This is a genomic window from Prauserella alba (genome assembly GCF_024171735.1).
GTDB lineage: Bacteria > Actinomycetota > Actinomycetes > Mycobacteriales > Pseudonocardiaceae > Prauserella > Prauserella alba.
Genome location: NZ_JAMTCH010000003.1, coordinates 1323944 through 1381614, shown reverse-complemented (window position 1 = coordinate 1381614; position 57671 = coordinate 1323944). Strand labels below are relative to the sequence as shown.

The 57671-nt window shown below is 71.8% G+C and carries 55 protein-coding genes (2 of these 55 running past the window's edge); 30 read left to right on the top strand and 25 right to left on the bottom strand.

Annotated features, from left to right (window positions below):
- Window positions 1-648, bottom strand: partial view of a mandelate racemase/muconate lactonizing enzyme family protein gene (locus LY12_RS06285; protein ID WP_253853885.1) — the 5' portion only. The gene continues 489 nt to the left of window position 1, outside the view; the window shows 648 of its 1137 coding nt (coding positions 1-648); the start codon lies at window positions 646-648; its stop codon lies beyond the left edge, outside the window.
- Window positions 645-1313, bottom strand: coding sequence for a GntR family transcriptional regulator (locus LY12_RS06280; RefSeq protein WP_253853883.1), 669 nt, complete (start codon window positions 1311-1313; stop codon window positions 645-647). Before LY12_RS06280 ends, LY12_RS06285 begins: the two co-directional genes overlap by 4 nt.
- 122 nt (window positions 1314-1435) lie before the next feature.
- On the opposite strand from LY12_RS06280, the gene LY12_RS06275 reads away from it, so the two are divergent.
- Complete coding sequence (locus LY12_RS06275; protein WP_253853881.1) at window positions 1436-2035, top strand: phosphatase PAP2 family protein; 600 nt, start codon at window positions 1436-1438, stop codon at window positions 2033-2035.
- Here the strand turns inward: LY12_RS06275 and zapE are convergent.
- On the bottom strand, window positions 1964-3016 hold the full coding sequence (gene zapE, locus LY12_RS06270; RefSeq protein ID WP_253853879.1) for a cell division protein ZapE: 1053 nt from the start codon (window positions 3014-3016) through the stop codon (window positions 1964-1966). The two genes, LY12_RS06275 and zapE, sit on opposite strands and share 72 nt — an antisense overlap.
- 108 nt (window positions 3017-3124) lie before the next feature.
- Here zapE and LY12_RS06265 point away from each other — a divergent pair, with 108 nt between their 5' ends.
- The 7 genes from LY12_RS06265 to msrB all read left to right on the top strand — a co-directional run bounded on the left by LY12_RS06265 (window position 3125) and on the right by msrB (window position 10503).
- Window positions 3125-3934: a pyrimidine reductase family protein gene (locus LY12_RS06265; RefSeq protein WP_372493455.1), complete on the top strand. Its 810-nt coding sequence runs from the start codon at window positions 3125-3127 to the stop codon at window positions 3932-3934.
- 428 nt (window positions 3935-4362) lie between these two features.
- The gene (locus tag LY12_RS06260; protein ID WP_253853877.1) at window positions 4363-5919 is read left to right on the top strand and encodes an alpha/beta hydrolase; all 1557 of its coding nucleotides are present in this window, start codon (window positions 4363-4365) and stop codon (window positions 5917-5919) included.
- A gap of 111 nt (window positions 5920-6030) precedes the next feature.
- On the top strand, window positions 6031-7320 hold the full coding sequence (locus tag LY12_RS06255) for an AMP-binding protein (RefSeq protein ID WP_253853875.1): 1290 nt from the start codon (window positions 6031-6033) through the stop codon (window positions 7318-7320).
- 29 nt (window positions 7321-7349) lie between these two features.
- Window positions 7350-8093, top strand: coding sequence for a TVP38/TMEM64 family protein (locus tag LY12_RS06250; RefSeq protein ID WP_253853873.1), 744 nt, complete (start codon window positions 7350-7352; stop codon window positions 8091-8093).
- 159 nt (window positions 8094-8252) lie between these two features.
- Window positions 8253-9707, top strand: coding sequence for a serine/threonine-protein kinase (locus LY12_RS06245; RefSeq protein ID WP_253854953.1), 1455 nt, complete (start codon window positions 8253-8255; stop codon window positions 9705-9707).
- Between the two features lie 48 nt (window positions 9708-9755).
- The gene (locus tag LY12_RS06240; RefSeq protein WP_183786000.1) at window positions 9756-10055 is read left to right on the top strand and encodes a hypothetical protein; all 300 of its coding nucleotides are present in this window, start codon (window positions 9756-9758) and stop codon (window positions 10053-10055) included.
- Window positions 10056-10065: 10 nt separating this feature from the next.
- Complete coding sequence (gene msrB, locus LY12_RS06235; RefSeq protein ID WP_253853871.1) at window positions 10066-10503, top strand: peptide-methionine (R)-S-oxide reductase MsrB; 438 nt, start codon at window positions 10066-10068, stop codon at window positions 10501-10503.
- Between the two features lie 127 nt (window positions 10504-10630).
- Here msrB and LY12_RS06230 read toward each other — a convergent pair whose 3' ends face one another.
- The 5 genes from LY12_RS06230 to hemE are packed head-to-tail and all read right to left on the bottom strand — an operon-like array spanning window position 10631 to window position 14591.
- The gene (locus tag LY12_RS06230) at window positions 10631-11029 is read right to left on the bottom strand and encodes a type II toxin-antitoxin system VapC family toxin (protein WP_253853869.1); all 399 of its coding nucleotides are present in this window, start codon (window positions 11027-11029) and stop codon (window positions 10631-10633) included.
- 4 nt (window positions 11030-11033) lie between these two features.
- Complete coding sequence (locus tag LY12_RS06225; protein ID WP_253853867.1) at window positions 11034-11309, bottom strand: FitA-like ribbon-helix-helix domain-containing protein; 276 nt, start codon at window positions 11307-11309, stop codon at window positions 11034-11036.
- Between the two features lie 46 nt (window positions 11310-11355).
- Window positions 11356-12051, bottom strand: coding sequence for a hydrogen peroxide-dependent heme synthase (hemQ, locus tag LY12_RS06220; RefSeq protein ID WP_253853865.1), 696 nt, complete (start codon window positions 12049-12051; stop codon window positions 11356-11358).
- Between the two features lie 4 nt (window positions 12052-12055).
- Complete coding sequence (gene hemG / locus LY12_RS06215; RefSeq protein WP_253853863.1) at window positions 12056-13480, bottom strand: protoporphyrinogen oxidase; 1425 nt, start codon at window positions 13478-13480, stop codon at window positions 12056-12058.
- A gap of 10 nt (window positions 13481-13490) precedes the next feature.
- Window positions 13491-14591 (bottom strand): uroporphyrinogen decarboxylase, encoded by a 1101-nt coding sequence (gene hemE, locus LY12_RS06210; RefSeq protein WP_253853861.1) that lies wholly within the window; start codon window positions 14589-14591, stop codon window positions 13491-13493.
- 98 nt (window positions 14592-14689) lie between these two features.
- Here hemE and LY12_RS06205 point away from each other — a divergent pair, with 98 nt between their 5' ends.
- From LY12_RS06205 to LY12_RS06185, 5 genes are all read left to right on the top strand, one after another.
- Window positions 14690-15244 carry a DUF3000 domain-containing protein gene (locus LY12_RS06205; RefSeq protein ID WP_301302345.1) on the top strand — a complete coding sequence of 185 codons (555 nt, stop codon included), beginning with the start codon at window positions 14690-14692 and terminating at the stop codon, window positions 15242-15244.
- Between the two features lie 735 nt (window positions 15245-15979).
- Window positions 15980-16696 carry a LuxR C-terminal-related transcriptional regulator gene (locus LY12_RS06200; RefSeq protein WP_183786017.1) on the top strand — a complete coding sequence of 239 codons (717 nt, stop codon included), beginning with the start codon at window positions 15980-15982 and terminating at the stop codon, window positions 16694-16696.
- Window positions 16697-16790: 94 nt separating this feature from the next.
- Window positions 16791-18032: an HRDC domain-containing protein gene (locus LY12_RS06195; RefSeq protein ID WP_253854951.1), complete on the top strand. Its 1242-nt coding sequence runs from the start codon at window positions 16791-16793 to the stop codon at window positions 18030-18032.
- A 251-nt stretch (window positions 18033-18283) separates the two neighbouring features.
- Window positions 18284-19486, top strand: a complete 1203-nt coding sequence (locus tag LY12_RS06190) for a thiolase family protein (RefSeq protein ID WP_253853857.1) — start codon at window positions 18284-18286, stop codon at window positions 19484-19486.
- On the top strand, window positions 19483-21591 hold the full coding sequence (locus LY12_RS06185; RefSeq protein ID WP_253853855.1) for a 3-hydroxyacyl-CoA dehydrogenase NAD-binding domain-containing protein: 2109 nt from the start codon (window positions 19483-19485) through the stop codon (window positions 21589-21591). The genes LY12_RS06190 and LY12_RS06185 overlap by 4 nt, the downstream gene beginning before the upstream one ends.
- 167 nt (window positions 21592-21758) lie before the next feature.
- Here LY12_RS06185 and LY12_RS06180 read toward each other — a convergent pair whose 3' ends face one another.
- From LY12_RS06180 to LY12_RS06165, 4 genes are all read right to left on the bottom strand, one after another.
- Entirely contained in the window at window positions 21759-22877 is a 1119-nt protein-coding gene (locus LY12_RS06180) for a sensor histidine kinase (protein ID WP_253854949.1), read from the bottom strand.
- 18 nt (window positions 22878-22895) lie between these two features.
- Window positions 22896-23636: a response regulator transcription factor gene (locus LY12_RS06175; protein ID WP_253853853.1), complete on the bottom strand. Its 741-nt coding sequence runs from the start codon at window positions 23634-23636 to the stop codon at window positions 22896-22898.
- 143 nt (window positions 23637-23779) lie between these two features.
- Complete coding sequence (gene dxs, locus LY12_RS06170; protein ID WP_253853851.1) at window positions 23780-25696, bottom strand: 1-deoxy-D-xylulose-5-phosphate synthase; 1917 nt, start codon at window positions 25694-25696, stop codon at window positions 23780-23782.
- 40 nt (window positions 25697-25736) lie between these two features.
- Window positions 25737-26459 carry a FadR/GntR family transcriptional regulator gene (locus LY12_RS06165; protein WP_253853849.1) on the bottom strand — a complete coding sequence of 241 codons (723 nt, stop codon included), beginning with the start codon at window positions 26457-26459 and terminating at the stop codon, window positions 25737-25739.
- Window positions 26460-26656: 197 nt separating this feature from the next.
- On the opposite strand from LY12_RS06165, the gene LY12_RS06160 reads away from it, so the two are divergent.
- Window positions 26657-27208 (top strand): gluconokinase, encoded by a 552-nt coding sequence (locus LY12_RS06160; protein ID WP_253853847.1) that lies wholly within the window; start codon window positions 26657-26659, stop codon window positions 27206-27208.
- A 35-nt stretch (window positions 27209-27243) separates the two neighbouring features.
- On the top strand, window positions 27244-28632 hold the full coding sequence (locus tag LY12_RS06155) for a GntP family permease (RefSeq protein WP_253853845.1): 1389 nt from the start codon (window positions 27244-27246) through the stop codon (window positions 28630-28632).
- 70 nt (window positions 28633-28702) lie between these two features.
- Here LY12_RS06155 and LY12_RS06150 read toward each other — a convergent pair whose 3' ends face one another.
- The 3 genes from LY12_RS06150 to LY12_RS06140 all read right to left on the bottom strand — a co-directional run bounded on the left by LY12_RS06150 (window position 28703) and on the right by LY12_RS06140 (window position 33145).
- Complete coding sequence (locus LY12_RS06150; protein WP_253853844.1) at window positions 28703-29377, bottom strand: hypothetical protein; 675 nt, start codon at window positions 29375-29377, stop codon at window positions 28703-28705.
- 523 nt (window positions 29378-29900) lie between these two features.
- Window positions 29901-31088, bottom strand: coding sequence for a class I SAM-dependent RNA methyltransferase (locus tag LY12_RS06145; protein WP_253853842.1), 1188 nt, complete (start codon window positions 31086-31088; stop codon window positions 29901-29903).
- Window positions 31085-33145 carry an APC family permease gene (locus LY12_RS06140; RefSeq protein ID WP_253853840.1) on the bottom strand — a complete coding sequence of 687 codons (2061 nt, stop codon included), beginning with the start codon at window positions 33143-33145 and terminating at the stop codon, window positions 31085-31087. Before LY12_RS06140 ends, LY12_RS06145 begins: the two co-directional genes overlap by 4 nt.
- A gap of 254 nt (window positions 33146-33399) precedes the next feature.
- On the opposite strand from LY12_RS06140, the gene LY12_RS06135 reads away from it, so the two are divergent.
- Window positions 33400-34065: a potassium channel family protein gene (locus LY12_RS06135; protein ID WP_253853839.1), complete on the top strand. Its 666-nt coding sequence runs from the start codon at window positions 33400-33402 to the stop codon at window positions 34063-34065.
- 2 nt (window positions 34066-34067) lie between these two features.
- Window positions 34068-34724: a potassium channel family protein gene (locus LY12_RS06130; RefSeq protein WP_183786039.1), complete on the top strand. Its 657-nt coding sequence runs from the start codon at window positions 34068-34070 to the stop codon at window positions 34722-34724.
- 40 nt (window positions 34725-34764) lie between these two features.
- Here the strand turns inward: LY12_RS06130 and LY12_RS06125 are convergent, their stop codons facing one another.
- Window positions 34765-35679 carry a DUF3159 domain-containing protein gene (locus LY12_RS06125; protein WP_253853838.1) on the bottom strand — a complete coding sequence of 305 codons (915 nt, stop codon included), beginning with the start codon at window positions 35677-35679 and terminating at the stop codon, window positions 34765-34767.
- 41 nt (window positions 35680-35720) lie between these two features.
- The gene (locus LY12_RS06120; protein WP_253853837.1) at window positions 35721-36098 is read right to left on the bottom strand and encodes an OB-fold nucleic acid binding domain-containing protein; all 378 of its coding nucleotides are present in this window, start codon (window positions 36096-36098) and stop codon (window positions 35721-35723) included.
- A gap of 190 nt (window positions 36099-36288) precedes the next feature.
- Here LY12_RS06120 and LY12_RS06115 point away from each other — a divergent pair, with 190 nt between their 5' ends.
- Window positions 36289-37023 carry an alpha/beta fold hydrolase gene (locus LY12_RS06115; RefSeq protein ID WP_253853836.1) on the top strand — a complete coding sequence of 245 codons (735 nt, stop codon included), beginning with the start codon at window positions 36289-36291 and terminating at the stop codon, window positions 37021-37023.
- 72 nt (window positions 37024-37095) lie between these two features.
- On the opposite strand, the gene LY12_RS06110 is transcribed toward LY12_RS06115, so the two are convergent.
- Window positions 37096-37788 carry a DUF3710 domain-containing protein gene (locus LY12_RS06110; RefSeq protein ID WP_253853835.1) on the bottom strand — a complete coding sequence of 231 codons (693 nt, stop codon included), beginning with the start codon at window positions 37786-37788 and terminating at the stop codon, window positions 37096-37098.
- Window positions 37788-38252, bottom strand: coding sequence for a dUTP diphosphatase (gene dut / locus LY12_RS06105; protein ID WP_253853834.1), 465 nt, complete (start codon window positions 38250-38252; stop codon window positions 37788-37790). Before dut ends, LY12_RS06110 begins: the two co-directional genes overlap by 1 nt.
- A gap of 156 nt (window positions 38253-38408) precedes the next feature.
- Here dut and LY12_RS06100 point away from each other — a divergent pair, with 156 nt between their 5' ends.
- Window positions 38409-38879, top strand: a complete 471-nt coding sequence (locus LY12_RS06100) for a DUF3093 domain-containing protein (RefSeq protein WP_253854947.1) — start codon at window positions 38409-38411, stop codon at window positions 38877-38879.
- Between the two features lie 178 nt (window positions 38880-39057).
- Here the strand turns inward: LY12_RS06100 and LY12_RS06095 are convergent, their stop codons facing one another.
- The gene (locus tag LY12_RS06095; RefSeq protein ID WP_183786045.1) at window positions 39058-39366 is read right to left on the bottom strand and encodes a DUF4193 domain-containing protein; all 309 of its coding nucleotides are present in this window, start codon (window positions 39364-39366) and stop codon (window positions 39058-39060) included.
- A 486-nt stretch (window positions 39367-39852) separates the two neighbouring features.
- On the opposite strand from LY12_RS06095, the gene cei reads away from it, so the two are divergent.
- Window positions 39853-40542 (top strand): envelope integrity protein Cei, encoded by a 690-nt coding sequence (cei, locus tag LY12_RS06090; protein ID WP_253853833.1) that lies wholly within the window; start codon window positions 39853-39855, stop codon window positions 40540-40542.
- A 140-nt stretch (window positions 40543-40682) separates the two neighbouring features.
- Here the strand turns inward: cei and LY12_RS06085 are convergent, their stop codons facing one another.
- A complete protein-coding gene (locus tag LY12_RS06085; RefSeq protein WP_301302333.1) occupies window positions 40683-41474 on the bottom strand; it encodes an inositol monophosphatase family protein in 792 nt (263 codons plus the stop codon).
- A gap of 178 nt (window positions 41475-41652) precedes the next feature.
- Here LY12_RS06085 and ppgK point away from each other — a divergent pair, with 178 nt between their 5' ends.
- Window positions 41653-42414, top strand: a complete 762-nt coding sequence (gene ppgK / locus LY12_RS06080; protein ID WP_253853831.1) for a polyphosphate--glucose phosphotransferase — start codon at window positions 41653-41655, stop codon at window positions 42412-42414.
- A gap of 207 nt (window positions 42415-42621) precedes the next feature.
- Window positions 42622-44034: an RNA polymerase sigma factor gene (locus LY12_RS06075; protein WP_253854944.1), complete on the top strand. Its 1413-nt coding sequence runs from the start codon at window positions 42622-42624 to the stop codon at window positions 44032-44034.
- 246 nt (window positions 44035-44280) lie between these two features.
- On the opposite strand, the gene LY12_RS06070 is transcribed toward LY12_RS06075, so the two are convergent.
- The gene (locus LY12_RS06070; RefSeq protein WP_253853830.1) at window positions 44281-45153 is read right to left on the bottom strand and encodes an EamA family transporter; all 873 of its coding nucleotides are present in this window, start codon (window positions 45151-45153) and stop codon (window positions 44281-44283) included.
- Between the two features lie 264 nt (window positions 45154-45417).
- Between LY12_RS06070 and LY12_RS06065 the strand changes: the two genes are divergently transcribed.
- The gene (locus LY12_RS06065) at window positions 45418-45597 is read left to right on the top strand and encodes a DUF7455 domain-containing protein (protein WP_183652685.1); all 180 of its coding nucleotides are present in this window, start codon (window positions 45418-45420) and stop codon (window positions 45595-45597) included.
- A gap of 264 nt (window positions 45598-45861) precedes the next feature.
- On the opposite strand, the gene LY12_RS06060 is transcribed toward LY12_RS06065, so the two are convergent.
- A complete protein-coding gene (locus tag LY12_RS06060; RefSeq protein ID WP_253853828.1) occupies window positions 45862-47589 on the bottom strand; it encodes a DEAD/DEAH box helicase in 1728 nt (575 codons plus the stop codon).
- A gap of 346 nt (window positions 47590-47935) precedes the next feature.
- Between LY12_RS06060 and LY12_RS06055 the strand changes: the two genes are divergently transcribed.
- A complete protein-coding gene (locus LY12_RS06055) occupies window positions 47936-49345 on the top strand; it encodes a YihY/virulence factor BrkB family protein (protein WP_253853827.1) in 1410 nt (469 codons plus the stop codon).
- Between the two features lie 73 nt (window positions 49346-49418).
- Here LY12_RS06055 and LY12_RS06050 read toward each other — a convergent pair whose 3' ends face one another.
- A complete protein-coding gene (locus LY12_RS06050) occupies window positions 49419-49673 on the bottom strand; it encodes a DUF3039 domain-containing protein (RefSeq protein ID WP_253853826.1) in 255 nt (84 codons plus the stop codon).
- Between the two features lie 61 nt (window positions 49674-49734).
- Between LY12_RS06050 and LY12_RS06045 the strand changes: the two genes are divergently transcribed.
- Together LY12_RS06045 and LY12_RS06040 are read left to right on the top strand one after the other, a co-directional pair.
- Complete coding sequence (locus tag LY12_RS06045) at window positions 49735-50703, top strand: pseudouridine-5'-phosphate glycosidase (RefSeq protein WP_372493454.1); 969 nt, start codon at window positions 49735-49737, stop codon at window positions 50701-50703.
- The gene (locus LY12_RS06040) at window positions 50700-51596 is read left to right on the top strand and encodes a carbohydrate kinase family protein (RefSeq protein WP_253853825.1); all 897 of its coding nucleotides are present in this window, start codon (window positions 50700-50702) and stop codon (window positions 51594-51596) included. The genes LY12_RS06045 and LY12_RS06040 overlap by 4 nt, the downstream gene beginning before the upstream one ends.
- A 67-nt stretch (window positions 51597-51663) precedes the next feature.
- Here LY12_RS06040 and LY12_RS06035 read toward each other — a convergent pair whose 3' ends face one another.
- On the bottom strand, window positions 51664-52137 hold the full coding sequence (locus LY12_RS06035) for a DUF3099 domain-containing protein (RefSeq protein WP_372493453.1): 474 nt from the start codon (window positions 52135-52137) through the stop codon (window positions 51664-51666).
- Between the two features lie 154 nt (window positions 52138-52291).
- On the opposite strand from LY12_RS06035, the gene LY12_RS06030 reads away from it, so the two are divergent.
- The 4 genes from LY12_RS06030 to LY12_RS06015 form a co-directional block, all read left to right on the top strand.
- Window positions 52292-53845 carry a DUF7782 domain-containing protein gene (locus tag LY12_RS06030; RefSeq protein WP_253853824.1) on the top strand — a complete coding sequence of 518 codons (1554 nt, stop codon included), beginning with the start codon at window positions 52292-52294 and terminating at the stop codon, window positions 53843-53845.
- A complete protein-coding gene (gene dtd / locus LY12_RS06025; protein WP_253853823.1) occupies window positions 53842-54267 on the top strand; it encodes a D-aminoacyl-tRNA deacylase in 426 nt (141 codons plus the stop codon). Before LY12_RS06030 ends, dtd begins: the two co-directional genes overlap by 4 nt.
- A gap of 251 nt (window positions 54268-54518) precedes the next feature.
- Window positions 54519-55655, top strand: coding sequence for a sigma-70 family RNA polymerase sigma factor (locus LY12_RS06020; protein WP_253853822.1), 1137 nt, complete (start codon window positions 54519-54521; stop codon window positions 55653-55655).
- A gap of 519 nt (window positions 55656-56174) precedes the next feature.
- Window positions 56175-57671, top strand: the 5' portion of a protein-coding gene (locus tag LY12_RS06015; RefSeq protein WP_253853820.1) for a fumarate hydratase. It continues 183 nt past the right edge of the window; 1497 of the gene's 1680 nt are visible here — the first part of the coding sequence; the start codon lies at window positions 56175-56177; its stop codon lies beyond the right edge, outside the window.

Below are 57671 nucleotides of genomic sequence, written 5' to 3'. Positions count from 1 at the left end.
CCGGAGCAACGGCGCCATCGCGACCGCCTCGGCCACATCCCATGCCTGGTTCGCGTCGGCGTACAGGGCCACGTCCGGGCCCACCGCGTCGCGCGCGGCCGCGAGGTTGCGCGCGTCGGTCGCGCGGCCGAAGCCGAGTTTGATCTTCACCGAGGTGTGCCCGGCGGCCACGCACGACCGCGCCGTGGCCCCGACCTCCTCGGGACCGAGACTGCTCGCGTACACGGGAGTCCGGTCCCGGACCCGACCCGCCCCCAGCGCCGCGACCGCACATCCCGCGCGCTGCCCGGCGAGATCCCAGAGCGCGAGGTCGGCGCCGCTGACGGCCTGCCGGATCGGACCCGGTGCGCCCCACTGCCTGCCCAGCGGGTCCAGCTGCGTGCACAGCAGCCGGTGCAGCGCCGCGATCCGTGTCGCGTCCTCACCCCGCAGCAGCGGGAACACGCCCTCCCGCAGGGTCGCGACCCGTTCCCGCACGGCCCACGGCGGATAGTTGGTCCAGCTCTCGCCCCTGCCGGTGAGCCCGTCGTCGGTGGTCAGCTCCACCAGCACCGCGGAACGGTGACGTAACGGGGAGAACGACATCGCGATACCGTCGCCGACCGGAGCGCGCAGCACCCGTAGCCGCGCGTCGACGATGCGGCTCATACGCCCACCTCGGCCTGCTGTTGCAGCAGGGCGCGCAACCGGAAGATGTGGGCGCGCGCCGCCTGCTCGGCGGCCGTGGCGTCGCCTGCGTCGATCGCGGTGAGGATCGCGCGGTGGTCGTCGAGCGCCTGCCGGGGCCCCGACGTCACCGTCGTCGTGCGCATGGCGAGCCGGACCTGCGTCTGCACGTCGTCCAGGAGCCGGACCACCTCGGCGTTGCCGCAGGCCTCCCGGATGAGCCGGTGGAAGCGCAGGTCCGCCTCGGTGCTCGCCGCGAGATCCGCCGTGCGCGTCGCGGCCTCGTGATCGTCGAGCGCCTCCTGAAGGGCCCGCACCAGCCTGCGACCGGCGTTCTCCACCGCCAGCCGGGCCGCCAGCCCTTCGAGCACCTCCCGGACCTCGTAGATCGCGACCAGCTCGGCCGCTCCGACGTGCGCCACGACCGCACCCCTGCGCGGTTCCTCACTGGCGAGCCGCTCCTGCACCAGCCGCAACACCGCGTCCCGCACCGGACTGCGGCTGACCTCCAGCCGCTCGGCGAGTGCGGGCACGCTCAACCGCGCACCGGCGGGAAGCTCGCCCGTGAAGATCATCTCGCGCAGTCGCTCGCACACCGCGTCGGCAACCCTCGTTCCTGCCGCGGTCGTCTCGTTCACTCCGGCCATGCCCGGGATTTTACATGCAATTATGCAGCACTACATTCCCTGAGTGGATCATGTGCCGACCCGCGAGAACGCCCTCCGCGCCGCGCCCGCGGGTCCCCACCGGCCGCGCCTACGATGCCGCCATGCCGCTCGCGTTCGTCTGCGCCCTCATCCTGCTCGGTACGGGCGCCGTCGTGGCGGGCCGGCACGCCCCGGCCGCCGTCGACACTCCGGTGGCCGCGTTCGCCGAACGGTTCGGCGAGGGCGTGCTCACCGGTTTCGTGCTGCCGACCGAACCGCCGGTGTGGCTGGCGATGCTCGCACTGCTCACCGCAGGTGCGCTGTGGCGGCGCCGGTGGGGCCTCGCGGCGACGGCCGTCGCAGGCCCGGCCGTGGCCCTCGCGCTGACCACCTGGGTGTGCAAACCGTTGTTCGGCCGCTGGCACGGCGAGCACCTCGCCTACCCCAGCGGGCACACCGTCGCCCTCGTCTCGACACTCGCCGTGGCGGTGCTGTTCGCCCCGCCCGCATGGCGCCGCGGCCTCGTGGCCGCCTCGGCCGTGCTGACGGGGCTCGCCGGGCTCGGCCTGGTCGGCCTCGGCTACCACTATGCGACCGACGTCGTGGGAGGCGCCGCGCTGGCCGTGGCGGTGACGCCGGTCGTGGCGCGACTAGCGGTGCGTGACCGTCGCGGACGCCTCGGCGTCCCGCGCGAGCGCCGTGAGCCTGCTGACGGCGCGTAGGTACTTCTTGCGGTAGCCGCCCGCCAGCATCTCCGGCGTGAACAGTGCATCGAGCGAGCCGCCGGACACCAGCACCGGGATCGCCCTGTCGTAGAGCCGGTCGGCCAGCGCCACCAGCCGTAGCGCGATGGCCTGGTCGTCCGCCGCCCGGACACCGCTGATGTGCACCGCTTGCACCCCGTCGACCAGCCGGCCGTACGCGGACGGATGCAGGCTCGCCAGGTGATCGCACAGCGCATCGAACTCGTCGAGCGTGGCGCCGGGGCGCTGTTCGGCGGAGGCGACCAGCGCGTCCTCGGACAGCGCGGCGGGCGGTTCGGGCAGGCCGCGGTGCCGGTAATCGGGCCCGTCGACACGCACGACCCCGAACTTCGACGACAACGCCTGGATCTCCCGCAGGAAGTCCTCGGCCGCGAACCGGCCCTCCCCCAGCTTGTCCGGCAACGTGTTCGACGTGGCGGCGACGAACACACCCGCCGCCGTCAGCTCCTTGAGCAGCCGGCTGACCAGCATGGTGTCGCCCGGATCGTCGAGTTCGAACTCGTCGATCGCCAGCAGCCGGTGCTCGGACAGCCGCCGGACGGCTTCCCCGAACCCGAGTGCGCCGACGACGTGGGTGAGTTCGACGAACGTGCCGTACGACTTCGGCCACGGCACCTCGTGCCAGATCGACGCCAGCAGGTGGGTCTTGCCGACCCCGAATCCGCCGTCCAGATACAGCCCGAGCTTGCCGTCGCCCGCCCGGTCGGCCCCGCGGCGGCCGAACAGCCCCCGCAGCCCCGACCGTTTGGCACCGGCCGCGCCGACACGCTCGGCGAACGCACCGCAGTCGTCGACCGCCGCGGGCTGGCTCGGCTCGTCGGGATTGGGAATGTAGGTCGAGAGCCGCACGTCGTCGAACCGCGGCGGCGGCACGAGCGTGGTGATCAGCTCGTCCGCGCCGATCTCGGGACGACGCTCGGTCAGCTTCTCGACAGACATGCTCCCCAGGTTAGTCCGCGGCCCCGCCCGTCCCGTCCCCGATGTGACCTGGGCCGCCACGCCCGCAGCGGTGCTGCGTGCCGCAGCGGCACATGCTGGGATGTCGGAGTGCATCAGCTGTGGCCCCTGCCGACCGCATCACGTCCCGACACCGCGTCCGATCCCGGCGCCGCATCCGGTCCGGACACCGGTCCCGCGGCCGCCCCGGAACTGTCCGACGAGGACCTCGAAGCGCTCTACGGCTACCCCGCCGACCTCGACCGCCCCTGGGTCCAGGCCAACTTCGTCACCTCGGCCGACGGCGCCGTCAGCGTCGACGAGCGGTCGGAAGGACTCTCCAGCCCGGCCGACAAACGCGTGTTCCTGCTGGGCCGCGACCTCGCCGACGTCGTGCTCGTGGGTGCGGGCACCGCTCTGGCCGAGAACTACCGCGGCGCCCGCACCAACGAGACCCGCCGGGCACGCAGACGTCGCCACGGCCTGTCGGACGTTCCGCCGATCGCCGTGGTCACCCGCCGTTGTTCGATCCCGCCGGACTCCCCCGTCATCACCGACACCGCGGTGCCGACGATCGTGATCACCGCGGCCGACGCACCCGCCGACCGCAGGGAAGCACTCACCGACGCGGGGGCCGAGGTGCTGCTCGCCGGCGAGGACACCGTGGACCCGGCCGCGGCGATCCGCCTGCTCGGCGACCGCGGCCTCCGCCGCATCGACTGTGAAGGCGGACCGCACCTGCTGGCCTCCCTCGTGGCCGCCGACCTGGTCGACCAGCTGTGCCTGACCTACGCGCCGCTGCTGGCCGGTCCCGGGCCGGGCCGCATCGTCGCCGGGCTGCCGGCGACACCACGGGACATGGCGCTGCAGTCGCTGCTCCACGACGACGGGTTCCTGCTGGCCCGCTACCGGCGCGCCTGAGACGACGGCCGCGGCAGTCACCCAGCTCCGCGCGTGCGAGATCGCGCCCCGAACTGCGCTGACGCGGAACCTGGTCTCGAGCGGAACGTGGTGTTGCCTCCGGCACGTGGCACTGTCCCCGGCACGCACCGGCCTGGCAAGTGCTGTCCTGCAGGTGCTGTCCCGGCAAGCGCAGTTCCGGCGACGTGTTTCCGGGACGCTCCCCGGGGACGCTGTTCCTCGGCGGGACCGGCCGGGCGGCCCTCACGGCATGCTCACCGCGGCCGTGCGACAGTAGCGCCGCGCGCACCGCCGAGGTGCGCCGCAGCCGCCACGAACCCGACCGGTGCGAAGACACCTCCGACCGAGGACACCACCGAGTACATCACCGACCGAGCACACCGCCGACCGACCGCACCGCCGAACCAGCACATCACCGAACGAGCCGAGTGAGGACCCGACCGTTGCCGCGCCGCCATCCGCCACGTCGCCGTGCCCGACGGGCCGTGCTGGCCGCACTGCTGCCCGTCCTCGTCGTCGCAGGCTGCACGGTCGGCCCCTCGACGCGACCCGCGGTCGTGCAGAACGACGCCCCTGTCCCTGCCGACGGCGGCACCGGGGAGTCCCGGCAGCCGTTGCCGCCGCTCGGCGAACCCGGTCCGTCCTCCCTCGACTGGTCCGACTGCGCGGCCGACACCCGCCAACGGCTCGGCGGCACCGCACGCCCCGACGTGGCCGTCGAATGCGCCTACCTCACGACCACCCTCGACCCGCCGGGCATGCCGGGGCAGGGACTGTCCCGCATGGCGGTCCTCAAGGCGGGCAGCGGCCCGGTGCCACTGGTCGTCGTCAACGACGTGGACGGCCTGCCCGGCACGCTGTACGCGGCGCAGCTCGCCGCGACACTGCCCGACGAGCTGCTGGAACGGTTCTCCCTCATCGGCGTGGACCGCCGCGGCACGGGCGGTTCCGACGCGGTGCGCTGCATCCCGTCCGGCGAACGCGCGACACTGCTGGACAGTGACCCGGCGGCAGGGATCGAACGGCCGCTGGACGCCGCCCGCACCGCGGGACAGCAGTGCGCCATCGCGCTCGAGGACGAACAGGGCGCCCTCGACAGCGAACGCACCACGAGTGACCTCGACACGCTCCGCGAGCACCTCGGCATGGACCGGCTCCACGCCCTCGGCCACGGCGAGGGCTCCCGGGTGCTGGCGATGTACAGCGCACGCTTCCCCGGGAAGACGGGACGGATGGTTCTCGACGGAATGCCCGACCCGTCCGACGACCAGGCGGGCGTACTGGGCGGCGTCGCCCACGGCGCGGAAGCCACCCTCGACGCCGCGGGCGAGCAACTCGGGCGTGACCTGCGCGCCGACGTGACCGCGCTGACCGAGCGACTCGGCCGCACCGCGCCGCTGACCTCCGACGGTTACCGGCTCACCCCGCAACTCGCCCTCCGCGCGGTGCTGTCCGGACTGGCTGACCGGGACCGTTGGTCCGACCTGGCCGGCGCCGTCGCCGCGGCGCGTTCCGGCGACCCGAACCCGCTGTTCCGGTTCGTCCGGCCCCACATCGTCGAGGACCAGGCCTCGGCCGCCCGGCTCGACGGCACGATCGCGACCCGGTGCAACGACACGACCACCCGGCTTCCCGCCGACCGGCTGGCCTCGACCGCCCGCGAGCTGGCACGAGACCATCCCGTCTTCGGCGCGACCGTCGCGCAGGAACTCGTGTGGTGCAGCCCGTGGCCCACCCGGTCCGGGGACAGCGGCGAGATCGCCTCCGATCAGGCCCCGCCGATCGTGGTCGTCAGCACCGAGACCGACCCGGTCACCCCGGGCAAGGGCACGGTCCGTGCCGCGGACCAGATGCCCTCCGCGGTGCACGTGTCGTGGAAGGGAGCCGGGCACGGCGCGCTGAGCTCGGCGTGTGTCACCGGCGCGGTCCACAGCTTCCTCGTCGACGGCGACGTGCCGCGGGACGGCACGCTCTGCCCGGCCTGACCCGCCCCGCGAGCGGTCCCGCCGGCACCCGTCCCGGACTCGCCCGCGCCCCGGCCGGTGTCGATCATGATGTGCACCCGGCCGGTGGTCACTTGACGGAGGACATGGGGAATGTTTCGCTGGCGCGCGGTGAATCTTCTGTCGTTGCTCTCCGGTCTGACCAAGCACGACCCACACGCCATCATCGCGATCGACGCCGATCCCGTGCAGCCCGTCCACGTGAGCCGCTCCGAACTGTGGCGGCGCACGCTGCAGCTGCGCGCGGACCTGGCGACGGCTGGTGTGGGGCGTGGTGACGTCGTCGCCGTGTGCCTGCCGAACTGGTCCGACCTGTTCGGCTGGCAGATCGCGACGGCCTCGCTCGGCGCGTGCGCCCTCGGGCTCGACCCCGCCGCACCGGTCGCCGACCTGGTGCGCGCCGTGACCGACGCCCGGCCACGGGTACTCGCGCTCGACCGGGACGTGCCCGCGACGCTCACCGACCGCCTCCGCGCGGAGTGCGCCGCCTCGCCGGGTGACCCGGCCCCTGCCGTCGCGGTCGTGCCCGGCCCGTGGTCGAAGCCGCCGGTCGACCCGTCGCCATGGGACCTGGGCGGCGGCGCGTGGCAGCCCAGCGCCGCCACCGCCGGCATGCCGATGCCGGAGACCGGCGGCGACGAACCCGCCGTGGCGTTCGCACCGGGCCTTGCCTGCTACCGGGAATCGGTCGTGATGCGGCACGCGACCTCGACGGCGACCGCGCTCGGACTCGGCGACGGCGACCTCGTCGTCTGCACCCGACCGGCGACGCGGCCGATCGCGTGGTCGTTCGCGCTCGCCGCGTTCGCAGGAGGGGCGACGTACCTGTTCGACCCGAACCTCGACGAATCCACCCTGCCCGGCGAACTCGTGCGGTTCGGCGCGACGCACCTGGCCGCCGACGAGGCGACCGCCCTGCGGCTGGCCAAGGCATGCCACGCGCACGGCCACGACGCCCGAACCTCGCTGCCTGCGCTGCGGTGGGTGGGTATCGCGAACGCCACCTCCGCCGACGCCGCGCAGAGCCTCGACGAACTCGGCGTACCGGCCCGCGGCTTCTACGCTCCGTCCGGCGTGCTCGCGCCGTTCGCGGTGTGGCCGACCGGCAGGCCGACCGCCGACCGGTGGCTCGGCGGCGGCCACCCGGTGTGCGCCGACGTCGACATCCGCGTGAGGAACCCCGAGTCCGGCGAGCCCGCCGCCGCGGGAGAGAGCGGCGTGATCGAGCTGCGCGGCGCCTGCGTGCCCGAACCGCCGTCCGGCACCGGCGAGACGGCCGGCACCGAATGGTTCACCACCGGTGATCTGGGCACGCTGACGGCCGGCGGTGACGTCCGCTACGACGGCTCGGTCCACGGCGCATCCGTCCACCACGACGCGTGACCGTCACGGCGGTCCTCTACGGTTGATCCGTGCCGCGCCGGACCAAGCTGCTTCTCGGGATCCCGCTGCTCGCGGCATTCGTTCTCGCGGCCCTGCTGCTGCCGATCCCCACGCCTGCGGAGATGCGCGCCTGGGCCGACGACGCCGGTGCGGTCGGCGCGGCCGCGTTCCTGGTCGCCTACGCCGTGTGCACGGTCGCCCCCGTCCCCCGCACCGTGTTCAACCTGGCCGCGGGGCTGCTGCTCGGTCACGTCGTGGGTGTCCTCGTCGCCACCGCCGCCACGGTGCTGTCCGGGTTGTTCGGGTTCCTGTTGGCGCGCCTGCTCGGCCGGGAGTTCGTCGCCCGCCAGCTGCACCGCACCCCGGTGCACACGGTCAACGCGCGGCTGTCCGGCGGCGGTATGCTGGCCGTCGCCTCGCTGCGGCTGATCCCGATCGTGCCGTTCGCCCCGCTGAGCTACTGCTGCGGTGTGTCGTCGATCGCACTTCGGCCGTACCTCGTCGGCACCGCGCTCGGCAGCGTGCCGGGCACGGTCGCGGTCGTCGTGCTCGGTGACGCCCTGACCGGTGGAACGCCGCCTGCGCTGCTGGTCTGTTACGCCGTGTTCGCCGCACTCGGCGCAGCCGGCCTGCTGCGGGTCTTCCGGACGGCGGCACCCGCCGGCGGCCGGGTGGCCGACACGGCGTCCCGTACGGACGGCACGGCCGACGAGTCCACCGGCGGTTCGGTCGGGCCGTCCGCACCGGGCAGCTACACTCGACACGGGCGCTAGCGGGGTGGCGCACCGGTCCTTCCGAGAACTCGAGCCGTCCCACTCACAGGCGGCGGGCTCGAGCAGCAGCCGAGCAGTACCCGAGGAGAAGGCGTCATCGACACCGGTCAGTTGGTCGCAGGCCACTATCGCCTCGTAGAGCACGTCGGCAGCGGCGCCATGGGCATCGTGTGGCGCGCCGTCGATGAACGCCTCGAACGGTCGGTCGCCGTCAAGCAGATCCTGACGCAGCCCGGCCTGTCCGAGGCCGAACGCACCACCGTGCGGCAGCGCGCCATGCGCGAGGCGAAGAACGCAGCCCGATTCCAGCACCCCAACGCGATCGTCGTGTTCGACATCGCCGAACACGACGGCGACCCCGTGCTCGTCATGGAGTACCTGCCGTCGCAGAGTCTGTCGGCGATCCTCGGCGAGCGCGGGCCGCTGCCGGTACCCGAGGTCGCACGCATCGGCGAACAGGTCGCGGCGGCCCTGGTCACGGCGCATCGCGCGGGCATCGTGCACCGCGACATCAAGCCGGGCAATCTGCTGATCGACTCCGCGGGCATCTGCAAGATCACCGATTTCGGCATCTCCCGGGCCAGCGGGGATCTCACCCTCACCCAGACCGGGCTCATCGGCGGGACGCCGGCCTACCTCGCCCCCGAACTCGCACGCGGCGCCGACCCGACACCGGCCTCCGACGTGTTCGCCCTCGGCGCGACGCTGTACCACGCGATCGAAGGCCTGCCACCGTACGGCGACAACACCAACCAGCTCGCACTGCTCTATTCGGCGGCGAACGGCCAGGTCAACCCGCCGCAGCACGCCGGACAGGCCACCGCGCTGCTGATGAGCCTGCTGCGCACCGAGCCCACGGAACGCCCCACCATGAGCGAGGCGCAGGACCAGCTCGCGCAGCTGGCCGGTGGGGCACCCGCGGTCGGAACGCCTGCGACCGGGACGCCGCTCGCCGCCACCGCGGTCTCACCCGCCGTCTCCGACCAGGGCGGCGGCCGCAGGCCCGCAGCACCGTGGCAGCGCGAGGACCAGCGTTCGGCTCCGCAGGCGACCGCCACCGACACCCCTGCCGCGCCGTCCGCCACCTCCGGGGCCACCGGCAGTGGAAACGGGGGCGGCGGGCGGCGAAAGCCGCTGCTGCTGGCGGCGATCGCCGTCGCCGTGCTGGCCCTCGGCGCCGTCCTGGCGTTCGCGCTCAGCGGTGACGACGAGCCCTCGGCGAGCGGCGGCCCCTCGCCGACACCGCAGCCGACGTCGTCGTCGGCGCCCCCGTCGTCGACCACGCGGTCCGACGAGGGCAAGCCCGTCTCCTGGGGTGAGGCCGGCACCCTGGTCGGCGAGTTCTACAACGACCCCGACTGGGACCAGCTCACCCCGACGGCCCAGGCCGTGTACGGCTCGGAGGACGCGTTCGACAACTACTGGGACCGGAACAATCTGGCGGGCTGGTCCGATGCCTCGGCACCCAACGGCCAGAACCCCGACGGTTCGGTCGACATCCAGGTCCAGCTCGACTTCGGCAACGGCAAGCAGCCTCACACGGTGCGGGTCGTCAACACCGACGGCGAGCTGAAGCTCGACGGCGAGACCCGGCCGACGGGCAGGTCCAGCTGATCGGCGACGAGATGGGCAGGCCCTCGCTCATGTCCTACCGTGGGCACCATGCCGGATGACGACATCACCCGCCGTCGGCGGCTGTTCGACGACGAGCTCGTCGGGCTCGACCCGGACGACCCCGAGGCCCAGGAGTTCGCCGACCACCTGAACCGGATGCAGCGCGCCGACCCGGCGTTCACCGTCGAAGGGTCGCTGCGCGGCGTCGCCGACTTCGCCGAGGGCAGCACCCGCGCGAGTGGCCTGCGCTGGTGGACCGCAGTGGTGATCGTTCTGCTGCTCCTGCTGGGCGTCGTCGTCGGTGCGTGGGACCAGCTGAGCGCCTTCGTCGCACATCTGACCGGGTAATCTGGGTGGCATGGATCCCGCCGCGAACACCACCCCTGCCGAGACCACTCCCCGCGTCACCAAGTCCGAGGACGAGTGGCGCGCAGAACTGGATCCCGAGGCCTACGCGGTATTGCGTAAGTCCGCCACCGAACGGCCGTTCACCGGTGAGTACACCGACACCACCGCCGAAGGCGTCTACGAGTGCCGGGGTTGCGGAGCCGAGTTGTTCCGTTCGACGACGAAGTTCGAGAGCCACTGCGGCTGGCCGTCGTTCTACGACCCGGCCGACTCGGACGCGGTCGTCCTGCGCAAGGACGCGTCACTCGGCATGGTGCGCGTCGAGGTGCTGTGCGCCTCCTGCCACGGCCACCTCGGGCACGTCTTCGAAGGCGAGGGCTACGCCACGCCGACCGACCAGCGCTACTGCATCAACTCGGTCGCGCTGCGCCTCGTTCCCGCCGAATAACGGTCCCCGCCGGGTGAGTCCCGCCAAAACGGCCGCCACCGGGTGACGCTTTCCGGCCGAGTACGAGTCGCTGCCGGGTCAGCCACCGCGCGGACCGCCGCGCCGACTGCCCCTCGTGAGCCGGTCCTCACCCGGCGACGGGGACGACCTCGACGGCACAGGGCAAACCGTGTGCTCTGCCCAATCGCGCGTCCGCAGTGACCAGGGGAAGGTTGAGCCGCGCGGCCAGACTCACGTACAGCCCGTCGTAGAACCGCACGCGGTCGCGCAGCTCCCACGCGCCGCGACTCAAGGGCCCCGCGTGGGGATAACGTTCATCCACCACCAGGTCCATCGCGGCCAGCGCCGCCGACGCACCGTCGTCGGAGAGGTCGCCCCGCTGCACGTGCTTACGCAGCACGTCGCCCACCTCGGCATCGACGAGGTGCGGCGCGTGCACCGCACCGGCGGCGAGACGTCGTCCCAGTTCCTCGGCCCGTGGTGTCGGCTCGGTCAACATCACCACGAGGGTCGATGCGTCGGCCACGACCTCATCCGCCCGCATGCGCCGTGTTCTCGTCGCCCGGCCACGGACCCCGGATGTCGTTGAGATCGGCCACGACGCTCTCCGCCGTGACGCCCGATTCGTCCCGCTCCGTCAACTCGGCCCGCAGACGTTCGAACACTGAACGTTTCCGCGCGATCCGCGCCAGGAAACCCGCCTGCTCCCGCATGTAGGACTGGAGCGACTTGCCCTCCGCGCTGGCCGCGGCTCGGAGTGCCTCGTACTCCTCGTCCGGGATGTCACGGATCTGAATGGTCGCCATAGCGCCATTTTAGCGCTATGGTGCCGCGTCACAGCAACGCTCCTGCTCAGGGCAGCGTGCGCACCAGTTCGGCGGGCTCGACGCGCGGACCCGTGTAGAACGGGATCTCCTCCCGCACGTGGCGCCGGGCCTCGGTACCGCGCAGGTGCCGCATCAGGTCGACGATGCGGTGCAGCTCGTCGGCCTCGAACGCGAGGATCCACTCGTAGTCGCCGAGGGCGAAGGCCGGCACGGTGTTGGCGCGCACGTCCGGGTAGTCGCGGGCCTCCTTGCCGTGGTCGGCGAGCATCTTGCGCCGCTCGTCGTCCGGCAGCAGGTACCACTCGTAGGACCGCACGAACGGATAGACGCAGACGTACTTCTTCGGGTCCTCGCCCGCGAGGAACGCGGGAACGTGGCTCTTGTTGAACTCCGCGGGACGATGCAGCGCGACCTGACTCCACACCGGAGTGGACACGCGGCCGAGCGGCGTCGTGCGGCGGAACGCCGTGTAGGCCGCCTGCAGCTGTTCGAGCTCCTCGGCGTGCCACCAGATCATGAAGTCGGCGTCGGCGCGCACCCCCGCGACGTCGTAGACGCCCCGGACCACGACACCCTTGCCGTCGAGGGCGTCCAGGTACTCGGCGGTCGCCCGCGCGGCGGCGTCACGATCGTCACCGAGCTTGCCGGGCTCGACCCGGAAGACCGACCACATCGTGTAGCGGATCGTGCTGTTCAGTTCGTCGTAGTTCAACCGAGCCATGGCCCTATGATCCCACCGTCACACGGGCGGCCACGCGCCGGGCCGCGGCGTCGGCCGTGCCGATGCAGGCGGGGATGCCGACGCCGTGCAGTGCCGCTCCCGCGACCTCGACTCCCGGCAACCCCGACACGGCCGCTTCGATCCGCGCGACCCGGTCGCCGTGCCCGACGCCGTACTGCGGCAGGCCACCTCCCCACCGCTGCACCCGGGCCTCGACGGGTTCGGCGGTGATGCCGGCCAGCTCCGCGAGATCCTCGCGGACGCGCCGGACGAGCTCGTCGTCGGTGGCCCGCAGCGCGGAGAGATCACCGAACCTGCCCACCGAGCCGCGCAGCAGCACGGGCCCTTCCGCGGTGGACTGATGCGGCCATTTGCGGGCGGAGAACGTGAACGCCTTGGCCGTGAACCGCCCGCCGTCACCGGTGCGCTCCCCCGCTCCGATCAGCAGCCCGGACGAGTCGGGGAGCGTCGTTCCGGCGGGCAACGCGAGCGCGACCACGGCCATGGACGCGAGTTCGACCTCACCGTAGGCGGCCGCGGCGTCGGGCGCGACGTCGGTCAGCAGACGGGCCGCGGCCGGAGCCGGCACGGCGAGCACGACGGCGTCGACGTCGAGGTCCGGTGCGGCGGGGGCGTGCGCGGCCGGGACCGCACCGAAGGTGAGCCGCCAGCCGCCGTCCCGGAGGGTCAGCGCGCGGACCGGAACACCGAGCCGCACCTCGGCCCCCGCACGGGCGGCGAGTTCGGTGGTCAGCGTGGCGAGCCCGCCGGACAGCGTGCCGAACACCGGCGCGGGGTTCGGTGGGGCCGCGGGGTCGGGCAACTGGGCGGAGATCGCCGAGGTGATCGATGCCGCTCCGGCGTCCAGCGCGTTCGCGAGGGCGGGCAGCACGGCACGCAGGCCGAGACCGTCCGCACCACCCGCGTACACGCCGCCGAGTAGCGGATCGACGAGCCGGTCCACCACCTCGTCCCCGAGCCGGCTGCGCAGCAGCCCGCCGAGCGAGGTGTCGGCACCGATGGGGCGGACCGGCGGGAGGTGCGATTCCGCGGTGACCGCGCGGACGCCCGCCTCGGACAGCACGTCCGCGACCGCGTCGCCGTCGGCGGGCACGCCCATGACGGTGCGTTTCGGCAGGCCTACGGTCGCACCGCCCGCACGGAGCGTCGACGAGGCGCCCGAGGGATGCCGCAGCCGGCCGGTGAGTCCCAGTTCGTGGACCAGGTCGAGCGCCTCCGGTCTGCGGGCCAGGAACGCCTCCGCCCCGACGTCGCACGCGGTGCCGCCCACCTCCACGGTGCGCAGCTTCCCGCCGAGCTCACCGGACGCCTCGCACACGGTGATCGCGGCGTCCGGTCCGAGCAGTGTGCGCAGGCGGTAGGCCGCGGTCAGCCCGGAGACACCTCCCCCGACGACCGCGACCTTCACCGCGCGCTCCTCACAGGCTGTGCACCAGCTCGGCCACGCGGGTCAGCACCTCCGGATCGGTCTCCGGCAGCACCCCGTGGCCGAGGTTGAAGACGTGGCCTGCGGCCTCGCGGCCCTCGGCGACGATGCGCCGCACCTCGGCCTCGACGACGGGCCACGACGCCATCAGCAACGCCGGGTCGAGGTTGCCCTGCACCACCGGCGCCGGCTCACCCGAGGCCCGCAGCCTGCGGGCCGCCTCGTCCAGCGGCACCCGCCAGTCGACGCCGACGACGTCCGCACCGGCCTCACGCATCGCCGGCAGCAGTTCACCGGTGCCGACGCCGAAGTGGATGCGCGGTACGTCGTACCCGGCGACGGCGGCCAGGACCTTCGCCGAGTGGGGCAGCACGAACTCGCGGTAGTCGCGGGGCGAGAGCGCACCCGCCCACGAGTCGAACAGCTGCACCGCGTCGACCCCGGCGTCGAGCTGGGCCTTGAGGAACGTGGCCGCGACGTCGGCCAGGTGGGACGCCAGCCGGTGCCACAGTTCGGGCTGGGCGTGCATGAGCGCCTTGGTGTGCTCGTGGTTTCGGCTGGGCCCGCCTTCGATGAGATACGAGGCCAGCGTGAACGGCGCGCCCGCGAAGCCGATCAGGGGTGTCTCGCCGAGCTCCCGCAGCAGCAGCCCGATCCCGTCCGCGATGGGGCGGACCTGCTCGGTCTCGAGTTCCGGGAGCGCGTCGACGTCGGCCGCCGACCGCACCGGGTGCGCCACGACCGGTCCCGTCCCCGGCACGATGTCGATGCCGAGGCCCGCGGCGTACAGCGGGACGACGATGTCGCTGAACAGGATGGCGCCGTCGACGCCGTGGCGGCGCACGGGCTGCATCGTGATCTCCGCGAGCAACGCCGGGTCGAAGCAGGACTGCAGCATCGGCACGCCCTCGCGCACCGAGCGGTACTCGGGCAGCGAACGACCGGCCTGGCGCATGAACCACACGGGCACGCGTGCCGGCGTGCCCCCGCGGGCCGCGACCAGCAGCGGGGCTTCGGGCAACGCACGCCGCGCGGTCGCCGGCGCACCGGCTGGTGACGAGGAAGCGGACGGCGCGGAGAACGGGGCTGTCATCACGGTTCATGGTGCCACGCCCGGATATCCGGGCCGTCGTCGGCGCGTCGGACACGGGCCCACGGCACGCGACGGCTTACAGTCTCGGGGTGACCGTGTTGACCCAGGCGCCGGAGGAATTCCGCCAGGCCGTCGCCGCGCTCCAGGCGCTGCAGCCGCGACCCGAGGTGAGCCTCGAGCCGATCAAGGCTCCGCAACGACTCGCGCCCTGGGCCTATGCACTCAGCTGCGAGACGACGGGGCCCGCCGAGGTGGAGGCGTCCGGCAGACTCGTCCTGCTGCACGACCCCGACGGTCAGGAGACATGGAACGGCGTGTTCCGCCTCGTGGTCTACGTGCGCGCGGGCATCGACAAGGAGCTGGCGACCGATCCGTTCCTGCCGTCGGTCGGCTGGTCCTGGCTCACCGACGCGCTCGAGGCCACCGGGGCGGAGTTCACCGCACTCGGCGGCACCGTCACGGAGACCTCGTCGGCACGATTCGGGGAGATCGCGGGCCCGTCCCGCACCGATGATCTCGAACTGCGGGCGTCGTGGACCCCGTCGACGCCCGAGCTCGCCGCCCACGGCGACGCGTTCTGCCAGCTGATGGCGAGCTACGCGGGCCTGCCTCCGGTCGGGGTCACGATGTTCGGCCAGCGCCACACGTCCTGACAGCCTCATCGCCTACACCGCCACCCCTGCACCACGAGCCCCTGCACCGCGGCCCTGCAATGCGGCCCTGCAATGCGGCCCTGCAATGCGGCCCTGCAATGCGGCCACATCCCGGCCCACTACATGTCCGCCCGCTGCCGCCACCTGACGTCGCAACCACTTCGGCGCCAAGCGGCTCTTCGGCTACACCGTCTCTTCGGCAGCACAGTCACTTCGGCTACACAGTCGCTTCCTGACGCGGCCGGCGCTTCCTGACGCGGCCGGCACGACCCGCGGTCCGCGACGGCCGTCGTCGCCCCTTCCCCCGTTCGGCGGGCCGCCACCCCTCCGGACGTCGTGTCTCCCCGCCCCCGCGGGACCGGTGCGGAGCGCGGAGGGAACGCGTTCACGCGCGGCCGGCCGCCGCCACGCGTCCGGGTAATCGCTACGGCATACTCGTTCCCGGCAGGTGCACGCGGCATATGCACGCCCAGTTCACGCACCACAACCCCGCCATATCGCACCCAAATCGGAACCCGTTACACCTTTCGCAGGGATTAATCCCATCGCGCTACAACGGACACCGTGGAGTGCAATCCGATCGGGATAGATACCCATTTGATGCCCCCACTACCCCACTCAGGCGGCTACAGTACCTGTCGACGACACCACTTTCGGTCTAAAGCTGGCGCGGCTGAACGGCCGAAAGTCCCGGTGCCGGTCGGGGGGCACGACCGACTCCAGGGAGGTAGTGACGTGGCTGCCGTCGGCTTTTCTCAGGCCGTTCGATCCACGCCAGCCGGCGCCTTGCCGGCGAGCATGGTTCCGCATCCGCGGGAAGAGTTGTTTTCCGTGATGGTGGTCGATGACCACCCGTTGTTGAGGGAGGCGATCGCCGGGCGACTTGCCCAAATGGGCGCCGGCACGGTGCACGAGGCCGCCACGGTGGCCGAGGCCAGGGCGCGCGCGACGGCCACGGGGCCGTGCGACCTCGCCATCCTGGATCTCGGCCTGCCGGACGGCAGCGGCATCGAGCTGGTCACCGAGCTGCGCAGCAACGGCTGGCCCCGTGTGGTGGTCCTGGCCTCGTCGGACGACCCGTATGCGGTCCGTTCGGCGTTCCAGGCCGGCGCGCAGGCCTACCTGCTCAAGTCCGCGTCGCCGGTGGTCGTCACCGACGGCGTGCGCCGGGTACTCGACGGCGGCGTCTACGCCGACCCGAGTGTCGCCCCGGTGCTGGCCACCGGCACCCGGGTCCCCGGCACCGACAACACCCCGCGCGAGCTCTCGGCGCGCGAGGTGGAGGTCCTGCAGCTCGTGGCGGACGGCCAGTCCAACAAGGAGATCGGTGAGGAGCTCAGCCTGTCCGCGCTCACGGTGAAGTCCCACCTGTCGCGGATCGGCCGCAAGCTCGGCACCGGTGACCGGGCCCAGATGGTGGCGCTGGCCATGCGTGCCGGCGTCATCCGTTAGCGCCGACTCTCCTCCTACGGGACGGGTTCGCCAGGGGCAGGCGGCCCGTCCCGTAGGGTTGGCACCCGTGCACAACGCAGAACACGCTTCCCCCGTGGCGGCCGCGACCGATGCGGCGGACCGCCAGGAGGCGGCTGCGCCGCAGTTGCTGACCGAGCCGGCCGACGGCACGCCACCGGTCATCGAGGACGCCGAGACACTGCGCCTCGCCTGCGACCGGCTGGCGGCGGGCACCGGCCCGATCGCCGTCGACACCGAACGGGCCTCGGGCTATCGCTACTGGCCCAAGGCCTATCTCGTGCAGATCCGCCGCGAGGGTGCGGGAACGCTGCTCATCGACCCGATCCCGCTCGCCGACGAGCTGGCCCCGTTGGCAGCCGCGCTGGCGGGCGCCGAATGGGTGCTGCATGCGGCGTCGCAGGACCTGCCGTGCCTGGCAGAACTGGGGCTGCACCCACCCGCGCTGTTCGACACCGAACTCGCGGGCAGGCTCGCCGGCCACGAGCGCGTCGCACTCGGCACCCTCGTCGAGAAGCTGCTCGGCTACACCCTGGAGAAGGGGCACAGCGCCGCGGACTGGTCCCGGCGCCCGCTGCCCGACGACTGGCTCAACTACGCCGCACTCGACGTCGAACTGCTCGTGCCGCTGCGCGACATCCTCGAAGCCGAGCTCACCACCCAGGGCAAGCTCGACTGGGCCCGGCAGGAGTTCGAGGCCGTGCGCACCACACCGACCGCACCGCCGCGCGCCGAACCGTGGCGCCGCACGTCGGGGGTGCACAAGGTGCGCACACCCCGCGGTCTCGCCGCCGTCCGCGCGCTCTGGGAAGCACGCGACGAGATGGCGCGCAAACGCGACCGCGCACCGAGTCGCGTCCTGCCGGACAGCGCGATCATCAACGCCGTACTCGCCGACCCTGCAACATCGCAGCAGCTGCAGGGGTTGGCGGTGTTCGGCGGCCGGGTGCAGCGCCGTTACAGCGCCCACTGGCTCCGCCAGCTGCAGGCGGCCCGCGAACTCCCCGCCGAGGAGCTGCCCAGTACCGCGACGCCGGGCGACGGGCCCCCGCCGGTCAACCGCTGGGGCGACAAGGACCCGGACGCGGCGGCCCGCCTTGCCGCCGCGCGGACGGCGCTGACGAAGATCGCCGAGGCGCACACGCTCCCCGTGGAGAACGTCCTGCTGCCCGATCTGCTTCGCCGCACCTGCTGGAGCCCGCCGGAGGACCGCTCCCCCGACGCCGTCGCCGCCGTCCTCGCCGACGGCGGAGCACGGCCGTGGCAGATCGAACTCACCTCCGACGCGCTGAGTACCGCGCTGCAGGCCACGGCCTGAGCGCGGACCGGCCACGCCGGCCCATCCGCCGACCGGCGACGCCGGGCTCGGCGACAGGAGCCGCGCCGGTCACGAGACGTACCGGCGCGGCCGCGTTCTCCTGCACCCCGTGGAGTGACACACGGTGGGCGAGGCCACCCTGCGAAGCAATCGCACCCGGGACTACCATCGCGGTTACCGGCTAGTAACAACGCTGTGTGGCCGGCTTCCGAGTTCCCAACACCGCGAACATCATCTCCGAAGGAGCACCCGTGTCCGCACCCGCGCGCACCGTGGCCTTCGTCGACGGGGTACGGACCCCGTTCGGCAAGGCCGGCGACAAGGGCATCTACGCCAACACACGGGCCGACGATCTCGTCGTCAAGGTCATCCGCGAACTGCTGCGCCGCCACCCCGAGCTGCCGGCCGAGCGGATCGACGACGTCGCCGTCGCCGCCACGACCCAGACCGGCGACCAGGGCCTGACCATCGGCCGCACCGCCGCGCTACTCGCAGGCCTGCCGAAGTCCGTTCCCGGTTTCGCCATCGACCGCATGTGTGCGGGCGCGATGACGGCCGTGACGTCGGTCGCCGGCGGCATCGCGTTCGGCGCCTACGACGTGGCCTTCGCAGGCGGCGTCGAGCACATGGGCAGGCACCCGATGGGCGAGGGCGTCGATCCGAACCCGCGTTTCCTGTCCGACAAGCTCGTCGACCCGTCCGCCCTGGTCATGGGCCAGACCGCGGAGAACGTCCACGACCGCTACCCGGCGATCACCAAGGAGCGCTGCGACGCCTTCGCCGTCCGCAGCCAGGAGCGGTTCGCCGACGCCGTGAAGGCCGGCAAGATCGGCCCGGAACTCGTGCCGGTCGCCACCCGGCACCCGGAGCTGGGCTGGGACCTGGCCACCGAGGACGAGCCGCCCCGCCCCGGCACGACGATGGAGAGCCTCGCCGGACTCAAGACGCCGTTCCGCCCGCACGGCCGGGTCACGGCGGGCAACGCCGCGGGTCTGAACGACGGCGCGACCGGCGCGCTGCTCGCGGGTGAGGACACCGCGCGCGAGCTGGGCCTGCCGGTGGGCATGCGCCTGGTCGGCTACTCGTTCGCCGGCGTCGAGCCGGAGGTCATGGGCGTCGGGCCGGTGCCGGCGACGGAGAAGGCGCTCGCCCGCGCCGGGCTGTCCATTTCCGACATCGACCTGTTCGAGATCAACGAGGCCTTCGCCGTCCAGGTGCTGGCCTTCCTCGACCACTTCGGCATCGCCGAGGACGACACCCGCGTCAACGCCTGGGGCGGCGCGATCGCCTGCGGCCACCCGCTCGCCTCGTCCGGCGTGCGGCTGATGACCCAGCTCTCGCGCCGGTTCGCCGAGCGTCCCGACGTGCGCTACGGCATGACGACGATGTGCATCGGGATCGGCATGGGCGGCACCGTCATCTGGGAGAACCCCCACTGGGAGGGCAACAAGTGATCACCGCAGAACAGGCGCAGAGCGCATTCCCCGACGAGGTCGTCACCCGTGCGGTGACCCGCGTCGTGACCGTACCCGGCCTCGACAAGCCGGTCGCGCTCATCACGATCGACAACGGCCACGACCACACGCGTCCGTCGACGTTCGGCCCGCAGAGCCTGGTGAGCCTGAACGCGGCGTTCGACGAGGCCGTCGCCGCGGACCCGGCCGCCATCGCCGTCACGGGCAAGCCGTTCGTGTTCGCCGTCGGCGCCGACCTGTCCGGCGTGGAACAGATCTCGGATCCCGCGGTCGCCACGCAGATCGCGCAGACCGGGCACGACGTGTTCCGCAGGTTCACCGAGTCGGAGATCCCGACGTTCGCCTTCGTCAACGGCGCGGTGATGGGCGGCGGGCTCGAACTCGCGCTGTCGTGCCACTACCGCACGCTGGCGGACAACGTCGCCGCGATCGCGTTGCCCGAGGTGTTCCTCGGCCTCTTCCCCGGTTGGGGCGGCACGCAGCTGCTGCCGAACCTGATCGGCCCGGACGCCGCGGTGACGGTGATCGTCGAGAACGCGCTGAACCAGAACACGATGCTCAAGCCGAAGCAGGCCGCGGAGCTGGGCATCGCCGACGAGCTGCTGCCGTCGGCGGACTACCTGGAGCAGTCGCTGCTGTGGCTGTCCCGCGTGGTGCGCGGTGAGGTCACACCCGCCCGCCCGGAGATCGACCGGGCCGAGGGCTGGGACGCCGCGATGGGCCGCGCCAAGGCGGTCGTCGCGGGCAAGACGAAGGGCGCCTCGCCCGGTGCGGAGAAGGCCCTCGAACTGCTCGAACTGGCACGGACCGCCGACCGGGACGCCGGGTACGCGGCCGAGACCGAGGCACTGTCCGAGCTGCTGATGTCCGACCCGCTGCGGTCCGGGCTGTACTCGTTCGACCTGGTCAACAAGCGGGCCAAGAAGCCAGCGGGTGCGCCGGACACGTCGCTGGCCCGGCAGGTCGGCAAGGTCGGCATCGTCGGCGCGGGCCTCATGGCCAGCCAGCTGGCGCTGCTGTTCGTGCGCAGGCTCAAGGTCCCGGTCGTGCTCACCGACGTCGACCAGGAACGCGTCGACAACGGCGTGTCCTATGTGCACGGCGAGATCGACAAGCTGCTCGGGAAGAAACGCATCGGCCCCGACGAGGCGAACCGGCTACGCGGGCTCGTGTCCGGTTCGCTGGACAAGGCGGCGTTCGCCGACGCGGGCTTCGTCATTGAGGCGGTGTTCGAGGACCTGGGCGTCAAGCGGAAGGTCTTCGCCGAGGTCGAGCAGCACGTCGGGCCGGAGTGCGTGCTGGCGACCAACACCTCGTCGCTGTCGATCACCGCGATGGCCGCCGAGTTGCAGCACCCCGAGCGGGTCGTCGGATTCCACTTCTTCAATCCCGTGGCGGTGCTGCCGCTGCTGGAGATCGTCCGCGGCGAGCGGACCGACGACGCCACGCTGGCGACGGCGTTCTCGGTGGGCAAGCAGCTGAAGAAGTCGACCGTGCTCGTCAAGGACGCACCGGCGTTCGTGGTCAACCGCGTGCTGACGCGCTTCCTCGGCGAGGTGCTGGCAACCGTGGACGAGGGCACGCCGTTCGACGTGGCCGACGCGGCACTCGACCCGCTCGGCCTGCCGATGTCGCCGATGACGCTCCTGCAGCTGGTCGGCCCGCCGGTGGCGCTGCACGTGGCCGAGACGATGCACGAGGCGTTCCCCGAGCGCTACGGCGTGAGCGAGAACCTGCAGCGCTTCGTCGAGGCCGGCAAGTCGGCGGTCTGGCAGTGGGACTCGGCCGGCAACCAGACGGTCGACCCCGAGGTCACGCAGCTGTGGCAGCAGGGCGACACGCCGTCGACGGCCGAGCAGGTGCGCGACCGCGCCCTGGCCGCGCTGGCCGAGGAGATCCGCATCATGCTCGACGAGGGCGTCGTCGCCGAGGCGCAGGACATCGACCTGTGCATGATCCTCGGCGCGGGCTGGCCGTTCTGGCTGGGCGGCATCACCCCGTACCTCGACCGCGCAGGCGTGTCGGAGAAGGTCGCGGGCACGCCCTTCCTCGCTCCGGGCGTGGCGTCGGTGCCCCCGGCGTGAGGTGAGACCGCGGCTGGGGCCGGGAGGCACGCTCCCGGCCCCAGCCGTATAGAATGTTATACATCCACCGTGGTCAGCACCGCTGCGTTATCCCGTCTGCGTCATCCGGCCTGCCTCGTCACCGCTGCGTCGTCCGTTTCGCGCCACGGCGGATGCAGCCCGCCGGGTCAGGTCGCCGCCGGCAGTCGGACGGTGACCGCCAGGCCTCCACCCACGACCGGCTCCGCCGCCACGTCCCCCTCGTGTGCCTCCGCGGCCGCGCGCACGATCGACAGCCCCAGGCCCGCGCCGTGCCGGGCCGTCCGGGCCACGCCTGCACGGCGGAACGGCTCGAACAGTCCCGCCACGGTGTCCGGATCCAGCAACGGCCCCGACGAGCGGACCGTCAGCGTGGTCCACCGGTCCCCCGCTGTGGTCGTGACCTCGATCCAGCCTGCGTCGACGTTGTGGCGCACGGCGTTCTCCAGCAGATTGCCCGCGATCCGTTCCAGCAGCGCCGCGTCCCCCGTGGTCAACGCCGGAGCGAGGCGCAGGTCGACGGCCAGCTCCCGCCGCCGCGCATCGACCTCGACGACGCTCCACGCACGACCGGCGACCTCGGCGACGTTCACGCGTTCGGTCAGGGCGATCCCGGCGCCGTCGGTGCGGGCGAGCAGCAACAGCGACGTGACGAGCCGTTCGGCCCGTTCGGTCGCGTCCCGCACGACGCCCGCCATGCGGCGCAACTCGACCTCGTCCGCGTCCTCGTCGGACAGTGTGACGTCGAGTTCGGTGCGGATGACGGCCAGCGGCGTGCGCAGCTCGTGGCTGGCGTTGGCGACGAACTGGCGCTGCGTGTCGAACGCCACCTGCAACCGGTCCAGCATCGCGTCGATCGTGCGTGCCAGTTCGGCGAGTTCGTCGCGGGTCGACACCTCGCCGATGCGCTCCCCCATCGACTCGCCGGACAGTCGCTGAGCCGTTCGGTTGATGTCCCGCAGCGGCTGCAGCACGCGCGAGGTGAACGTCCACGCCAGAATGCCCGCCGCGGCGACCACGAAGCAGAACGCGATCCCCCCGGCGACGACGACCCGGCCGCGCGCCTCGTTCCGCAGATGCTCGGCGAGGTCGGCCGCTTTGACGTGCACCCCGTCGACCTCGACAACCGTGCCCGGCGGCAGCTGCGGCACCCCGCCCACCGCGTCACCGACGAGGGTCCACGCGAGCCACAACAGCAACGCGCTGACCAGCGCCACGAGCGCCGTCGCGAGGATCGTGATGCGGGCGCGCAGACTGCGCGCCGCCATGCCTGTGCGCCGGATCACTTACGTCAGGGAACCGGACTCCGAGGATCCGCGCGCGCCCGGCGTGCCGTCCGTCTCCCCCGCCACGTCCTCCACCGGCCCCGCACCGGGCACGCGATAGCCCGAACCGACGACCGTCTCGATCACACCGGGCTCCCCGAGTTTCTTGCGCAGCGTCATCACCGTGACACGCACCGTCGTGGTGAACGGGTCGGCGTTCTCGTCCCACACCCGCTCCAGCAGGTCCTCACTGCTGACGACGGCACCGCCCGCGGACAGCAACACCTCGAGGACGCCGAACTCCTTCCGGGTCAGGTCCACGAGTTCGCCACCGCGGTGGACGGTACGGCGGGAGGGGTCCAGCTCGATGTCCCCGGCCGTCAGCACCGGCGGGGCGGCGGGCGTGGCACGCCTTCCCAGCGCCCGCACGCGTGCCACCAGCTCCGGGAAGGCGAACGGCTTCGCGACGTAGTCGTCGGCTCCGAGCGAGAGCCCTTCGACCCGTTCGGAGACCGCGGTGCTGGCCGTGAGCATCAGCACCCTGGTCAGCTCCCCGGAACGCACGATCTCGCGGCACAGCTCGTCACCCGGCATCCCGGGCAGGTCGCGATCGAGCACCACGACGTCGTACCGCGTCACCGACGCCTTCTCGTGTCCGTCGTCGCCGTCCAGCGCCACGTCCACGGCCATACCTTCACGACGCAGGCCACGCGCGATCGCTTCCGCGAGCGGCGCCTCGTCCTCAACTACCAACACGCGCACGTCGACCACCGTGCCACAGTTTTCTGAGAGATTCCTGATTCCCGATGCACGCGAGGCCAGGCAGCCACGCCGCTCGCTCCGCCGGTCCACTTCGGACCGGCGGAGGCCGCGCATCGCGGGCCCGACACCGCCCGTGGCCGACGTCAGGCCCGCGGTGTCGGATCCGACTCGGCGTCCTCGCGGGACTCGCCGATCCGGCCCGCGGCCCACTCGGTGACGGTGCGGGCGACGTCCTGCGCCGTCAGGCCGACCGCGGCGAGGACCTCGCCGCGACTGCCGTGGGCGTGGAACCGCTGCGGCACGGCCAGGTCCCGCAGCGGCACGTCGCACTCGGCGTCCCGGAGCGCGGCCGACAGTGCGGAGCCGAAACCGCCGTGCCTGCCGCTGTCCTCGACGGTGACGACCAGGCGGTGCCTACGGGCCAGCGCGGTGAGTTCCGCAGGCACCGGCACGACCCACCGCGGGTCCACGACGGTGACCCCGATTCCCTGGTCGGCCAGCCGGTCCGCCGCGTCGAGACCCAGGCCCGCGAACGCGCCCACCGACACGAGCAGCACGTCCTCCCGCTCGCTGCGGCGCAGCACGTCGACCGTGCCGAACCGCTCGGCGGCGGGCACCGACTCGACCACGCCGCCCTTGGAGAACCGCAGCGCCGTCGGCCCGTCGGACACGCCGACGGCCTCGCGCAGTTCCTCCCGCAGCGTCTCGGCGTCGCGCGGTGCGGCGACCCGCATGCCCGGCACCATCCCCAGCAGCGACAGGTCCCACATCCCGTGGTGACTGGGCCCGTCGGGACCGGTCACACCCGCACGATCGAGCACCAGCGTCACGGGCAGGCGGTGCAGCGCGACGTCCATCAGCGTTTGATCGAACGCCCGGTTCAGGAACGTCGAGTACACGGCCACGACCGGATGCCGGCCGTCCATGGCCAGCCCGGCCGCCGAGGTCACCGCGTGCTGCTCGGCGATGCCGACGTCGAACCACCGGTCCGGATGAGCCTCGGCGAAGGTGTGCAGGCCGGTCGAGCGCAGCATCGCGGCGGTGATCGCCACGAGGTCCTCGCGCTGGCCGCCGAGCCGGGCCAGCTCCTCCCCGAACACCGACGTCCAGCTCGGCCCCTTCGCCGGCGGCAGGCCCGTCTCCGGGTCGATCGGATCGGTCTGGTGCATCTGGTCGGCTTCGTGGTTGACGGCCGGCTCGTAGCCGTGGCCCTTCTCGGTGGCCACGTGCACGATCACCGGACCGCCGAACGCCTTGGCGCTCTGCAGCGCCTTCTCCAGCGCCGCGAGGTCGTGGCCGTCCACCGGGCCGAGGTATTTGAGGCCGAGGTCGGAGAACATGACCTGCGGGGTGAACGCGTCCTTGATGCCGGCCTTCGCGGCGTGCAGTGCCGTGTAGATCGGCTTGCCGACCACCGGCGTGTGCTGCAGCAGCTCGCGGCCACCGTCGAGGATCCGTTCGTAGCCCGGCCGCAGCCGCAGCGCCGAGAGATGCTCGGCCAGCCCGCCGATGGTCGGCGAGTACGACCGGCCGTTGTCGTTGACGACGATGACCACCGGCAGGTCCGGCTGCGCGGCGATGTTGTTGAGCGCCTCCCAGCACATACCGCCCGTCAGCGCGCCGTCGCCGACGACCGCGACCGCGCACCGGTCGGAGTCACCCGCCAGCCGGATGGACTTGGCGAGCCCGTCGGCATACGAGAGCGCCGTGGAGGCGTGGCTGTTCTCGATGTGATCGTGCTCGCTCTCGCCGCGGTCGGGGTAACCGGAGAGCCCACCGCGCTGGCGCAGCCCGTCGAACTCCCCCGCGCGCCCGGTGACGATCTTGTGCACGTAGGACTGGTGGCCGACGTCGAACAGCAGCGGATCACGCGGCGAGTCGAACACCCGGTGCAGCGCGAGCGTCAGCTCCACGACACCGAGATTGGGGCCCAGGTGACCGCCTGCGCGGCGAACCTTGTCGACGAGGAACGTCCTGATCTCCTCCGCCAGGGCGCCGACCTGCTCGTGGTCCATCCCCTTGAGATCCGCCGGTCCGTGCACGGACTCCAGCAACGTCACTCTCCACCTCATTCGCCGTCGGTTCACGGTGCCTGACCGCTCAGTCTAAAGAGGTATTCCCGGTGCCGAGCGGCGCCATCGCCTCGCGTACCTCACCGAGCAGGTCCCGCATCGCGTCCTCGGCCCTGCGGTACTGCCCGGCGGACACCGCCGCGGCGACGTTCTCGTGGGCGTCCAGTGCCTCGGGAACCGGCTGCTGGGGCATCAGCCCCAGCTGGGTCCTGCCCCGCAGTACGACGGCGACGACGTCGGCGAGCGCGGCGAACATCTCGTTGCCGCTCGCCTCGAGCAGCAACGTGTGGAAGGCGATGTCGGCCTGCATGAAGTCCTCCAGCAGGCCCCGTTCGCCGAGTCCGCGCATCCGTGCGCCGAGTTCGACGATGCGCGTGCGCTGCTCGGCGGAGGCGTTCCAGGCGGCCGCGCCCGCGGCGAGGGGTTCCACGGCGATGCGCAGTTCGGTGAGCGAGCGCAGCTGGGCGTCGCGTCCGCTGCCGGCGAGGCGCCACCAGATCACCCTGGGATCGAAGACGTTCCAGGACGCGGCGTCCTGCACCGTGATGCCGACCCTCCGCCGCGAGGTGACCAGACCCATGGATTCGAGGATGCGCATCGTCTCGCGGGCGACGGTGCGGGAGACGCCGAAGCGCTCCTGGATGTGCTCGAGGGTGAGCGTGTCGCCCTGTGCCAGATCGCCGTCGGTGATCTCGCGCCCGATGGCTTCCAGCACCGCGCCGTGCCTGCTTTCGAACCCCGCCCTGCTCACGACCGTCCAGGTTAGTCGCGGTGACCCGGCCGTGGGGACGACCCGCCGGGGTCGGGGTCACCGTCACACACCGGAGGGCGGTCACCACACCGTTACCGCAATGGTGTTACCTTTCGTTCTCAAACGTAGTACCTTTCCATCCGACCTGGTGCACATCACAACGCACCGTCGCCGCACACGTTCACCGAGGAGCGCCCATGCCAGCCACCTGTCTCGTGGTGATGGGAGTGTCCGGCGCAGGCAAGAGCACGATCGCCGCTCACCTCGCCGATGAACTCGGCTGGCCGATGGCCGAGGCCGACGAGTTCCACCCCGAGGCCAACATCGCGAAGATGTCGGCCGGCACCCCACTCACCGACGCGGACCGCATGCCGTGGCTCGAAGCCCTACGGGCGTGGATCGACGAGCGCGGCGCGGCCGGCGAAAGCGTCATCGTGACGTGCTCGGCGCTCAAACGGACCTACCGCGACGTGCTCCGGCGAGCCGGTTCCCGTGTGCGGTTCGTCCACCTGCGCGGCTCGGCGGACACCGTCGGCGGGAGGCTCTCCGGCCGGTCCGGCCACTTCATGCCCCCCGCGCTGTTGGAGTCCCAGTTCGCCGACCTGGAACCCCTCGACCCCGACGAGGACGGGGTGGCACTCGACGTGACCACCTCCCCCGAGGCGATCACCGACACGGCACTCGACCGTCTCGGTCTCCGATCCGGCGGCCACACCGGCGCAGGGCACGACACGAACGCATCAGGCTGAACAACGACGACAACGATGTCGGAAACGGAGCCGGTATGAACACCGACGAGTGGACCCAGACCCTCGGAGCAGGGCCACTACTGGGCATCGCCGGGGCCGCCGTGGCGGTCCTGCTGATACTGATCATCGGGCTGCGCGTGCACGCCTTCCTCGCACTGGTCGTGGTCAGCATCGCCACGGCCTTCGCGGCGGGCATTCCCGCGGGCTCGGTCATGGACACGCTCACCGACGGTTTCGGGTCCACGCTCGCCAGCGTGGCCCTGCTCGTCGGCCTCGGCGCGATGCTCGGCAGACTGCTCGAGATCAGCGGCGGCGCACAGTCGCTGACCGACGCGATGATCCGCCGATTCGGGGAGAAACGCGCCCCGCTCGCCCTCGGCGTCGCCTCACTGATCTTCGGCTTCCCGATCTTCTTCGACGCCGGGCTCGTCGTGATGCTGCCGATCGTGTTCTCCGTGGCACGACGGCTGGGCGGCGGCGTGCTGCGCTACGGACTGCCCGTCGCGGGCGCCTTCTCCGTCATGCACATCTACGTGCCGCCGCACCCCGGCCCGGTCGCCGCGAGCGGACTGCTCGGCGCCGACGTCGGCCTGGTGCTGCTGTTCGGCCTGATCATCGCCGTACCGACGTGGTACATCACCAGCTACCTGTACGGCGTGATGGTCGGCAAGCGGATCGCACTGCCCGTGCCGGAGATCCTCCGCGGCGGAACGGACACCACCGAGCAGGACCAGAACCCGCCCCCGGCGTCGACCGTCGTGGGACTGCTGCTCATCCCGCTCGTGATGATCTTCGCCAACACCGGCCTCGACACCGCGGGCGAGGCCGGCTGGATCAACGGCGACGCGAGCTGGGTGCAGGTGGCGATGGTGCTCGGCTCGACGCCGGTCGCCCTGCTGGTCACCGTGTTCGTCGCCAGCTACGTGCTCGGCACCCGCCGTGACCGGAGCCGCGGCGTGATCGAGCGGCTGCTCGACTCCTCGCTCGGCCCGGTGTGCGCCATCATCCTCATCACCGGCGCCGGCGGCATGTTCGGAGCCGTGCTGCAGGCCAGCGGCATCGGCGAGGCGCTCGCCGACGCGCTCGACGGGGTGGGCATGCCGGTGTTCGTGGCCGCCTACGTCATCGCCGCGGTCCTGCGCATCGCGCAGGGTTCGGCAACCGTCGCGCTGACCACCGCGGCGGGACTGGTGCAGCCACTGGTGATGACCGGTTCGTTCTCGAGCATCGAGGTCGTCGCGATCGTGCTGGCGCTCGCCGCCGGTTCGGTGACGGCGAGCCACGTCAACGACTCGGGCTTCTGGCTGGTCGGCCGCTTCTTCGAGATGGACACCAAGACGACGCTGAAGACGTGGACGGTCATGGAGACCACGATCGGCCTCGTCGGCTTCGGTCTCGCCGGCGTCCTGTTCCTCGTCGGCTAGGCACTCCCGGGCCCGGCGCAGTGTCCGTCCGCTCCCGCGACGTCCGCGCCGGGCCCGGGACCACCGACGTTCATCCGCACCGGCTGTCGGTGCGCGTGTCACCCCGGCCGCCGGCGCAGATGACCGAGCCGGAATCGCCGGCGTGCCCGAACTCCGGTACGGCGAAGCAGTCGACGAACTCAGCGGTGATCCCGCCGAAACCCACCATCACGACCGCGTCGTCGTCCTCGATCACCGACGAGGTGTACTCGGTGGTCCGGCCCACCTTCTCCACGACCATGTCCTCCTCAGGCTCAGCCACGGCATCGTCGCCGGCCACGAGCGCGACGTGGAGCTCCTCGAGGACAGCGGACATGCGGCAACCGATGATCCGGCCCGAACAGTCGCCCGCGAACAGCAGGCCGACCGCGGGGTGCTCCGGTGACACCGGAGGCATCTGGTCGTCCATCACCTCTTCGGACACGAGCCCGTCGTCGGTCGGAGCGGCGATCGCGCAGTCGACGCGATTGCCGTCCTCGACGACGTCCACCCAGCGCGTCAACGTCGCGACCCGGTCGTCGGCCTCGCTCCCGCCGTCGGCGGGGCCCGGCTGCACCACCGGGTCCCCCACCTCGGCGTCGTTCGTGTTCGCCAGCACGTGGTTGTTCGACAGCACCTGCCGTGAACCGTCGGCGACGTCGCGCACCAGGCAGCCCATCGTGCCCGCGGAGACGGCGACGTGGCCGATGCTCGCTCCGGTGCGCACCGGACGGACCCGCTCGGTGTGCTCGAGGACCTCGGGCCCCGGCTCCCCGGCGCCGACCCCCGGAACGCCCAGTGCGTAGAAGGACCCGCCTCGACGACGTCGACCGGCACGTCGATGCCGTCGACGGGGACGCTCGCCGGGAGCAACCGGTCCGCCGGCACGAGCTCCGGCGGATCCTTACGGGAGACGTACACGACGACGACCGACTCGTCGACGCGCTGCCCACCCCGTCGACGATGTCCGAGAGCGAACCCGTTGACGTTGGAATCGGAACCGTACGACTGTTTGAGACGGTCGCGTGCGGACCGTCGTCGGGCTCGGTCGGCCGGATCGTAGGACGGCATGGCAGCCCCCTATGCGCATCGTGTAACGCAGCGTCACGGAGTGTAACTCCATCGGGTCGCCCCGTCCAGCGACCGCTGCCGTCCCGCATCCCGGGCACACGATGCGGCGGACCCGGCTGTCCCACCCGCAGATACACACGCGAAGCTCGGGGCGGGCCGGCCGCGCGGCGTGCGAACCGTCAGCGTTCGAGCAGCGCGACGCACTCGACGTGGTGCGTCATGGGAAACGCGTCGAACGCGCGCAGGGCGGTCATCCGGTAGCCGTGCCCCTGCAACGTCGCGACATCGCGCGCCAGCGCCGCCGGGTCGCAGGCGACGTACACCACGCGGGCGGGCGACGCACCCGCGATCGCGTCGACGACCCCGCGCCCCGCGCCTTTCCGCGGTGGGTCCAGCACCACGACGTCGGCTGCCGACTCCACTGTGGACACGATCCGCTCGACCGTGCCGCAGCGCCACTCCACCTGGGGCAGATCGGACAGATTGGACTGTCCGTCGCGGACGGCGCGGTCGCCCGACTCGATCGCCAGCACCGAACCGTCCCCGCCGACCTGGTCGGCCAGCACGGAGGCGAACAGGCCCGCTCCCGCGTACAGGTCCCAGACCCGGCCACCCGTGGGAGCCGCGGCCCACTCGGCCACCACGGCGGCCAACGTCGACGCCGCAGCCGGGTGCACCTGCCAGAAGCCGTGAGCCGCCACCCGCCAGGTGCGGCCGGCGGCGTGTTCCACGGCGATCCCGCCCGAGACCTGCTTCGGCCTGCCACCGCGGCGGATCTCCGCCAGGTGCACGGTGCCCCGCGCGTCTTCGGCCACCTCGAACTCGGTGCCGGGGCGGGCCCGGCGTGCCAGGCCGGTTTCGGCCGCCCCCTGGAGGGTGATCGGGCAGTCCTCCAGCGCGATCACGTCGTGGCTCCGGTGCGCCCGCAGTCCGGGCCTGCCGTCCCGTCCGGTCACGAATCGCACCCGGCTGCGCCAGCGCAGCGGCGCGTCGGTCAGAGCCTCCACGTCGACGGGCCACGTGACACCCGCCAGCCGTTCCAGCTGTTCGGCCACCACCCGCGCCTTCAGCGCACGCTGCGCCGCCGGGGCGGCGTGCTGCCAGTCGCACCCACCGCACAGGCCGGGTCCCGCCACCGGGCACGGCGGCTCGACCCGGTCGGGGGACGCCTCGGCCACCGCGATGGCATCGCCGCGGCAGAACGATCCGCCGCGGTCCTCCGTCACGCGCACCCGCACCCGTTCCCCCGGCAGCGCGTGGCGGACGAACACGACCCGGCCGTCGACCCGGGCCACACAGTGCCCGCCGTGGGCGACGTCGCCCACGGTGACGTCGAACTCCCTGCCGTTCCAGTCGACGCCGCTCACCGGTCGTCCTTCCCAGCAGGCGATCCGTCCCGGCGGGTGCCGCCGTTTCCGTCCTGCCCGCCGCCCGTGAGGCCGCGCCGCACGTCCCCGGCGACCGCACGGTGCCCCTCGGAGTCGGAGCCGTGCGCCCGCTTCGACGACTCCAGCTGCCACGGCACGCTCGTCACCATCACCCGCGACTGGAACAGCAGCCGCGTCTTCAGCCGCAGCGCGCTCTGGTTGTGCAGCACCTGCTCCCACCAGCGGCCGACGACGTACTCGGGGATGAAGATCGTCACGACGTTGCGCGGGTTGTCGCCGCGGACCCGCTTGACATAGTCGAGCACCGGCCGCGTGATCTCCCGGTACGGCGATTCCACGACCTTCAGCGGAACCGTGAACTTCCGGCGATTCCAGTCGTCGGTGAGCTTGCGCGTGTCGATGTCGTCGACGTTGACCGTCACGGCCTCGAGCACGTCCGGCTTCGTGGCCTTCGCGTACGCCAGGGCACGCAACGTCGGCCGGTGGATCTGGGAGACCAGCACAATGGCGTGGTTGCGCGCGGGCAACGTCACTTCCTCGCCCTCGACCTCCTTGATCTCCTCGGCCACGTGGTCGTAGTGACGGCGGATACCGCGCATCAGCACGTAGATCGCCGCCATCGCCACGATCGAGATCCACGCGCCCTCCAGGAACTTCGTCACGAGCACGATCACCAGCACGGTCGCGGTCATCACCAGACCGAACGAGTTGATCAGCTGTGCCCGGCGCATCTGAACGCGGGCGGCCTCGTCGGTCTCCACGGCGAGCCTGCGGTTCCAGTGCCGGATCATGCCGCTCTGGCTGAGCACGAACGAGACGAACACTCCGACGATGTAGAGCTGGATCAGCTGCGTGACCTCGGCGTCGAACACCGCGACGAGCACGATCGCCAGCAGCGCCAAAAAGAGGATGCCGTTGCTGAAGGCCAGCCGGTCGCCGCGAGTGTGGAGCTGCCGGGGCAGGAACCGGTCCTGCGCCAGGATCGACGCCAGCACCGGGAAGCCGTTGAACGCCGTGTTGGCGGCCAGAGCGAGGATCAGGCCGGTGAAGAAGATGATGTACCAGATCGCCGGGGTGAAGCCGCCGAACACGGCCCCGGCCAGCTGCGCGACGAGGGTCTTCTGTTCGTAGCCCTCCGGTGCGCCGATGAGCTGGGTGGCCGGGTCCTCCGCCATGATCACACCGGTGACGTTCGCCAGGAACAGCAACCCGAGGAACATCGTCACCGCGAGCACGCCCATGAGCAGCAGCGTCGTCGCCGCGTTCTTGCCCTTCGGTTTGCGGAACGCCGGCACCCCGTTGGCGATCGACTCGACACCGGTCAGCGCGGCGCTGCCGGTCGAGAACGCCCGCAGCACCACGAACACGAAGGCCAGCCCCGCCAGGTGCTCTCCCTCGGTGGCCAGCTCGAAGCCGGCACTCTCGGCACGCACGTCCTCGCCGCGCACCAGCGTGCGGACGAGGCCCCACCCGATCATGGCGAGGATGCCCACGACGAAGGCGTAGGTCGGGATGGCGAACGCCGTGCCGGACTCGCGCACGCCGCGGAGGTTCCCCGCCGCCAGCAGCACGATCGCCCCGACGGCGAACAGCACCTGGTGTTCGGCGACGAACGGGATGATCGAGCCGATGTTCGCCGCCGCCGCGGAGATCGACACCGCGACGGTGAGCACGTAGTCGACGAGCAGCGCGCAGGCCACGCCGAGACCCCAGTTCGGTCCGTGGTTGACGGTCGCGACCTCGTAATCGCCGCCGCCCGAGGTGTAGGCACGGACGTTCTGGCGGTAGGAGGCGACGACCGCCGCCATGACGAGCGCGATGACGAGGCCGACCCACGGGCTGTAGACGTACGCCGACGTCCCGGCGATCGAGAGGACGAGGAGAATCTCCTCCGGCGCGTAGGCCACACTCGACATCGGATCGGAGGCGAAGACCGGCAACGCGATGCGCTTCGGCAGCCGCGTGCGGGCCAGGCGGTCGCTCCGGAAGGGGCGGCCCAGCAGCAACCGTTTCGTCGCGGTGGCGAACTTGGACACCAGTGCAGGGTATTGACGTCCTCGCCGCGACCGGAGCCGGGGGATCCCAACCCGCTGGGCGCGCGGGGCCATCCGACATCGGCCGCGTCACCGGTGGATATCCGAGCAGTGGATCGGTGCGCCGACCCCACGGCACGTCCCGAGGAGTCCTCGCTGTCCAGCTTTCGATCAACCGCCCGCGGCCCGCACGTCGGCGCGGCGCGGTAGGTTGCATCGCAGTCGCCGGCAACACGCACAAGGAGGCAGAGACAACCGTGCACGTGGTGATCATGGGATGCGGCCGGGTGGGCGCGTCCCTGGCCGCCGCCCTCGAACGGCTCGATCACGAGGTCGCCGTCATCGACCGCGATCAGGAGGCCTTCCGCAGACTCGGCAGCGGCTTCCACGGCCAGCAGGTCGTCGGCATGGGCTTCGACCGGGACGTGCTGACCGAGGCCGGGATCGAACGCGCGGGTGCGTTCGCGGCGGTGTCCAGCGGCGACAACTCGAACATCATCTCCGCCAGGGTGGCGCGCGAGCTGTTCGGCGTGGAGCACGTCGTGGCACGCATCTACGACCACAAACGCGCCGCCGTCTACGAACGTCTGGGCATCCCGACGATCGCCACCGTGCCGTGGACGACCGACCGGTTCCTGCGCACCCTGCTGCCCGACGGTGTGGCCACCTCCTGGCGCGATCCCACCGGGACGGTGGCGCTGCTGCAGCTGCCGCTGCACGAGGGCTGGATCGGCCGCAACGTGCGCGACATCGAACGAGCCGCCGGGGTCCGGGTGGCGTTCGTGATGCGCTTCGGCACCGGCGTGCTGCCGACCACTACGACCGTCATCCAGGCCGACGACGAGGTGTACGTCGCGGCCCAGTCCGGCACCGTCGGCGACGTCACGGCCGTGGCCGCCCGCGCACCCGAGGAGGACGACTAGAGATGCGTGTCGCGATCGCCGGTGCCGGCGCGGTGGGCCGGTCCATCGCCTCCGAGCTCATCGAGGCCGGTCACACCGTCCTGCTCATCGAACGGCTCTCGCGCCAGTTCACCCCGGAGGTCGTCGAGGCCGCGGAGTGGGTGCTCGGCGACGCCTGTGAGATGTCCACGCTCGAGGCGTCGGGCATCGAGCGCTGCGACGTCGTCATCGCCGCCACGGGCGACGACAAGGTGAACCTCGTGCTGGCGCTGCTGGCCAAGACCGAGTTCGCGGTGCAGCGCGTGGTGGCGCGGGTGAACAACCCGGCCAACGAGTGGCTGTTCAACGAGAGCTGGGGCGTCGACGTCGCGGTGTCGACACCGAGGATGCTGGCCGCGATGGTCGAAGAGGCCGTGAGCGTCGGCGACCTGGTGCGGCTGATGACGTTCCGCAAGAGTCAGGCCAACCTCGTCGAACTCACCCTGCCCGAGGAGACCCCGCTGGCCGGCACGCCCGTCGAACGGCTCAACCTGCCGCGGGACGCGGCGCTGGTGGCGATCCTGCGCGGGGAACGCGTCATCGTGCCGCAGCCCGACGATCCGGTCGAGGGCGGCGACGAGGTGTTGTTCGTGGCGCCGGAGAGCGTCGAACCGGAGCTGCGGACCGCGCTCGGCCGCTGATTCGCGGACGTCAGCGGACCCGGTGTCGGCGGGGCAAGTGTCAGCGGGGCGGGGTGTCGGACGACTCGTCGTCCGACACCGCTCTCCCCGCGCCCGTCGAGACGGCGCCGGTCGGCACGGCACCGGATGTGTCGCGGGCCGACGTGTCGTGGGCGGGCCGGTCGTACTTGGCGCGCAGCTCGGCCTCGATCTCGGCGTCGGTACGTTCCCGGTTCTCACGCAGGTGCTTGAGCCTGCGGTCCGAACGGCGCACCGCCCACACGACGACCAGCAGCGCCAGGCCGTAGAGCGGATACCCCATGGCGATCTTCGCGAACGCCAGCCAGCCCGTGTGGTCCTCGTCGTAGAGCCACCGCTGGACGATGAACCGCGCGGCGAACACGGCGGCCAGTGCGAGCGTGGCGATGTCGTAGCCCCGGCGCGACGGCTTGTCCTTGCGCCAGTCCATGCCGGTGCCGTTGAGCGCGTTCCACACGACCCCGGCCAGGGGCCAGCGCACCAGCACCGACAGCATCAGCACGCTGAAGTACACCACCGAGGTCCAGATGCCGAACAGGAAGAAGCCCTTGGCCTCGCCGGTGCGGTAGGCGATGAACGCCGCGATCGCCACACCGAGGAAGCCGGAGATCGCGGGCTGCACCGGTTCCTTGCGCACGATGCGCGCCACGGTGATCGCCACGGCACTGCCCAGGGCGATCCAGATGGCCGGCATCAGCCCGAACATCGCGTTCGCGAGCACGAACACGACGACCGGGATGCCCGAGTAGATCAGCCCCGACACGCCGCCCATCTGCTCGAGCATCGTGGGCGCACGGTCGGCACCGGCGTCCCGGTCGCCCGGAGCGCCGGAGTCGTCGGCCTGGGCGCCCGGGTCACTGCCGCTGCGGGCCACCTCGGAACCGTCGGTCTCGTCCGGCTCGCCGGTGCGGTCGGGCTCGCGGTCGGGTGCGCTCACGCGGGAATACTCCGGATCTTCTCGGCTGTCGGGCCGCAACGTCAGGTCGGCTGCAGCAGCTCGTAGTAGGGGTTGTACAGCACTTTACGACCCTCGCGATCGGCCATGCGGCCACGGGCCTTGATGGTCCGGCCCGGTTCGATCCCGGGAATCCGCCTGCGGCCCAGCCACACGAGTGTGACCTCGTCGGTGCCGTCGAACAGTTCGGCCTCCAACGTGGCCGCCTCGCTCGCGGGACACAACTCGACGCTCCGCAGGCGCCCGAGCACGATCACCTCGTCGCCGCAACGGCAGTCGCACGCCCGCTGGGCGCCACTCGCCTCGGATTTCTCGGACAGATCGTCGGCGTCGAGGGTCTCGACGTCACTGGTGAGTTTCTTGACCAACCGGCTGAAATAGCCGCCGTCCTTGGCGGGCATGTGCCTGCTCCTGTACTTCGAGGGCCCCCGACTCGGCATTCCACGGCCCGTACTGTTCAGCGTAGCCTTCCTACCGGCACAGGGAAGCCGACGGAGGTCGACTGTGGCAAGGCGCCACGACGTGAGCTGCGTTATGCCCACGCGCGGGCCTCTCGTCGGTGCGGGTAGGCCGGTCGAGCAGGATGTCGGCGTGCCCGCCACATCGCCGCCACTCCCGGCCCCGCCCACCCACGCCGCGGTCCTGCCCGGCACCGGTTCCGACGAGGTGTTCGCCCGCGCCGTGTTCGCTCCGGCGCTCACCGCCGCCGGTCTCGCCGTGACCGCACCCCGGCCGGTCGCGGGCCCCGCGCTCGTCGGGGAGTCGCTCGCAGCGCTGGACGCGGCCGCCGCGGCCGCGAACGGGCCGATCCTGGTCGGCGGCGTGTCCCTCGGGGCCCAGCTGGCCGTCGAATGGGCACTGCGCAACGGCTCGCGCTGCGCCGGGGTGCTGGCGGTGTTGCCGGCGTGGGCGGGTCCGCCGGGAAACGCACCCGGCGCGGTCGCCGCCCGCGCCTCGGCCGACCTCATCGACCGCGACGGGCTCGACCGTGCGCTCGCGATCTCGACAGACGGGGTGCCACCGTGGCTGGCCGCCGAGCTGACCCGGTCCTGGCGCCGCCACGGCGACGGTCTCGCCGCGGGGCTCCGCGCCGCGGCCGCTCACCCGGCACCCGACCTCGACACGCTGGCCCGGTGCCGAGTGCCGGTCGGCATCAGCGCCTGCACCGACGACCCGGTGCATCCGATCGAACTCGCCCGCGGCTGGGCCGAGGCCTTGCCGCTCGCGAGCCTGCGGCAGATGTCACTCGACGCGTTCGGCGCGGACCCCGCGGCGGCGGGCCGGGCCTCCGTCGCAGCCTGGCGGGAGGCCGCCGGGGCCGGCTGAGGCCGGGCAGGGACGCGACGGCGCCGGCTCGCACCGACTCGTCCCTGCCCGGCGCTCATCCCTGCCCGGCGCTCATCCCTGCCCGGACTGCTGCGCCGCGATGTGCTCCGCCACCTGCTCGGGCAGCCGCACCGGCAGCGGCGTGCGCACCGGCATCGGCGCGTCCCCGCGGGCCACGATCGTGCCGCGCACGATGTCCCGCAGCACCTCCGGCGCTTCGGCGGCCTGCGTCTGCGGGCCCGCGATCACACCGCGCAGCATCCACCGCGGGCCGTCGACGCCGACGAACCGCAGTGCCATCTCACCGATGACGGCCGAGAGCTCCATGCCCCATTCGCCGCGGCCGAGCGAGACCTTCGCACCGTCGCCGCGCAACTGTTCGGCGAGCTCGTCGCTGACCGACCGCCACTGCCCGCCCGAGCGGGGCGCCGCGTAGGCACTCACCGTGACCTGTCCCTGCGGCACCACGATGTGCACCGCGCGGACGTTGCCGCCCTGCTGGTCCATCTCGACCTGCACCTGCGACCCGTCCGGCACGGGCACCCGCACCGAGCCGAGGTCCATGCGTGGCAGTCCGTCGTCGGGAGCGTCCGCCTCGTCGTACGGGCCCGACGCGCCGTCGACCCGGTCGGCGGGCGAGTCGCTCTCGACGTCCTCGGCCTCATCGGCGCCGGCCGCCGTCACCGGCTCGTCGCCGGAGTCGACTCCCGCGCCGGCCTCGTCGCCGCCGGCCGGCTGTCGTCGCTTCCGTCCGAAAATCCCCACTAGTTCTCCGTTCCGAGGGTCGCGTGCCCGCCCGTCGAACCGTAGCCGCCGCTCCCCCGCTCGGTCGGCTCGAGTTCGTCGGTCTCGACGAACTCAGCGCGGCTGACGCGCTGCACGATCAGCTGCGCGATCCGGTCGCCCCGCGTGAGTTCGACCGGCGCGGCCGGGTCGAGGTTCACCAGGCACACCTTGATCTCACCGCGATATCCGGCGTCGATGGTGCCGGGCGTGTTCACGATCGACAGGCCGACCCGTGCGGCGAGCCCCGACCTCGGGTGCACGAAGCCGGCGTACCCGGACGGGAGTGCGATCGCGACTCCGGTTCCCACCACGGCGCGCTCACCCGGCGCGAGCACGACGTCCCTGGTGGTCACGAGATCGGCGCCGGCATCGTCGGGCCGCGCATAGGACGGGACGGGGACATCGGGATCGACGCGGGAAAGCAGGACCTGCACGCTGGACACGGCTGGCGAGACTACCCTGAACCCGTGAGCACGAGTGCACGCGCGCGGCCCGACGGCGAGGACCCGGCGACCGGCGCCGACAACGCCCAGGACAACGACACCGGCGCCCCCGGCCGGAACGCCGAGCCCGGGGTGCGATTCAGCGAACGGTTGTACATGGCGTGGTGGTGCTGGCCGCTGCCGTTGATCGGTGCCGCCCTGCTGGCCGCCGAGGTCCACATGGGCTATCCCGGAGTGCGCGCCTGGCTGCCGTACGTGATCCTGCTGCCGCTGGCCGCGCTGCTGCTGCTCGGCTTCGGACGGTTGAAGATCCGCATCACCGGCGGCGATCGCCCCGAGTTGTGGGTCGGCGAGGCCCACCTGCCGGTGCGGCACATCGGTGCGGTCGAGGTGATCGGCACCGGCGCCCGCCGCAGGACCCTCGGCCCCGAGCTCGACCCGGCCGCGTTCGTCGTCAACCGGGGCTGGATTCCCACACTCGTGCGCGTCGAGGTGACGGACCAGGACGATCCGACCCCGTACTGGCTGTTCAGCACGCGCCACCCGGAGCGCGTCGCCGCACTGCTGCGGGACATCCGGCCCCCGCTGCACCCCGACACACCGGAGACCCCCTCCACCGGGAACTGATCAGCCGGGAACCGATCCGGCGCCGGCCCTCCGGAGAACGGGCCTCATCGACACCCGTCCCGCGTCCAACCGTCCCCATACAACGAGAGTGGCCGGGTGATGTCCGTCATCACCCGGCCACTCTCGTCTCGCCCGTGTCGCCCCCTACCGCCGTCGCGCCCGCCGATGCGGGCCCGGCTCACGCGCAGTCGCGGCAGATCAGCTGAGAACCCGATTCCTCCGCGAGCCTGCTGCGGTGGTGCACCAGGAAGCACACCGAGCAGGTGAACTCGTCGGCCTGCTTCGGCACGACCTTGACGGTCAGGTCCTCACCGGACAGCCCCGACAGGTCGGCGCCCGGCAGCTCGAAGTTCTCGGCGCTCACGTCCTCGTCGACGTCGACGACACCGGACTGGTTCTCGTTGCGCCGCGCCTTCAGTTCCTCCAGCGAGTCTTCGGCGAGCTCGTCCGCCTCACTGCGGCGCGGAGCGTCGTAGTCGGTCGCCATTGTCCTTCACCCCTGCGATCAGCATTTCTCTCGATACGCGACCGTCGGAGGCGAACTCCGGCGGTCCTGTCGCTTCCGCTGGTCAACGTTCCAGCGCCTGTGTTTGTGCCCGGGAAAAGGGTGAGTGTCGTCTCATCGGTGTTGCCACCTGCGTCACACATCGCCGCAGCCCGGGAGCCCGGAGAGGGTAGCCCACGACGTACCCGGCTCCACAGCAGGTCACCCCGACCCTGTGGCACGTCACTCGAGCGGGGCATTTGATCCGGTCCGAGGCGGGTTACCCGGGATGAGGTGCCGCGACCCATGCAAACCGGAAACACGTCCTCGACCGCCCGCAGCCGCCCGTCGGCGCACCCCGACGGCACTGTGACCGGCCGGGACGGCGTGTCCCCGGCGGGTCCCGGCCTGCGCCGCCGTTGTAACGCCTAAGCTGATCAGCGGCGACATGGACGATAGTTGGGCGGGGATCGGCGAAGGGACGGCTCAGTGGTGTCGGGGACCGGTGGCTTCCGGAGAAGCCGTGTCAAGCCGTACCGGAAGCACAAACCGCTGCCTGCCTTGATCGTGGTGGCAGTGCTGGGCCTTGCGGCGTCGGCGATCTGGATCAACGTGGTCGCCTCCACGGAGGACCTCGACGAGGCGATTCGCTGCAGCCCCGCGGCACATCCACCCGAAGGTGTGACGTTCAACCCGCAGCCGTACGACGCGCTCTCCAGCACCCAGCCCGCCCCGCCCCACCGGGTGAACGTCCAGGTTCTCAACGCGGGCGGCCTGCGCGGCGAGGCAGCGATGACCACGTCGGCGCTCGAACAGCTCGGCTTCACCCAACTCGGCGAACCGGCCAACGACGACGCCTTCCCGAAGGGCGAGGCGTCGTGCCACGGGCAGCTCCGCTACGGCCCGAACGGCGAGGCGGCCGCCCGCACGCTCCGCCTCATCGACCCCTGTCTCCAGCTCGTCGAGGACGGCAGGAAGGACGCCACGGTCGACCTGGCCATCGGCTCGTCGTTCAACGACGTGCGCCCGACCAGCGAAGCCCTCGACGTCCTGGAACAGCTGAAACGTTCGAGCGGGGGCAACACCTCGGGCAGCGAGCAGTCCGCCGGCGGCGCGTCCGGGACGAGTTCGCTCATCGACCGCGAACTGCTCGACCAGACCGAGCCCGAGCACTGCTGAGTCCGCACCCCGCCGAGCCGGCACCCCGCTGAGTCCGCACCACCGACGAGCCGGCACAGCGCCGAACCTCGGCACCGGTTCCTCGGCGCCGTGTCACCCACTCCGTCGCCGGGGAACGATCGTCGCCGGGTGCCCCGTGGTCAGATGCCGCCCATCCCGCAGTCGATCAGTGCCCTGCGCAGTGGTTCGGCGATGGCCGGTGCGGCCGCCAGCGTGCCGTCGCTCCCGAGTTCGGGGTCCTGTCCCGGAAGCGCCACGACGGCGCCCGCTTCCTCGGCCAACAGCGCCCCGGCCGCCCAGTCCCACCGCGCGAGGCCGTGCTCGGCGTAGCCGTCCAGCCAGCCCGCCGCGACGTGGCACAGGTCGAGTGCGGCCGAACCGCCGCGGCGGATGTCCCGCACCCGGCCGAGAAGTTCGGCGATCATCGCGGCCTGCCGCTTCCGCCGCTCGGTCACGTAGTTGAAGCCGGTGCCGACCAGCGCCATATCCAGCCCGTCGGGCCGGGACACCGTCAGCCTGCGTCCGTCGAGCCACGCACCGCCGCCACGCGTGGCCGTCCACCGGCGGCCGCTCACCGGTTCCACGACCGCGCCCGCGACGGACACGCCGTCGATCTGCGCCCCGACGGACACGGCGAAGTCCGGTAGGCCGTACAGGAAGTTCACCGTGCCGTCGATCGGATCGGCCACCCACGTGAGGCCGTCGCCACCGTCGCCGCCACCGCCCTCCTCACCGAGGACGGGCTCCCCCGGGCGCAGCTGGGAGAGACGGGCGCGGATGAGTTTCTCCGAGGCGACGTCCACGGCCGTGACGACGTCGGTCCGACTCGTCTTCGTCTGCACGTCCACACCGGCGCCGTCGAGCATCGACTCGCGTTCGGCCGCGACGAACGCGGCCGCCTCGACGGCGACCTGCTCGGCGACCTCGACCAGGTCGGCGTACGACGGCGCGGCATCGGCCGCGGCACCGGAGGCGGCGGAGCGGGCAGCGGCGGGAGTTCCGGATTCGGGTTCGATCGCGTCCACGGGACCTATAGGACCACACGGGGCCGCCTGTCCCGCTACAGTCTCCCGCCAGGAATCTGAATCGAGTAGGAAAGGGGCGACGCTGATGGCGGCGACGCGGGGATTCGGCATCGACGTCGGCGGGAGTGGCATCAAGGGCGCGCTCGTCGACCTCGGAACGGGCGAGTTCATCGGCGACCGGTTGCGCATCGAGACGCCGCATCCGGCAACGCCCGGGGCCGTGGCGGACGTCGTCGGTGAGATCGTCCGCCACTTCGACTGGGACGGCCCCGTCGGTGTGACGCTGCCGGCGGTGGTCAAGCAGGGCGTGGCCCACACCGCGGCCAACATCGACCCCAGTTGGATCGGCACGGACGCCGACGCCCTGTTCGCGAAGCGGCTCGGCCTCAGCCGCGACGACGTCGCCATGCTCAACGACGCGGACGCCGCGGGCCTGGCCGAGATGCGCTTCGGTGATCCGGCCGTGCGCACGGGCGTCGTGGCGCTGCTGACCTTCGGCACCGGCATCGGCAGCGCGCTGTTCGACGACGGCAAGCTCATGCCCAACACCGAGTTCGGCCACATCGAGGTCGACGGCCACGACGGCGAGACCCGCGCCGCCGCGTCGGTCAAGGACCGCGAGGAACTGTCGTATCCGGAATGGGCCACGCGCGTGGATCGTTATCTGACCGTGCTCGAGAATCTGATCTGGCCGGATCGGTTCATCGTCGGCGGCGGCGTGAGCAAGAAGGCCGACAAATGGGTACCCCTGCTGACGAACCGGACGCCCGTGGTGGCGGCATCGTTGCAGAACAACGCGGGGATCGTCGGTGCCGCGGCCGCCGCAGCCGAGGGCATCGAACCCTGACCGGTAACCACCACGACGTCCCACGCCACGCCGTGCTCACCGGGCGGGCCGCGGGATTTCGGCGGCGAAAAACATGATCGCGCCCCGACCCTGCGCGGCGACGTCGTTACAATGGAACACGGCCCTCGACTGCGGGATGCAAAACCGCAGGCCGGGGGCATGTCCCCCGAATCCAAGGCAGCCGGGACGCATGCGTACCGGTTCGTCATGATCGACCGCTGCGAAAGGGCGTACGTGGCAGCCGCAAAGACCGCAACCCGCGGGCCGAAGACAACGAGCGCCGCCGAGCAAGCGACAGCCGAGGAGACGGCGGCCGCCGAGGGTGCCGAGGCACCGGAAGCGACAGCGACCAAACCTGCGCGCAAGACGGCCGCGAAGAAGTCTCCCGCCAAGTCCACCAAATCGGCCAAGTCGACGGCTTCGGCCAAGGCGAAGCCCAAGGCCGATGGCGAGGAACCCGACCTCGACGGCGCCGATGTCGAGGACGTCGACCTGTCCGACCTCGACGTCGACGCGGTCGAGGTGGATGTCGTCGACGCCACGGTGACCGAGGAGGAGGCCGAGGAGGCCGAGACCGAGGCCGAAGCCGAGGAGGCTCCGAGCGGCAAGAAGAAGCAGACGTCCCCGGACGGCGACTTCGTCTGGGACGAGGAGGAGTCGGAGGCCCTGCGGCAGGCCCGCAAGGACGCCGAGCTCACCGCGTCGGCCGACTCGGTCCGCGCCTACCTGAAGCAGATCGGCAAGGTCGCCCTCCTGAACGCGGAGGAAGAGGTCGAGCTCGCCAAGCGCATCGAGGCCGGCCTGTACGCCTCCGAGCGCATGCGCGTCATCGAGGAAAAGGGCGAGAAGCTCACCACCCAGATGCGCCGCGACCTCAAGTGGATCATCCGCGACGGCGAGCGCGCGAAGAGTCACCTGCTCGAAGCCAACCTGCGACTGGTCGTGTCGCTGGCCAAGCGCTACACCGGCCGTGGCATGGCGTTCCTGGACCTGATCCAGGAGGGCAACCTGGGCCTGATCCGCGCGGTCGAGAAGTTCGACTACACCAAGGGCTTCAAGTTCTCCACGTACGCCACGTGGTGGATCCGCCAGGCGATCACCCGCGCGATGGCCGACCAGGCCCGCACCATCCGTATCCCGGTGCACATGGTCGAGGTCATCAACAAGCTGGGCCGTATCCAGCGTGAGCTGCTTCAGGACCTCGGCCGCGAGCCCACCCCCGAAGAGCTCGCCAAGGAGATGGACATCTCCCCGGAGAAGGTCCTGGAGATCCAGCAGTACGCCCGCGAGCCGATCTCGCTCGACCAGACCATCGGCGACGAGGGCGATTCGCAGCTCGGCGACTTCATCGAGGACTCCGAGGCGGTCGTCGCGGTCGACGCCGTGTCGTTCACGCTGCTGCAGGACCAGCTCCAGTCGGTGCTGCAGACGCTGTCCGAGCGCGAAGCCGGCGTGGTGCGGCTGCGGTTCGGCCTCACCGACGGCCAGCCGAGGACTTTAGACGAGATCGGTCAGGTCTACGGCGTCACGCGCGAGCGGATCCGGCAGATCGAGTCGAAGACGATGTCCAAGTTGCGGCACCCGTCGCGGTCCCAGGTCCTGCGGGACTACCTGGACTGACGACCGGCGCCAGCGTCGCCCGGCACCCGGCCGCCGGCCCGCACACCGCGGGTCGGCGGCCGTTGTCGTATCGGCAGGCCGCCGCCGAGGACCGCGGCCACGGTGCCGGGGTTCCGTCGGGTCCGGTGTGGACGTGTCAGGCGCCGGCAGGGTCGCTTTCCCCGTCATCGGGCGACGATCCGTACCGCCGTCCACAGTGGCCGGACGACGCGGCGCCGGTGGCAGCGGCCGAGCCGGACCCCGGAATCACGGCGGTTCGCGCACCGTCTCCTCCGAACCCCGCGAACGCAGCAGCACCCCGCACACCACGGCGAGGATGCCGAGAGCCTCCGTGAGCGCCGGCACCTGCCGCAGCACCACCAGGCCGACCAGTGTCGCGGTCACCGGCAGCAGGGCCAGCAGCACGGCGAAGCGAGCCTGCCCGACCCGCCGCAACACCACCTGATCCAGCCCGTACGGCACGACGGTCGACAGCAGTCCGACCCCGATACCGAGCAGCAGCAGGTCCGGCTCGGCCCACACACCGCCCGTGCCGAGCGCCAGCGGGCTCAGCACCACGGTCGCCACCGTGAAGCCCACCGCGAGGCTGTCGATTCCGTTGCCGCCGAGAGCCACCTTCTTGCCGAGCACGATGTACCCGGCCCATGCCGCCGCGGCCGCCAGTGCGAACGCCACACCCGCCGGGCTGCCGCTCCACTGCACGTCGGCGATCGCCAGCACACCGGCGACCACGAGGACCAGTGCGGCGAAGTCCCGCTTCGTCCGGGATCCGAGCGCGGCGACCAGCACCGGCCCGACGAACTCGATGGCCGTGGCCGTGCCGAGGGGCAGCCGGGCGATCGCCTCGTAGTAGACGACGTTCATCAGGGCCGTGACCACGCCGAACGTGCCGGCCAGCAGCAACGGCCTGCCCCGCCACGCAGCCCGGCCAGGCCTGCGCCATGCGAGAAGAATCACAGCCGCGCCGAGGCAGCGCAACCAGGCCACTCCCGCCGGGGTCGAGGCGTCGAACAGCCACACGGCCACGGCTGCGCCCACGTAGATCGAAATTCCGCTGAGAACGAACAGGGCAGGTGCGGGAACCGTGTCGATCCGCCGTTTTGCAGCCGAGATATCCACGTCGACGATGGTGCCCGACCACCGAGAACGCCCAGTTGAGGGCCCTGCCGGACCCGCCGCGATGACCACGCACGAAACGGCCGCCGACGCAAGGACGGCCGCGACGTGACACACCTCCCACCGGCGCGGGAACACTTGCGGGCGCCAAAACGTCTGTAAGAGTGGACGGCAGCGAACAACGGAAGCGGCAACCAGAGCCGACTTCGTTCTCGCGGCTGAATTGATGGCATCGGCGCGCCGATGCCGGGACGGAGGGAGACTCCCATGACTTCACCGACGCTCACCCGCCCCGAACTGACCCGCGCGGACCGTTGCGACCGGTGCGGAGCCGCAGCCCAGTTGCGAGCGGTACTCCCCAGCGGCGGCGAACTGCTCTTCTGCGGACACCACGGCCGTGAGTACGAGGCCAAGCTGAAGGAACAGGACGCCGACATTCAGCGCTGAGTAGCCATCACCAGCCGTCGTCACGGCTTGTCCGGCGTCGGGGCGGGGCGCAGCGGAGCGGGACCGAGAGCGCCGCTGTGAGACTCGCACCGACATGACACCAGTAGCCGACACGCAGAAGGGGCGGAACCCGGTTCGGGTTCCGCCCCTTCTCGGTTCCACACCGTTCCCGGGCCACGCTCGCCCCGGGGACGCCCTATCTCCGGTCCCACGTCCTACCTCTGGTCCACGCCCTGTCTCCGGTCCGGCGTCCCGGTACGGCGGTCACCACGAGCGCAGGGTCGCGATGCGCTCCTCGAGCTGCTCGACGGTCGCCATCGCCGTCGGCGGGCCGCCGCAGATCCGGCGCAGCTCGTTGTGGATCGCACCGTGCGGCTTCTTCGTCCGGTGGTGGTACACACCGACGAGCGTGTTCAGCTCCTTGCGCAGCGAGTGGATCCGCTCCCCGACCGCCTGCGGGCGCGCCGGGGGTTCGGGTGCGGACTCGGGCTGTTTCGGCTTCCGCCGCTGCTCGTCGGCGAGCTGTTCCTCCTGCCGCTTGCGCAGCAGTGCCCGCACCTGATCGGGCTCGAGCAGGCCCGGCAGGCCCAGGTACTCCTGCTCCTCCTCGCTGCCGGAGAACACGGCGGTACCGAACGAGTCGCCGTCGTAGATCACCTGGTCGAGCTCGGCCGAAGCGCCCAGGGAGGTGAACGCCTTCTCCTCCTCACCGGGCTCGTCCTCGGTGCGGTTGGCCGCGAGCAGCAGCTCGTCGTCCCAGCCGTCGGACTCCCGGTGCGGTTTGCCGAGCACGTGGTCGCGTTCGGCCTCCAGCTGGCTGGCCAGTTCGAGCAGCACCGGCACGCTCGGCAGGAAGATACTCGCCGTCTCCCCCGGCTTTCGGGCACGCACGAAACGGCCGATGGCCTGCGCGAAGAACAGCGGCGTCGAGGCGCTCGTGGCGTAGACCCCGACCGCCAGCCGCGGCACGTCCACGCCCTCGGACACCATCCGCACGGCGACCAGCCACCGTTCCGTCGACTCGGCGAACTCGCCGATTCGCCGAGTCGCCTTCGGATCGTCGGAGAGCACCACCACCGGCTGTTCCCCCGCGATGCGCTGCAGAATCTTCGCGTAGGCGCGTGCGGAGTCCTGGTCGCTGGCGATCACGAGCCCGCCGGCGTCCGGAATCCCGTTGGCCCGCAGCTGGGACAGCCGCGTGTCGGCGGCCTGCAGCACCGACGGCACCCATTCCCCACCCGGGTCGAGGGCCGTGCGCCAGGCCCGCGCGGTCTGCTCCGCCGTCAGCGGTTCCCCCAGCCGCGCGGTGAACTCGTCGCCCGCACTGGTGCGCCACGACGCCTCCCCGGAGTAGGCCAGGAACACGACCGGCCGCACGACGCCGTCGGCGAGCGCGTCGGCGTAGTTGTAGCTGCTGTCGGCCTTGCTGCGGAGGGCTCCGTCCGCGTCGGGTTCGTAGGTGACGAACGGGATGGGCGAGTCGTCACTGCGGAACGGCGTACCGGTCAGCGCCAGTCTGCGGACCGCGGGCGTGCACGCCTCCTCGACGGCCTCCCCCCACGACTTGGCATCACCCGCGTGGTGGATCTCGTCGAGGATCACCAGCGTCTTGCGGTTCTCCGTGCGGACACGGTGCAGGTTCGGATGGGCGGCGATCTGCGCATACGTGACCGCCACACCCTGGTAGTCCGAGGACGTGACACCCGTGGTGTTGCGGAAGTTCGAATCGATCGCGATGCCCGCGGCCGCCGCGGACGCGGCCCACTGGTGTTTGAGGTGCTCGGTCGGGGTGACGATCGTGATCGCCTCGATCGTCCGATCGGCCAGCAGCTCGGCCGCCACCCGCAGCCCGAACACCGTCTTACCGGCACCCGGCGTCGCCACGGCGAGGAAATCCTTGGGCCGCTGCGTGAGGTACTTCGTCAGCGCCCGCCGCTGCCACGCGCGCAGGGGCCGGGCCGTCGCATCGCTGTCGGGCTCCGGTGCGGACACGGCGCGCTCCTCACGGTGCGCGTGAGCCGACCTCTGGTCCGACGTCGCCGACACAGCCGATGCACTCCCCTTTCCCACCAGGACCGACAACACCGGCCGCGCGCCGGTGACGTGCTCGCGGCCACCCACCGCGGGCCCGCACAGCAAAACCCTCCCGCGCTGGCCGGCTCCGCTGGCGGCCGTCGTGGTGAGGGCGCATCGGAGAGAGTACCCGGACCGTCCGACGGGATCGGCTCACGGCCGGGCCCGCCGGGTCGCCCCGCGAGGCGTTTCCCCGCGACACGCCGAGGCCGATCGCACGGGCGAACGCGCCGATTCGGCGCCGATGGACCATGCTGGGACCGTCATGAACGACCAGAACACCGGCCGGCCCACCGGCGACGACGCGTCCGCACCCGCGGGCGGCGGCGACGCCGGCTCCGAAGGGCGCCCTGCGGGCCCGCCGGAGGGCGCCCCTTCGGGTGACCGGGAGCAACCGCGACGCCGCACCCGCCCACTGCGCCTGCTCGGCCGCACGATGAACAAGGCGTGGGAAGGCAACATCTTCTCGGAGGCCGCCGAGGCCGCCTTCTGGCAGACCCTGTCCCTCCCGCCGTTGCTGCTGGGACTGCTCGGCAGCCTCGGCTACCTCGGCGACTGGTTCGGCCAGCAGGTCGTGACCAGGGTCCACGACAACATCATCGGGTTCGCCGACACGATCTTCAGCGAGAGCGTGGTCCAGCGGATCATCGAACCGACGGTCGACGACATCCTGACCACGGGCAAAGGTGAGATCGTCTCCGTCGGTTTCCTGATCTCGCTATGGGCGGGATCGTCGGCGATGTCCTCGTTCGTCGACGCCATCACGGTCGCCCACGACCAGTACGGGGTGCGCAACGAGGTGTGGCAGCGGATCTTCGCGCTGCTGCTGTACATGGCGAGCCTGGCGTTGCTCATCGTCGGCCTGCCGATCATCGCGATCGGGCCGGACCTGCTGCCCGACTTCTTCCCTCCGGACTGGAGACCGACCGTGTCGGCGTGGGTCGGCACGCTGTACTACCCGACGGCCGGGGTGGCGCTCGTGCTCGCACTGGCGACGCTGTACAAGCTCTCACTGCCGCGCAAACTCCCCTGGCACCGCGGGCTGCCCGGCGCCGTGCTCGCGATGGTGATCTTCCTGCTCTCCAGCGTGGGCCTGCGCCTCTACATCGGGTGGATCACGACGACCGGCTACACCTACGGCGCCCTCGCCACCCCGATCGCGTTCCTGCTGTTCGCGTTCTTCATCGGCCTGGCCATCGTTGCGGGGGCCTATTTCAACAGCGCCATCCAGGAGCTCTGGCCCGCCAAGCCGACCCGCAGACAGCGACGTGCCTGGCAGCGACTCGAACGGGAACGGGCCGCGGAACGGATCAAGGCCGACGAGAGCCGGCCCCTGTCCAGCCGCACCACCCTGCCGCTCCGCAGGCCCCGGCGACACGAACCCCGGTCCGAGGCCCCCGGAAGCGGGCCCCGGGACGAGTCCACGCAGAACCGCGCCACGCAGGACGACACCGTCCGGGAAGGGACACCGGACAGCGCTCCATCAGACCGGGCTCCATCGGACAGCGCTCCAGCTGACTCCGCTCGGTCGGACAGCGCCCCGCCGGACAGCGCTCCCGCTCGGTCGGACAGCGCCCCGCCGGACAGCGCTCCCGCTCGGTCGGACAGCGCCCCGCCGGACACGGCTCCGCGGGACGGCGAGCGGCGGGCAGGCGACCGGGCGGCCGACGCGTGACGGGGCGGCCGTGGCGGACCGGAGCGGGCCGGCAGGCCGGCTCAGTTCCGCCACGGCCGCACGACCGGCCGGGTCACTCGTCGTCGCCGCCGCCGGGTGGCAGGCCTTCGAAGACCTTCTTGCAGTCGGGGCACACCGGCGAACCCGGCTTGGCGGACTTGGTGACCGGGAAGACCTCGCCGCAGAGCGCCACCACGTGCGTGCCCATGACCGCGCTCTCGGCGATCTTGTTCTTCTGCACGTAGTGGAACACCTCGGGGGCGTCGTCGTCGGTGCTCTCGGTGCCCTCGGGGCGGGTGTCGACATCAGGCAGCGTTGCAGTGCTCATGTTCACCAGTTTGCCACCCACGGCCACACGAGTGGATGCCTATGGGCCAGGATTGCCCGCTGTGACCAGTACTGCCCACCCCGCCGCTCCCCGCCACGCCGCCGACCCCGTCGCCACCGCACCCGTGACGCCGTCGGCCGAGGTCGCCGCGGCGCTCGACGCCGGCGCCGCCGTGGTCGCGCTCGAGAGCACGATCCTCTCGCACGGGCTGCCTGCCGGCCGGAACCTGGAGGTCGCGGCCCGCCTCGAGGACACGGTCCGCCGCGCGGGCGCCGTGCCCGCCACGATCGCGGTCCTCGACGGGACCCCGCAGGTGGGGCTGACGACCGCGCAGCTCGAACGCGTGTGCTCACCGGACGAGGACCTCGACAAGCTCTCCGCCCGCGACCTCGGTCCCGCCATGGCCTCGGGCCGCTCCGGCGCGACGACGGTGGCCAGCACGTCCGTGCTGGCCCACGCCGCGGGCATCGGCGTGTTCGCCACCGGCGGCCTCGGGGGCGTCCACCTGCCCCCGCCGGGCGAGACGACGACCTGGGACGTCTCCGCCGACCTCGCCGTGCTCGGCCGCACGCCGATCCTCGTGGTGTGCTCCGGCATGAAGTCCATCCTCGACATCCCCGCGACCTTGGAGGTCCTGGAGACCGGCTCGATCCCCGTGCTCGGCTACGGCGTCGACGAGTTCCCCGCCTTCTACCTGCGTTCCTCGGGGCTGCCGGTGCCGCACCGGGTCGACGGCCCCGGCCAGGTCGCCGGGGCGATGACCGCGCATCGCGCGTTCTCCTCCTCGGGCATGGTGCTGGCCAATCCGATCCCGGCCGAGGCGGAGATGGACCGCGAGCTGCACGACCGGTTGCTCGCCGAGGGCCTGGCGAAGGTCGGCGAGACGGCGGTGAGCGGCGCCGACGTCACGCCGGTCCTGCTGGAGCACTTCCACACCGCTTCCGGCGGTGCCAGCCTGGACGCCAACGAGGAACTGGTCGTCGCCAACGCCGAACTCGCCTCCCGCGTGGCCGTGGAGCTCGCCCGATGAGGATCGTCGTGGTCGGCGACGCCGGCCTGGACGTCGTGGCCCGGCACGAGGGCCCGCTGGTCCACGGCGGCGACACCAGGGCACGTGTGGGACTGACCGGCGGCGGGGCCGGCGCCAACACCGCCCTGTGGCTGCGCGCGGCCGGCGCGGATCCGGTGCTGCTCGCCCGCGTCGGTGACGACCCCGGTGGCCGGCTGCTGCGCACGGAGCTGGAGGCGGCGGGCGTCACGTGCGCGTTCGCCGTGGACGCCGACGCCGCGACGTGCTGTGTCGTCGTGCTCGTCGACCCCGACGGGCAGCGCACGATGCTGCCCGACCGGGGCGCCAACAAGCGTTTCGGTCCCGCCGACGTCGCCGCGGTGGGACCTGCGGCGCTCGAAGGCGCCGACCACCTGCACCTGTCCGGGTACGTGCTGCTGGATCCGTCGTCCCGGCCCGCGGGCCTGGCGGCGCTCGAAGCCGCACGGACGGCCGGGGTGCCGACGTCGGTGGATCCGCAGGCGGCAGCGCTCATCACCGACCCGGGCCGGTTCCTCGCCGATGTGCGCGGCGTCGACCTGCTGCTGCCCAACGCCGCCGAGCTGGCCGCGCTCACCGGGTCCGGCGATCCGGTGGCGGCACACGAACTGCTCGGGCACGTGGGAGCCGTCGCCGTCACCACCGGGCTCGACGGCGCCGCCTGGGTCGACGGCGAGGGGATGCGCACCGTGCCCGCGCAACCCGTGCCGTGTGTCGACAGCACGGGCGCCGGGGACGCGTTCAACGCCGGCCTGCTCACCGCCCGCCTGCGCGGCGAGCCGATACCTGACTGCCTGACCGCGGGGGTGCGGTTGGGTGCCCAGGTCGTCAGCCAGGTGGGCGCCCAGCCCGTGCCGGGCTCGTTACCGGCCTAACGTGCAGGTCCGGCCGGGGCGGCCGGACACGCCGGACCGGGACAGCCGCGCCGCGGTCGCCGGATCGCTACTCGCCGGACGCGGTGCCGTCGGCGGCACGCGACTGCGACGCTGTGGACCTTGCCGACGTCGTGGACTTTCCCGGCCCGGCAGTTCCGGAGGCCGACGTTCCCGATGCGGAGGCGCCCGAGGCGGAATCCCCCGACTCGGTGGACCCCGGCGGGCTGGCGACGTCGATCACCTGGTGCGCGGTGGCTTCGAGCGCACGGTGCTCGCGCTGGTAACGGTTCACCTCTTCGCTCTTGCGGGGTGGCCGGTCGTTGGCGATGAGGACGGCGATCCACGGCAGCGGGATCGACAGCACGAGCAGCGCCAGCGCGAGCCACCACGTCTGATAGAAGACACCGGCCAGCACCAGGCACGGGAAACGCATCCCCATGGTGAGGACGTACTTGCGTTTGCGGGCAGCGAGCTCGTCGTCGTAGGAGGGCGCCGCCTCGGTGATCAGGACCGGATCGCCGGACCTGTCGCGTTCCTCCACCGGCCTCACCTCCACCGCTCCATGCTCCCACCGCGGCCCGGCCCGCGACAGGCGGGGCGGCGGCGCCATCACCGGCGACGGCGGGTGTACCCACCGGTCCGGCGGTCGACCACGCACGGGCTCGTGCCGGGCAGCCGTGCGACGATGACACACCGTGAACAGTGCCGAATCCTCCGAGACCGTTCCCTCACTCACCCCCGACGTGTGCGCGCGCCTGCGTGAGGCGCTGCTCCGATCCCGGTACGACGCCGACGGCGTCACCGCGGCGTTGGGCGCGGCGGCGCATGCCGCACTCGGCCGCGGTGAGCCGCTCCCTGCGTTGCAGGCGAGCGCCGAGGCCGGCGAACTCGGCACCCTCGTCCGGTTGCTACTGCTCGGCCGCCGCGAGCCCGCCGACGCCGTGGCCGCCGCGCTGGCTCCGCTGACCGTCGAGGACGCGGTCGCCGCGGAGATCCTGCGGCCGGACGGCGACGGATTCCGCGCGGGCCTGGACATCCGGCCGCACAGCGACGACGAGGGATCGTGGTGGGTGATCGCCGATCTGGACTCCGATCAGCTGGGCCGTCCGGTCGACCGCGAACACGTGCTCGGGGTCGGGCACGCCTCGCTGAGCCTGGTGCGGGCGACGAGCCGCAGGCCGGTCGGGTCGCTGCTCGACCTCGGAACCGGCAACGGGGTGCAAGCTCTGCACGCCAGCAGGCACGCCGAGCACATCACCGCCACGGACGTGTCCGCGCGGGCACTGGCGCTGGCGCGTGCGACGTTCCTGCTCAACGAGCTCGACGTCGAACTCGTGCAGGGCGAGTGGTTCACACCGGTGGCGCGCCGCCGGTTCGACCAGATCGTGTGCAACCCGCCGTTCGTCGTGGGACCGCCGCGTGTCGACTACACCTACCGCGACGCCGGCCTCGGCGGTGACGACGCGAGCGCCCTGGTCGTCCGGCAGCTGCCGTCGCTGCTGAATGACGGCGGCGTGGGGCAGCTGCTCGCGTCCTGGCTGTACGTCGGGGACGAGGACTGGTCGGACCGGGTGACCCGGTGGCTCCCGCACGGCACCGACGCGTGGTTCGTGCAACGCGACGTGGCGGATCCGGCACTGTACGTCGGCACGTGGCTGCGCGACGAGGGTATCGATCCGAGATCGCCGGAGGGCCTGGCGAAGGCCGAGGCGTGGCTCGACTGGTTCGCCGCCCACGACGTGCGGGGCATCGGATTCGGGTTCGTCACGCTCCGCAAGACCGCAGGCGAGCCGACGATCGTGTGCGAGGACCTGCGACAGGCCTACGACGACCCGCTGGGGACCGAGGCGGCCGCGTGGCTGGACCGCGTGGAATGGCTGCGTCCCCGCGACGACATGGCACTGCTGGCGACCCCGTTCCGGGTGCCGGACAGTGTCGTACTGGAACGGATCGACGCGCCGTCGGACGAGGGGTGGGAGACCTCGATCCGCCGGCTGCACCGGCTCGACGGCCCCGGCTGGCAGCACGAGGTCGACGAACTCGCGGCGGCGCTGCTCGGCGGATGTCGTGGCATGCTGCCGCTCGAGGATCTCCTGGAACTGCTGGCCGCCGCCCACGGCGAGGACGTCGCGCAGCTACGGGACACCGCGACCGCGCTGGTGCGCGAGCTCGTCCGGCACGGGATGCTCGAACCGGCGGGCGGGTTCCCCGAGTCGGGCCCGGCGTCGGCACGGGAGACGTCGCGGTGAAAGCTGTCGTGACGAGAGTCACGGAGGCGGCCGTGACCGTCGGCGGCGAGGTCGTCGGCGCGATCCCCGAGCCGGGGTTGTTGGTATTACTCGGAATTCACATCGACGATACGTCGGACAAAGCCGACACAATGGCGCGGAAACTGCACGAAATGCGACTGCTGCGTGACGAGGAGTCGTGCGCCACGGCCGATGCGCCGCTCCTCGTCGTCAGCCAATTCACCCTGTACGGCGACACCCGGAAAGGCCGCCGTCCATCGTGGACGGCGGCGGCCCGGCCCGAACAGGCGGAACCGTTGGTGGACGCGGTCGTCGCCGCCTTGCGGCAGCGCGGCGCCCGTGTGGAAACCGGCCGGTTCGGCGCGACGATGCAGGTCCACAGCGTGGGCGACGGCCCGTTCACGGTGCTCGTCGACGTCTGAGGCCCGGCGGGCCCCGACCCCGCAGGGCGGGTGCCGAAACGTGAACGTGAGGCGTTGCACAGCGCGGGAAAAACCCGGGAACGATTTCGCGTGGATCGACGTTGTTCGAGGTAACCGGCCACGAAGCCGGCCGGTGCGTAACGGTTCCGCAGGCTTGATCGACTGTTCTGGGGAACGCCGCGCGGCAACACACAGGCGGCGGGCGCCCGCCGCATCGCACCGCACGTGAGCCCGCCATCCGGGGAGGCAGAATGACCGTCCAGACTCTCGAACGCGAGGCCCGGGACATCCGCGACCGCGACACCGCGGCCGACGTCCCGGTGCCCACGGTCGGTGCGGTCGAACCGGCCGCCGTCGACGCCGACGCCACGGGCACGGCGACCGCGGTGGCGTCGATACCGGAGCCCGCCGAGATTCCGGAGCCCGCCGAGCCGGCGGCGCGCGCCGTGCTGCAACTGGAGGATCTCGACGCCCAGGGCCCCGCGGCCGACCTCGTCCGCGTGTACCTGAACGGCATCGGCAAGACCGCGCTGCTCAGCGCGGCCGAAGAGGTCGGCCTGGCCAAGCGCATCGAGGCAGGCGTGTACGCCCAGCATCTGCTGGACACCGCCGACGACCTGGCCGACGAGCGCGCGTGGGAACTGCGCCTGGTCGCCCGCGACGGCCGCCGCGCGAAGAACCATCTGCTGCAGGCGAACCTGCGGCTGGTCGTGTCGCTGGCCAAGCGCTACACCGGCCGTGGCATGCCGCTGCTCGACCTCATCCAGGAGGGCAACCTCGGGCTGATCCGCGCGGTCGAGAAGTTCGACTACGCGAAGGGCTTCAAGTTCTCCACCTACGCCACGTGGTGGATCCGCCAGGCGATCACCCGCGGAATGGCCGACCAGGGCCGCACCATCCGGCTGCCGGTCCACCTCGTCGAACAGGTCAACAAGCTCGCCCGCATCAAGCGGGACCTGCATCAGAAGCACGGCCGCGAGGCCACCAACGAGGAGCTGGCCGCCGAGTCGGGCATCTCGGTGGACAAGGTCTCCACGCTGCTGGACCACGCGCGGGACCCGGTGAGCCTGGACATGCCGGTCGGCAACGAGGAGGACGCCCCGCTCGGCGACTTCGTCGAGGACGCCGAGGCGGCCGACGCCGAGACGAGCGTCATCTCGGGACTGCTGCACGACGACATGCGGCGGGTCCTGGGCACGCTCGACGACCGGGAGCAGAACGTCATCCGCATGCGCTACGGCCTCGACGACGGCCAGCCCCGCACCCTCGACCAGATCGGCCGCCACTTCGGCCTCTCCCGCGAGCGGGTGCGGCAGATCGAACGCGAGGTCATGGCCAAGCTGCGCCAGGGTGAGCGGGCCGACAAGCTCCGCGCCTACGCCAGCTGAGCTCCCCCGGAACGCCGGCCGCCTGCCTGTAACCCAGATCACGACTGGTACGAACAATTCGCCTGCCGAAATCGCGCAACCTTTCGGCCGACCGGACGTCTACCTAGTGGGGTTAGGGCAACGCGGCATGCGTTCCACGGAGCGTGCCGCCTGCCTGTCGAAGGCCGGGTCCCTCGGGGTGGGACCCGGCCTTCACCATGTCCGGCCCGCGCCCCGCCACGGTCGAGCCGTGCGCCACCGCCCACTGCTCCCCTCGCCGGCCACAGGCCTGCGGCCACTGCGACTCCGCTCGCCTGTCCCCGAGCGCCGTTCGTGTCCTCGCTCTCCTGCCGCGCTGAGCCAGGTGCCCGCCGGCCGCCAGGAACGGCCCCGACCGGGCGTTGCGGGAGGGCCCCACCCGCGTGATCTGGATCGCCTGCCGCGCCCGGCCGGCCCGACCGGTGCGGCGGGCGTTGTACTGTCGGCTCGTTTCGTCAGTAACCGCCCTTTTACCGACTGCGTGCGAGGCGAGCAGCTACCGTGACCTCTTCCACTCCCCCATTCGAGTACACCGACGTTCTCCCCAAGGGTCAGGACACCGAGACCGAGTACCGGCTGGTCACCTCCGACGGTGTGTCGGTCGTCGAGGCGGCCGGGCGCAGGTTCCTCGAGGTGTCGCAGGAGGCGCTGACCACGCTCGCGCGGACCGCGATCACCGACATCCAGCACCTGCTCCGCACGTCGCACCTGCAGCAGCTGCGCTCCATCGTCGACGACCCGGAGGCCAGCGGCAACGACCGGTTCGTCGCCATGGACCTGCTGCGCAACGCCGCGATCTCCGCGGGCGGCGTGCTGCCGATGTGCCAGGACACCGGCACCGCGATCACGATCGGCAAGCGCACCGAGGGCGTGCTCACCGGCGGCGCCGACGAGGAGGCGATCTCGCGCGGCATCTTCGAGGCCTACCGTGACCTCAACCTGCGGTACTCGCAGATGGCGCCGGTGAACTTCTGGGAGGAGCGCAACACCGGCACGAACCTGCCCGCCCAGATCGAGCTGTACCACAAGGACGGCACCGACCCCGCCGACGGAACCGACCCCTCGTACGAGTTCCTGTTCATGGCCAAGGGCGGTGGCAGCGCCAACAAGACCTTCCTCTACCAGGAGACGAAGGCCGTCCTGAACCCGAAGCGGCTCGCCAAGTTCCTCGACGAGAAGCTGCGCGGGCTCGGCACCGCGGCCTGCCCGCCGTATCACCTCGCGATCGTCGTGGGCGGCATGTCGGCCGAGTACAACCTCAAGGTCGCCAAGCTGGCCTCGGCCCGCGACCTGGACACGCTGCCGACGGAGGGGTCGCCGCTCGGCCACGGCTTCCGCGACACCGATCTCGAAGAGCAGGTCCTGGAGATGACGCGGCAGTTCGGCATCGGCGCGCAGTTCGGGGGCAAGTACTTCTGCCACGACGTGCGCGTCATCCGCCTGCCCCGGCACGGCGCGTCGTGCCCGGTGGGCATCGCGGTGTCCTGTTCGGCGGACCGGCAGGCCAAAGCCAAGATCACGGCCGACGGGGTGTTCATCGAGCAGCTGGAACGCGACCCGGCCCGTTTCCTTCCGGAGGTCACCGACGAGGACCTCTCGGACGAGGTCGTGCCCGTGGATCTGAACCGGCCGATGGACGAGATCCGCGAGCAGCTCTCGCAGCTGCCGGTCAAGACCCGGCTGAGCCTGACCGGTCCGCTGGTCGTGGCGCGCGACATCGCGCACTCCAAGATCGCCGAGCGGCTCGAGGCCGGCGAGGAGATGCCGCAGTACCTGCGCGACCACCCGGTGTACTACGCGGGCCCGGCCAAGACGCCGGACGGTTACGCGTCCGGATCGTTCGGGCCGACCACGGCCGGGCGCATGGACTCCTACGTCAGCCAGTTCCAGGCCGCAGGCGGTTCGATGGTCATGCTGGCGAAGGGCAACCGGTCCAAGCAGGTCACCGAGTCGTGCCGGCAGCAGGGCGGCTTCTACCTCGGTTCGATCGGCGGCCCC

Excerpts from the sequence above, each read along its gene's own strand:
- LY12_RS06280 (WP_253853883.1), bottom strand. The coding sequence starts at position 1,313 with ATGGCCGGAGTGAACGAGACGACCGCGGCAGGAACGAGGGTTGCCGAC.
- LY12_RS06275 (WP_253853881.1), top strand. The coding sequence starts at position 1,436 with ATGCCGCTCGCGTTCGTCTGCGCCCTCATCCTGCTCGGTACGGGCGCC.
- zapE (WP_253853879.1), bottom strand. The coding sequence starts at position 3,016 with ATGTCTGTCGAGAAGCTGACCGAGCGTCGTCCCGAGATCGGCGCGGAC.
- LY12_RS06255 (WP_253853875.1), top strand. The coding sequence starts at position 6,031 with ATGTTTCGCTGGCGCGCGGTGAATCTTCTGTCGTTGCTCTCCGGTCTG.
- LY12_RS06245 (WP_253854953.1), top strand. The coding sequence starts at position 8,253 with ATGGGCATCGTGTGGCGCGCCGTCGATGAACGCCTCGAACGGTCGGTC.
- LY12_RS06240 (WP_183786000.1), top strand. The coding sequence starts at position 9,756 with ATGCCGGATGACGACATCACCCGCCGTCGGCGGCTGTTCGACGACGAG.
- msrB (WP_253853871.1), top strand. The coding sequence starts at position 10,066 with ATGGATCCCGCCGCGAACACCACCCCTGCCGAGACCACTCCCCGCGTC.
- LY12_RS06225 (WP_253853867.1), bottom strand. The coding sequence starts at position 11,309 with ATGGCGACCATTCAGATCCGTGACATCCCGGACGAGGAGTACGAGGCA.
- hemQ (WP_253853865.1), bottom strand. The coding sequence starts at position 12,051 with ATGGCTCGGTTGAACTACGACGAACTGAACAGCACGATCCGCTACACG.
- hemE (WP_253853861.1), bottom strand. The coding sequence starts at position 14,591 with ATGACAGCCCCGTTCTCCGCGCCGTCCGCTTCCTCGTCACCAGCCGGT.
- LY12_RS06180 (WP_253854949.1), bottom strand. The coding sequence starts at position 22,877 with ATGGCGGCGCGCAGTCTGCGCGCCCGCATCACGATCCTCGCGACGGCG.
- LY12_RS06160 (WP_253853847.1), top strand. The coding sequence starts at position 26,657 with ATGCCAGCCACCTGTCTCGTGGTGATGGGAGTGTCCGGCGCAGGCAAG.
- LY12_RS06155 (WP_253853845.1), top strand. The coding sequence starts at position 27,244 with ATGAACACCGACGAGTGGACCCAGACCCTCGGAGCAGGGCCACTACTG.
- LY12_RS06130 (WP_183786039.1), top strand. The coding sequence starts at position 34,068 with ATGCGTGTCGCGATCGCCGGTGCCGGCGCGGTGGGCCGGTCCATCGCC.
- LY12_RS06120 (WP_253853837.1), bottom strand. The coding sequence starts at position 36,098 with ATGCCCGCCAAGGACGGCGGCTATTTCAGCCGGTTGGTCAAGAAACTC.
- LY12_RS06100 (WP_253854947.1), top strand. The coding sequence starts at position 38,409 with ATGGCGTGGTGGTGCTGGCCGCTGCCGTTGATCGGTGCCGCCCTGCTG.
- LY12_RS06095 (WP_183786045.1), bottom strand. The coding sequence starts at position 39,366 with ATGGCGACCGACTACGACGCTCCGCGCCGCAGTGAGGCGGACGAGCTC.
- ppgK (WP_253853831.1), top strand. The coding sequence starts at position 41,653 with ATGGCGGCGACGCGGGGATTCGGCATCGACGTCGGCGGGAGTGGCATC.
- LY12_RS06075 (WP_253854944.1), top strand. The coding sequence starts at position 42,622 with ATGATCGACCGCTGCGAAAGGGCGTACGTGGCAGCCGCAAAGACCGCA.
- LY12_RS06065 (WP_183652685.1), top strand. The coding sequence starts at position 45,418 with ATGACTTCACCGACGCTCACCCGCCCCGAACTGACCCGCGCGGACCGT.
- LY12_RS06055 (WP_253853827.1), top strand. The coding sequence starts at position 47,936 with ATGAACGACCAGAACACCGGCCGGCCCACCGGCGACGACGCGTCCGCA.
- LY12_RS06050 (WP_253853826.1), bottom strand. The coding sequence starts at position 49,673 with ATGAGCACTGCAACGCTGCCTGATGTCGACACCCGCCCCGAGGGCACC.
- LY12_RS06040 (WP_253853825.1), top strand. The coding sequence starts at position 50,700 with ATGAGGATCGTCGTGGTCGGCGACGCCGGCCTGGACGTCGTGGCCCGG.
- LY12_RS06020 (WP_253853822.1), top strand. The coding sequence starts at position 54,519 with ATGACCGTCCAGACTCTCGAACGCGAGGCCCGGGACATCCGCGACCGC.